The organism is Bifidobacterium sp. LH_416, assembly GCF_056357055.1.
The window spans coordinates 57,672-106,736 of the sequence record NZ_JBKEVJ010000007.1 but is presented as its reverse complement, the minus strand read 5'-3'; the positions used below and the strand labels follow the sequence as shown (position 1 = coordinate 106,736).

Below are 49,065 nucleotides of genomic sequence, written 5' to 3'. Positions count from 1 at the left end.
TTTCGCAACATGGACTACTTCGCCACCATGATCTACCTGACCTGCGGCAAACTCGACATCAAAGCCGTCACCACCACCTGACCATCACCCACCACAAACAGCGAATAGCCAAAAATTTAATTGCAACAGTGGATGGGGAGCTGAGGAAATCTCTTGAAGTGGGACTAAAAGCCTGCAGATGGTTCAGGGAATGCACGGTCATGTCATTCACCATCTTTCCGTAAACTTTGTAACGTACGTTTGCAATTTAAGTATAGACAGGTCAGTAATCGGATTTGAGAATTGCGAATTATGGGCATTCGAGATTAACGATTACTGGTTAGGATCAGAACTGCTAAACGACCTCTGACGGGGATGGGGTTAGCTGTTATTTGTCGACCTATATCGCTATTCTTTGTAATTTGCATGAGGTGTGTCATATTGCGGGCATGCCGTCGACAATGAAGCGTCCGCATAGGCATATGGTGGCCATGCGCGCGCTCCCAGGGGAATACCACAACTTTAGCGAGCGATAAGGAACGTCCATTGGCTAATACAGCTACGACGAACACCACTACCATCATCGCACGCGCCGACCAGCATGACATTGACCTGCACAAGGCGTCGGATCGCGTGAACTTCGGCTCCATCAAAGAGCCTATTGATGTACCCTACCTGCTGGGCGTACAGACCGACAGCTTTGATTGGCTGATCGGCAACGAGCGCTGGAAGAAGCGCGTCGAAGAGGACGAGGCCAACGGCACCAACACCGTTGCCCACACCTCTGGCCTCGACGAGGTCTTCAACGAGATCTCCCCAATCGAGAATTTCGCCCAGACCATGTCTCTTACCTTCTCCGACCCGTACTTCGAGGAGCCGCGTCACACGGTTCAGGAGTGCAAGGAAAAGGACTACACCTACTCCGCACCGCTTTACGTGAACGCTGAGTTCGAGAACGGCGACACCGGCGAAATCAAGTCCCAGACTGTGTTCATGGGTGATTTCCCGCTGCAGACCCCGCACGGTACCTTCATCATCGGCGGCACCGAGCGAGTCATCGTCTCCCAGCTCGTGCGTTCCCCGGGTGTGTACTTCGACCGTCAGCAGGACCGTACTTCCGATAAGGAAGTCTTCGGTGCCAAGATCATTCCGTCTCGTGGCGCATGGCTCGAGTTCGAAATCGATAAGAGGGATCAGCCGCAGGTGCGCGTGGACCGCAAGCGTAAGCAGTCCGCCATCGTATTCCTCATGGCTATTGGTATGACCAAGCCTGAAATTGCTGAAGCTTTCAAGGATTGCCCGCTCGTGCTCGATGCACTGCAGCGTGAAACCCTGGAAACCCAGGATGAGGCTCTGGTTGACCTCTACCGCAAGATTCGTCCGGCTGATACCCCGACCCCGGAAGCCGGTAAGAACCTGCTGGATTCCTTCTACTTCAACACCAAGCGCTACGATCTGGCCCGCGTCGGCCGTTACAAGATCAACCGCAAGCTCGGTCTTGAGGCTGACTTCAACGATCGTTCCCTGCACCAGGAAGACATCATCGCCACTATCAAGTACCTGGTGGCTCTGCATGATGGTGCCAAGACCTTTGCCGGCACCCGCAACGGTGAGAATATCGATCTGCGCGTGGATGTGGACGATATCGATCACTTCGGTAACCGTCGTATTCGCCAGGTCGGCGAGCTGATCCAGAACCAGCTGCGCACCGGCCTGAGCCGTATGGAGCGCGTTGTGCGCGAGCGTATGACCACTCAGGACGCCGAGGCCATCACCCCGCAGTCCCTGATTAACATTCGCCCGGTGAACGCCACCATCAAGGAGTTCTTCGGTACTTCCCAGCTCTCCCAGTTCATGGATCAGAACAACCCGCTGTCCGGTGTGACGAACAAGCGTCGTCTCTCCGCTCTGGGCCCTGGCGGTCTGTCCCGTGACCGTGCATCCATGGAAGTGCGAGACGTGCACCCGTCTCACTTCGGCCGTATGTGCCCGATCGAGTCTCCTGAAGGCCCGAACATCGGTCTTATCGGCTCCCTGGCAACCTTCGGCCGTGTGAACCCGTTCGGTTTCATCGAGACCCCGTACCGTAAGGTCGTCAACGGCCATGTAACCGACGAAGTCGAATACATGACCGCAGATCGCGATCTCGACCACGTCATCGCTCAGGCAAACCAGGAACTCGACGAGAACGGCAACTTTGTACAGAAGTCCGCCCTTGCTCGAGTCGGCGAAGAAGAGGCAGTCGATGTGCCGGTGAGCTCCGTCGATTACATGGACGTCTCACCTCGCCAGATGGTCTCCCTCGGTGCTTCCCTGATTCCGTTCCTGGAGCACGATGAGGGCCACCGAGCCCTGATGGGTACCAACATGCAGCGTCAGGCCGTGCCGCTGATCGAATCCGAGCGCCCGCTGGTGGGTACCGGTTCCGAATGGCGCGCAGCCAACGACTCCGGCGACGTGATCAAGGCTGAGAAGGACGGCGTAGTGACCTATGTCTCCGCCGACCTGATTCGCGTGATGAACGACGATGGCACCACCAGCTCCTACAAGCTGGCCAAGTTCCAGCGCTCCAACCAGACCACCTGCTACAACCAGCGCCCGATCGTGCACGACGGCGAGCGTGTGGAAGCTGGCTCGGTTATGGCTGACGGCCCGGCCATCCAGAACGGTGACCTGGCTCTGGGTAAGAACCTGCTCATCGCCTTCATGCCTTGGAATGGTTACAACTACGAGGATGCTGTGATTATCTCCCAGCGCCTTGTGCAGGATGACACCCTGTCTTCCATCCACATCGAGGAATACGAGATCGACGCCCGCGAAACCAAACTTGGTGCCGAGGAAATCACCCGCGACTTGCCGAACGTTGGCGAGGACGCGGTAGCCAACCTCGACGAGCGCGGCATCATCCGTATCGGTGCCGGAGTCGAAGCCGGCGACATTCTGGTTGGTAAGGTGACCCCGAAGGGCGAAACCGAGCTGACTCCGGAAGAGCGACTGCTGCGCGCCATCTTCGGCGAGAAGTCCCGCGAGGTGCGTGACACCTCCCTGCGCGTGCCTCACGGCGAGACCGGTACCGTTATCGGCGTCAAGGAAATCACCCGCGAGGATGCTGAGGAGGACGGCGACGAGCTGCCCAACGGCGTGAACCAGATGATTCGCGTCTACATTGCCCAGCACCGTAAGATCACCGTGGGCGATAAGCTCTCCGGCCGCCACGGCAATAAGGGCTGCATCTCCCGTATTCTGCCGGAAGAGGATATGCCATTCCTCGCCGACGGTACTCCGGTTGACATCATGCTGAACCCGCTGGGTGTGCCTTCCCGAATGAACCTCGGCCAGGTGCTCGAGCTGCATCTTGGCTGGATCGCTCACTCCGGTTGGGACATCTCCCTCGATCCAAACCTGGAAGCCGAGTGGAAGAAGCTGATTCCGTCCGGTGCTGAGAAGGCTGAGCCGAACACCCCGGTGGCAACTCCGGTGTTCGATGGTGTTAAGCCTGAGGTGCTGAAGGGCCTGCTGTCCACCACGCTGCCGAACCGCGATGGCGATCGTCTCGTGGGCCCGGATGGTAAGGCAACCCTGTTCGATGGCCGTACCGGCGAACCGTACACCAAGCAGATCTCCGTTGGCTACATGTACATGCTGAAGCTGCACCACTTGGTCGACGATAAGATTCACGCCCGCTCCACTGGTCCGTACTCCATGATTACCCAGCAGCCGCTCGGCGGTAAGGCCCAGTTCGGTGGCCAACGCTTCGGTGAGATGGAGGTGTGGGCCCTCGAGGCCTACGGTGCTGCTTACACGCTGCACGAGATGATGACCACCAAGTCCGATGACGTTGACGGCCGCGTGCGCGTCTACGGCGCCATCGTGAAGGGCGAGAACCTGCCGCCGGCAGGCATCCCTGAGTCCTTCAAGGTGCTTCTGAAGGAAATGCAGTCCCTGTCCTTGAACGTCGAAGTGCTGAACGCCGAAGGCGTGGCCATCGATATGAAGGATGAGGAAGACGATCCGGTGAGCTCCGCCGACGATCTGGGCTTCAACATTGGTGCCCGCCCTGATGCGGCCGCCAAGGAAGACCAGAAGGCAGAAGAGCCCGAATACCAGTGATCCCATGGGTTCCGCGCGATAAAGCTCCGGCTGCGATAAGCCGGAGTGCGCGGAACCTCCATACCGTGAATAAATAACGTAAAACAAGGTTCCGCTGAGCATGCAGGTGCTTCTTAGCCCGCAGCTCCCGGATAAAGGAACAAGCGGAACCTCAAATAAAGAAACGGATTAATAAGTGCTGGACGTCAACGCATTTGACAAGCTTCGCATCGGCCTGGCCACCGCGGATGACATTCGCGGCTGGAGCCACGGCGAAGTCAAGAAGCCTGAAACCATTAATTACCGTACTCTGAAGCCTGAGAAGGACGGTCTGTTCGGCGAACAGATCTTCGGTCCGACCCGTGACTGGGAATGCGCCTGCGGTAAGTACAAGCGCGTGCGCTTCAAGGGCATCGTCTGCGAGCGATGCGGCGTCGAAGTGACCCGTTCTCGTGTGCGCCGTGAGCGTATGGGCCACATTGAGCTGGCCGCTCCGGTTACCCACATCTGGTTCTTCAAGGGTGTGCCTTCCCGTCTCGGCTACCTGCTGAACGTCACTCCGAAGGACCTGGAGCGCGTTATCTACTTCGCTTCCTACATGGTCACCGAAGTGGATGATGAGACCCGTCACAATGACATGCCTGGTCTGCAGGACGAGTTCGATTCCGAGATCAAGCGTCTCGAGCAGCGCCGTGATGCCGATATTGAAGCCCGTGCCAAGAAGGTGGAAGAGGATCTCGCTGCTCTCGAAGAGGCCGGCGAGGCCAAGGGGCCGGCTCGCGCCAAGCTGCGCAACGGTGCCGAGCGCGATATGGCTGCCATCCGTACTCGCTACAACGATCAGATTGCCCGCGTAGACGCTGTCTTCGATAAGTTCAAGAAGCTCAAGCCCGGCGACATGGTCGACGATGTGGATCTGTGGCGCGAAATGCAGGATCGCTATGGCGATTACTTCGACGGCTGCATGGGTGCAGAAGCTATCAAGAAGCGTCTGCAGTCCCTCGACCTCGAAGCGATTTCCAAGGAACTGCGCGAAGAGATTAAGGACGCTTCCGAACAGCGTAAGACCAAGGCCCTGAAGCGCCTGAAGGTTGTCAACGCCTTCCTGACCACTGGCAACAAGCCGGAGGCCATGGTACTTGACGTGATTCCGGTCATCCCGCCGGATCTGCGCCCGATGGTTCAGCTCGACGGTGGCCGTTTCGCCACCTCCGATCTGAACGATCTGTACCGTCGTGTGATCAACCGTAACAACCGTCTGAAGCGACTGATTGAGCTCGGCGCTCCGGAGATTATGCTCAACAACGAAAAGCGCATGCTCCAGGAAGCAGTCGACTCCCTGTTCGACAACGGTCGTCGTGGTCGCCCGGTCACCGGCGCATCCAACCGTCCGCTGAAGTCCCTGTCTGACATGCTCAAGGGTAAGCAGGGTCGTTTCCGTCAGAACCTGCTCGGTAAGCGAGTCGATTACTCTGGCCGTTCCGTGATCGTGGTTGGCCCGTCCCTGCGTATGCACCAGTGCGGTCTGCCGAAGCCGATGGCTCTCGAGCTGTTCAAGCCGTTCGTGATCAAGCGCCTTGTGGACCTGAACTACGCTCAGAACATGAAGTCCGCCAAGCGTCTTGTGGACCGTGGTGACTCCGAAGTGTGGGGCGTGCTCGAAGAGGTCATCTCCGAGCATCCGGTGCTCCTCAACCGTGCACCTACGCTGCACCGTCTGGGTATCCAGGCCTTCGAGCCGATTCTGGTGGAAGGTAAGGCCATCCACCTGCCGCCTCTGGCCTGCGCCGCCTTCAACGCCGACTTCGATGGTGACCAGATGGCAGTCCACCTGCCGCTGTCCGCCGAAGCTCAGGCTGAGGCCCGCTCCCTGATGATGGCTTCCGACAACATTCTGAAGCCGGCAGACGGCCACACCGTGACCATGCCTTCTCAGGATATGATCCTCGGTCTGTACTACCTGTCCACCGTGCTGGAAGGCGCCAAGGGCCAGGGCCGCGTGTTCTCCTCCCTCGAGGAAGCCGAAATGGCCCTCGACCGTCGCGAGATCGACATGCAGGCCAAGGTGCTCATCCGCCTGCCTGAGACCTTCGTGCTCCCGAAGAACTGGGAGCCGGGCGAAGTCAAGGTACTCGACCCGCGCGAAGGCGAAAGCGACGTTGCCAAGGAAGAGCGCTTCCACGACGGCAGCGTGCTGTTCGCAACCTCCTACGGCCGCATCCTGTTCAACCAGACCCTGCCGACTGACTACCCGTTCGTCAACGATCAGGTGGCCAAGGGCCGTCTGTCCAAGATCGTCGATGACATCGCTATGCGTTACTCCACTCAGCAGGTGGCCGTGACGCTGGATGCCCTGAAGGATCTCGGCTTCACCCGCGCTCCGTGGTCTGGCGTGTCCTTCGCCTTCTCCGACGTGAACGAGCCGCCGGAACGCGACCAGAAGATCGCCGAGTACGAGGCCAAGGCTGATAAGGTCAACGCCAACTACGAGATGGGTCTTCTGACCGAGGAAGCTCGCCGTCAGGAACTCATCGACCTGTGGACCGAATGCACCGCTGAAGTGTCTAAGGAAGTCGAGGACAAGTTCGACCCGACCTCCAACCTGGCTATCATCGTGCAGTCTGGTGCACGAGGCAACATGATGCAGATCAACCAGATCGCAGGTATGCGTGGCCTCGTGGCAAACCCGAAGGGTGAGATTATTCCTCGTCCTGTGAAGTCCAACTACCGTGACGGCCTGTCCGTGCTGGAGTACTTCATCTCCCAGCACGGTGCACGTAAGGGTCTGGCCGATACCGCACTGCGTACCGCAGAATCTGGTTACCTGACCCGTCGTCTGGTGGACGTTTCCCAGGACGTGATTGTGCGCGAAGAGGACTGCGGCACCAAGGCTGGTCTGATGATCCGCGTGGCCGACCGCGACGCTGACGGCAACCTGACCCTCGTCAAGGCTGCTGACGGTGGCCCGTACTCCCGTCTGCTCGCTGCCGACGTCATCGACCCGGCTGACGGCCAGACCGTGCTGTACAAGCGTGACGATGCCCTGTCCATGGATGTGCTCAACGACCTCGTTGCCCACGGTGTGGAAGAGGTCAAGTGCCGTTCCGTGCTGACCTGCGAATCCAAGCGCGGCGTGTGCGCCAAGTGCTACGGCTGGTCTCTGGCCACCAACACTCTGGTCGATGTTGGCGAAACCGTTGGTATCGTTGCTGCACAGTCCATTGGTGAGCCTGGTACCCAGCTGACGCTGCGTTCCTTCCACTCCGGTGGTGTTGCTGCCGCATCCGATATCACCCAGGGTCTTCCTCGTGTTACCGAGCTTTTCGAGGCTCGTACCCCGAAGGGCGAGGCTCCGATCACCGAGTTCGCTGGCACCATCAAGATCGTGGAGAACGATCGCGGCCGCCAGATCATTCTGACTCCGGACGCTGATTCTGGCGCTCCGAAGGAAGAGGGCATCATCAAGCCGATCACCTACCAGGTGTCCAAGCGCGTGCCGCTGAAGGTTGCCGATGGCGACCACATCAAGGTCGGCACCCAGCTGGTCGAAGGTTCTGTGGATCCGAAGAAGATCCTCACCATCCTCGGCAAGCGCGCCGCTCAGGTGAACATTGTGGAAGAAGTGCACACCGTGTACCGCTCCCAGGGCGTGGATATCCACGATAAGCACATTGAGGTTATCGTGCACCAGATGACCCGCCGCGTCACCATCATCGACTCCGGCGACACCGATCTGCTGCCGGGCGAGCTGGTGGACAACGCACGCTTCCGCGAGATCAACCGCAACGTGGTCAAGAACGGTGGCAAGCCTGCAGTCGGCCGTCCGGCTCTGATGGGTATCACCAAGGCCTCCCTGGCTACCGATTCCTGGCTGTCCGCCGCATCCTTCCAGGAGACCACCCGCGTGCTCACCGAAGCCGCACTCTCCGAGAAGGTTGATGACCTCAAGGGCCTCAAGGAGAACGTCATCATCGGTAAGCTCATCCCGGCTGGTACCGGCCTCGCCCGTTACCGCAACGCTGTGGTGGAGCCCGACAAGGCCATCCGCGACACCATCTACCCGAACTTCGGTTTGGGCGGTGACGGTGACCTTGGCGACGCCAACTTCTCCGATGCAGACCTGTCTGACCTGAACTTCTCGAACCTTGAGTTCGGCGATCTGAAGCTCGGTGACGACTTTAACCCTGACGATTTCTACTCCGATCAGGGCGGTCTGACCGACGGCGACGATCAGCAGTGAGACATAGTGACTGAGCCAGGCTGACTGACTCGGTCACGTTAGATACATAGCTCAAGGGGCTTGGAACGGCAACGTTCCAAGCCCCTTGAGCTTGCAGTGCGAAGCCAAGTGTTAAGCCGGTATGAGTCGATCACCAGTACCGGCAGTTATATCTACTGCAGCTGAGTGAATTCGAAGAACAAATCGCCCAACCGTATCGTTACAGGAGCAGTAATCTCTACCGGCTGGCCTTGAACCACCTGGATTTCCTGACCATTCTGAAGAATATAAGTACCGTTTAAGGAACCGTAGTCTTCAATCCACACCGTGCCATTGGCGTCGATACTGATGGCCGCATGATTGCGCGAAGTGGTTCGTGTAGGATCGTCAATCCGTTCAGCTTTAGCCCCTTGAGGCACATCCAACGAGGGTTTGCGTCCGAGCAGCGTACTGGTGTCAATCACAATATCTTGGCCGGTCACATCATTATGCAACCGGTACTTGGTTTGCGGAGCCTTGCTGGTGAATGACGAGGAAAGTACTGTGCTATCCCAATCTTCGATGCTGTTGTTATGCAGGTCTTGCAATGAGGCATCGATCATCAATGATTCAGATTCATGAGGCAATGCATCATGAGCCAATGCATCATTGCTCGGCTGCGGATCGTCGGCATACCAGCCGGGTTCAGGTGCCGGAGGATAAGGCAAGACAGACATCGCGGATCCTCTCACTTACGAGTAGCCAATGCAGCATCAATAGCCGGATCGCCAAGCTGATGTAGCCAATCCACTAAAGCTGGATAAGCATGAGGATTGCGGGCAATGCATACGCGAAGTTCCGGAGCATATTGAGCAATCTGTGCAATCTGCATCTGATCGGTTGTGGTCAGCGCCTGCTCAACAGTGAATCCATAAGGGTTCGTAGGCGTGGGTTCCTCAAACATGTGCTGCGTTTGCGGTTCAGACTGAATCTGAGACTGCGGCTCTGGCTGGACTTGAGCGTGAACTTCAGCCTGAACAGTGGTCTGTGCTGGAGATTGCGTAGGCTGGGTCATTGGTTGTGGTTGTACTGCAGGCTGCTCGTATTGTGCCGCAGGTTGAGCAGCATAAGTAACCTGCTCAGGGGCGGTTTGATCATGGATTGGCCCGCCAATCGAATCCGCGGTGAATCCGATTTGAGCCAGTGTTTCTCGAGCGCGCGCATCACCGAACTCAGCCAGCCAGCGCTTCAATCCGGGGTAACAGCGAGGATTTACTGCGACATTGGCTCCGAATTCAGGATTTTCGTAGGCGATTTTTGCCAGCAAAATTGGGTCAGCGTTAGGATCTTGCACTGCGGCTACTGCAGCATCATAATCAACCATGAGATTGCCTCCTTATATGAGCTATACATGAGCTGAGCGAATAGTACGTAATGTTTGCAAGGTGGTGTCATCAATGGCACCTAAATCTTCATTCTCACCAAGCCGAAAAACAGTGAAGTCATGCTGTTCCGGCTCTGGTACAGGCATATCGGCAACGATAATCGTAATGTTGTCTTTGCCTCCGGCTTCCAGTGCCGCTTGCATCAATGCTTGCATTGCATCGTGAGGATCTGCGTACGCGGCAGCTATTTGAGCGATGACAGCGTCGGGAACCTCGCCGTGCAAACCGTCGGAACAGATAATGTATCTGCCGGTGAGGTCAGCCACGTACAAATCAGCATCGATACCGTCCGGGTCGCCTAAACATTGGGTGATGATATTACGCGGTATCAAAGCTTCCGCTGCTTCAGGCGTCAGCAGCCCTGCGTCAATGGCCTCTTGCCGTTGCGAATGATCCCGGGTGATGCGAGTGAGCGACGCAGCATCCCATAAAGGAGTACTGATCGGTGGATTGATATGCGATTGTGGATTGAGATGATACGTGCGTGAATCACCAATATTCACCACATACGCCTGTTGCATATCACAGTTCTGATTTGCCGAAGACTGTGATGAATCCGGTGCCGGAAGTGAAGGAATGCGGGGGAGCACCAGACCACATAGGGTGGTTCCGGCAACACCGCCAAGCTCACGGCCTAACGCAAGAATCTGCTGATGGGCGTCTTGCAACGCTTGATGAATATCGTGCCGGTTGCGATGACGAATATCAGACAACATAGCGAATCGCTGTACGGCAAGTTGGCTTGCGCGCTCGCCGCCGAGTCCGCCTCCCATGCCATCGCACACTACGTACACGCCTTGGCGGGCTAGCCCTGCATCTTGATTATTGCTGCGCTTACGACCACGATCGCTCGCCATCGCTACGCGAATGGAACTTGCGGTCATGATGTCTTCCCCTTATTGCGTCGGCTTGGAATGCGGCTAAACAACGCGGTATGCGGCTTCGTTGTGCGCTTGTGTGCAAGTATACGCACACTTCTTAAGGAAAGTCGTGCTCGTATTCGCCGTAGACGCGGCAACGAGCGCAGCATTGTTGCTCGCAATGTATCTACTTGTGCCCAATATTGGCTCGCCTGTTCGGATAGTATGGCATTGCCGGAGAACGTGGCGTAATCGGCTTCACGGCATAGCTGCTGCAGTGTTTCACCTGATGTATTGAGTTGCCGGGCTATATCATCAGCCTGGTCACGGCGCGTACCGTGCACAGCAACACCACTTTGCGCAGCCAAAGCACAGATGGCATTCCAGCCTGATGCCACACGTGTTTGTGCAGACCCATAGCGGCGGGCTCGTGCCAGCAGAATCGCTTTGAACGCCAGTATCATCGCGCAAATAATCAGAACCGTCCATAGCGGACTGCCATAGAGAGCCACTGCGCGAGTCACACGCCAGAATCGAATCCAGAACAGGCTCGGCGGCTGGTCATCGGCATCCGCACCAGAAAGCGAACTCTGCCCTGAGGCTTGCGCCTGATCACGCAGCGGATTAGTGAGCGGAACCGGTGGCTGGCGCACCAAGGTTTGAGGATTAGGTGGGGTCAGATTCTGATTATCATCAGGAACTTTGGTTTCCTTGGGAGTGGGGTAGAAAGCTACCCAGCCGAATCCCTGCAATTTGATTTCCACCCAGGCGGTGACATCATTGCCAGTGAATTCAATCGTGGTGGTATGCCCGGAGGTTGTAGTGCGCGCTTCGGAAATGCTGCCATCCTTATCTTTAGGCAGAAAACCCATCACCACACGCGAAGGCAAGCCGAGTTCTCGCGCCATTAAAGCCATAGCCGAAGCATATTGTTCGGAATCGCCCACCATAGCGGTTCCTGCCAGCAGCTTATTGATGCGGTAATTACCGTGCCCGGCTTCTGAAGGATAATCGCCCTGCAAACCATGAGAAAACCAGCCGGAATCCTTCAACGTATCAGCCAATGCCGTAGCTGCAGCGCCGCCGGATGCCTGCCCACCGGCAATGGATGTGGCTAGTTTGTTCGCCGAGTCAGGCACATCTTCAGCCTTTGGCTGGCTGATTCGCGCAGCATCAGTTTGCTCGATTTCCTTCTCGCTGGGAATGTCAGGAATAATGCCAGATTCGGTATAAGTCATGCCCTGACGTGTACCGGAGGAGAAAATAGCGGAGTCAGTATCAGTGTTGTAATAGAACGTATCAGCATCATGACGATCAGCAAACCGAACACTGGAAGCAGCGCCAGCCAGAGGAAGCCAAGTATCGTTCAGACCCTCATGAACCGTGAACTGAGCTGTAAAACGCTTGCCTTGCTCACGCGTAGAAATCGATGTGCCTACTCGGCGATAATTCGAGGAATCAGATGCTTCAGAGGAATCGGAAAGATTCCATACCGAACCATCAAAGCGATCCATCACCGCTAATCTGACTGGAGTGCCAGCCGGCAGGTCAGTAACGGTGAGCAGCACATCATCCTTATGTTCTTTGATATATGATCTCATGCCGCTCAGCGGACTGGTGTAATCGTACGGGCTGATCGGCGGATCATAATAATCCCTGAGTACCATACGATTCTGCGGTACCACCACAGTGCCTGCAAAAGCCAGCGCTGCAGCTATAAGCAGGATAAGCAATGCCGAGAGCCAACGGCCCCACTCCATTAATCCAAGCCGCCAGGAAAGCCAGACAATAAGCAGCAGCGTGAATGCGATACCGCTGGCCGCGCGATACCATCCGGTCTGCGTGCCCAATAGTGCACATGCGGCCATGGCTGCGGCAAGAGGCAATGCGCTGGCCAAAGATAGCCACGTGTTAGTGGTAAGCGTAAAGATTGAGGAGAGGAATGTCAGCCACAATCCTATGGTCCATACGGCCATCAGGCTGCCATCTGCGGCGCCGATGGGCGGTTCGATGGAAATCACATATTTAAATGAGCCGAATGTCATTTCCCAGCCTTGGCTCAGCGTATTGAGACTGGGGATGATGTGGGCTGTAGTGGTGGAATTCAGCGTGATGACTGGCCCAATAATGAACTGGGCAATAACCAAGAAGACGGTCTGCCACCATAGACGCAGTGCAGGCTGAAGCCCGGCAAACGCAATAAGCGCGCCGAGCACAGTAGAAAGTACTGCGGCAACCGCCCACTGCACAGGTTCGCCGTATACGTCGATGAGATTGGCCTGAGCAATAAGCATGAGCAGCATAATGACGATGAGGCTGACGCTGTACCGTATCCAAGAGCGTTGCGCGCCTTGCAAGCCATGCCGCATGCCGCCGCGGGTCATCCAGATAACGGAGTGAGTGGAATCGGCCCATGAGCCGGTCGTGGAGGCTCCGGTGAATGTGGGCAGCTCGTTTTCAGAGACTGCTTGAAGCGCTGGATTGGGAATACTGGTCATGCGAGCACTCCCATGATGAGTGGAAGATCATCTAATTCACCCACTGTGGCTAAGGTGAAGTTGCCGAAATGCTGAATCGCTCGGTTCGATCCGAAACTGGCTTGCAATACTACGCATCGAGCAGAACGAGGCAATGCTTTGACCATACGCTTAATCTGATCAACGCCCTTTAATGAGCCTACGATGAAGAAATAGAATGATGCGTCTGGAGCATGCATCAGAGTATTCACGGTCAGATTGGGATTATCATCACGGTCAGGAGCGATGCCACTGGCGGCATCGAGCAGCTCCATGGCATTACGCGGACGCGTATAGGACTGTCCAGCATGCGTATATACGGGTCGATTCTGCGCTAAACATTTCACACCAATGGACGCGTGAATGGACACAGCCATCTCGAATTCCTGAGCTGAGGCGTAATCGTTAGGATCAACGCCAATAGTCAATGAAGTATCCGTACGCCGAGTGGCCTCATATTGACGAATCATCAGTGAGCCGGTTTTTGCGGAGCTGAGCCAGTGCACGTTGCGCACGTCATCGCCAGGAGTGTATTCGCGTAACCCATAGAAATCGAGATCATCATCGACAATCTGGCCGGACGGCTGACCTTCGAGATCTCGAGGAATACCAGCGTTCAGCGTATTCAATCGCACGGTTTTAGGATGAATAAACACGGTGAGACGCTCGCCTATCTGCTTTTCATGCCGAATCAGTCCAAAAGGATCACCTTTGCGAATCCGCAGAGGACCAACGGTAAGCACAGCACGCGAAACTGTTGTAAATGATAATTCGGTGCGCTTGGATTGGCCTGGAGACAGCATGGGGATAGAAAACCGCTCATGGGTTTCTCCAAGAGGGAGGTCGCCTCGCGCATGAGTGGTGGATGTTTTCCCTGCATTGTCAATATCGACGATGATGCGCATGGCATCGCCTACGGTCACACGGCGGTTTGATGCGCTGATATGCGCTTCAAACCGTGTATTGCCAAGAGACAGCGTGATGGCGGCTAGTAGCATCACTGTTGCGATGATGCCAAGCGCAAGAAGCTCATGCCACCCCACAACGGGGAATAATGCTAAGCAAACCACTGCAGCAGCGCCTACCGACCAGCCCCATGGAGAGACGTATGCGCCTACAGCACGTTTGATGCGGTGAGCGCAGCGTTTCAGCGCTCGCCATGAGCGTCTGCTCGAGCGTGGTATTGCAGCATATTGAGTGGCCATGGTTCGTCTCTTTTATCGTCGTCTCGTTGAGGCACTACATACGTTTTTGGTGGGGGCGTTCAGGCGCCGATGGTGGGAGCCGGTACATCGTCAAGAATTTGTGCGATCAGCATTTCGGCAGTGGTGCCATCAAAGGTTGCCTCTGGAGTGAGAAGAATACGATGCGCGAGCACTGCTACGGCAAGATCTTTCACATCGTCCGGCACAACATATGCGCGTCCATCTGCTGCAGCCCAGATTCGGGCACAACGTGTGAGCGCTAATGCGCCACGCATGGAGGAGCCAACTGTAATACGCTCATTGTGCCGGGTTGCTTCAACGATGCGAACAATATATTCGCGAATGGCGTCATCCACGTACACTTCCGCAGCTATTTTACGTAGCCGAATAACGTCTTCGCCGGTAAGCACTGGTGAAATGGTTTGCGCACGGTCCGTAACATCCACTTGCTTGAGAATATCCAGCGAAACATCATGGCTGGGGTAGCCGATTGACGTTTTAATGAGAAAACGATCCATTTGCGCTTCGGGAAGAGCATAAGTGCCGAGTTGCTCAATGGGGTTTTGCGTGGCAATCACAATGAAAGGTTGTGGCACATCATGTGTTTGGCCATCAACGGTGACTTTTTGCTCTTCCATGACTTCCAGCAGAGCGGACTGCGTTTTCGGCGAAGCTCGATTGATTTCATCGGCCAGCACGATGGAAGCGAAAATAGGACCTTTGCGGAATTCGAATTCCGCTCGTTTCTGATCGTAGAAGGTGACACCTACCACGTCTGATGGCAGCAAATCCGGAGTGAACTGAATACGCTTGAAACTGGTGGAGATGGAATTGGCGAGGCCTCGCGCCAATTGGGTTTTCCCAGTGCCGGGATTGTCTTCCAACAGCACATGGCCGCCAACCATCAATGCGGTGACGCATTGTTTGATCGGGATGGTTTTGCCGATAACCACTGTGGAAATGTTTGCTACCAAGGCATTGAATGATCGTTGGAATGCGGTGATGGCCGGAACAGGCCTTGCCGGCAGGGAGGGGGAGACTGAGGGCGTGGAGTGCGCTGAGGGCACTGAGTCAGCAGACGCGTTATTCGTATTGAATGATGGATCGACGGCATGCCCATGCGGTATATGGCCGAGCTGAGTACGGTCTGATAGCTGTGTGGCGTCAGAAAACTGGGAAAGCTGTGTTTCGTCATTGATGTGCTCGCTCATTGTTTCTCTCTCCTATGCTCCTCTGTGGTGGGGCTCTGTGGTGGGGTTTTGGCTGCTTGGTAATGGAATCTGGTGGTTGGAAGTGTGGGGTACTGATGGTCGCCGTGGATTATTGAGGGGTGTTGGCAAGTCCTAATATCCACGGGTTTTCAGTGAGCCTGCTCACATGGGCGGATGCCTTCAGTGAGGTTGTTTCACTGGAGACATTTGGTCTTGTGCCTTGGATAGTGCCTCCGGACGCGGTGCTGTCGAGCCCTGTGAGGCCATTATTTCCGGTGACTTTTACGCTCCATGTATAGGAATCTGCGGTTGGCAGTCCGGTCACATCGAGCGGCTGTCCGGGTGTCCACGTGAATGGCTGGTCATTGATGAGAATCTGAATAGTCGCATCTTTGCCGTACGTATCAACGAATCCGCCGGAAACGTTAACGATATGCTCGTTATCGCCCCACCGTAATTCATTCGGTGCGGTAATGGATGCAGGAACCTGATACGTGTATGGGCTTCCTGATGCGGGGCCTCCAGTAGCCGGTTCGCTTGTTGCTCCATTGAATTCCTGCTGTACTGAAGCACCATTGCAGGTTGCCCAAGGATCCATGGTGAAGGAATGCGATATTGTTTTGACCGTCGTAGAGCCTATGCCGTCTGCAGAAACAAGGAACGACTGGGCCAGCCCTTGCTTGGACCAGCTGACGGTGCATTGATCGCCGGAACCGAAAGTTCGTACGCCAGTAGGAGCTTGAACCTGATATTGAGGCGTGTATGAGACTTCAGTTTGTGCCGGATTGGCTTTGCGCGTTGTTTGCACTACTGCTTTGACAGTGTATTCGCGGACATTCAGCGCATTTTCGGGCACGGTGAACGTGGCAGTGCCGTTGGCGCAGTCGACGGTGGCTTGTACGGCGCCACTCAGTGCTATGCCAGTACAGCCGGCGTTGCGATTATTGACGGAAGACGCAGTTACCGTAACGGTGGTGCCATCATTGGTCATGCTCACATTGGGTTTATCTGGATCTCCCCAAATATCCTGTGGACTGGAAGCTGCGGATTCCGGCCCCCAATTCACTTTATTGTGAGCTTTGACCGTAGCCGTAATGGTGGCACCGTCCGCAATGTCGTTGTTATTGAATTCGAACGATAGGCGTGTACTTGCACTGCCGGTTTCCTGAGTTTGAGGTGCTCCGGCACCGCTGATAGTTACGGTGTAATTGTCTACAGCACTGAAATCACCTTCCGGAGGATTCCAGGTTACTGTAGCCTTCTTGTTACCACCTTCCACGGTAACGTTGGACGGTGCGGAAGGTACTCGATCGGGTGTGGCAGTGACGGCACTGGATGCTTGGGACCATCCCACCTCATTCTTGGCGCTGACTGTAAAGGAATATGTTGTTCCATTGGTAAGCCCGGTGATTTGGCAAGCGGTTACCGCGCCGCAGGATTTCTCCCCTGAGCCAGCACCACCGCTCCATTGAACCTTGTAATCCGTAATAGGACTACCATTCGCCGCTCCTGGCGTCCAGTTGAGATTAACCGCACCGTCTTGCGGATCGCCAGCCACCGGGGAGAGCAGCGGAGCGTCTGGTTTATCAATAACAGAAACCGTGATACTACCGGTCACTTCACGTTCTGTGGTTTTGGTGCCATCCTGAATGGTGACCAGTACAGTGTTTGAGGATGCCCCAATATCTGATGCGGCGGTCACGGCAATAGTACCTGACGAACCACAACTGGTAACAGACAACTGAGAAGCGTTATCCGTGCGGCAGCTGACCACAGTCAAGGCTGTTTCGGGGAATGGATTATATGCGTCAGCCAGTATGTTCACTGACTCGGTGGAGCCTGCCTTAATAGTGAGTGTTTTGTTGCTGATACGTGCCAGAGAACGCGTGGATACTGCCACACGTACGGTAATGCCCGCATTTACAGTTCCCTTGCTGTATTTGATGGATACAGGAATGGAGACTGTAGTGCCAGGCGCGGCATCAACGCTTGCGGAAATCTTCAATAAGCCAGATGAAGACAGGCTTGCTTTAATCGGGCCGGAAGAGGTTCCGCCTGAATAGGTGTACTGTTTTTCGTCATCATACAGTCCACTAGGCGAGTGAGTCAGCGCAGTCAAATCAATGGTTTTCGCCTCTGCGCCAGTTTCAACATCAATAGTGGGGGATGAGAATGTCGGCGGTGGAACATCTCGACCAATCACCGTGATTTGCAGGGTGATAACAGCAGAATTGATGATTTTGGTTTTAGATGAACCAGGTTTGCCATCCACCGCGGTAAACGTGATGGACGCTGGACCGGCATAATCCGCGTCGGCAGTGAATTTCAGCGTAGTGTCGTTGACATAGAGATCAGAATTCGAGGCCTTGGTTGCGCTTACCGAGCTTGCACTCTCGATATATGGCTCCTTGCCAGCGCCTACACGCACATAATCATTGATATTGATCTGTATGCTTTCTCGCGCATTGACTTTCAGCTCTGGCGCTTTAGGCCGCAATGTGGGTGGGAACACGCCATACGCTGGTACTTGGATGAATGCAGTGGAAGTGATGTTGTATTTCGTATTGGTCACTGTATACGGAACAGCGCGAGCTTCAGATGTGAGATCAACCGTAATAATGGTTGAATTCTTTCCACCCTTGACGCGTGCATGATCGGCAGCTGAAGGGTGCACGCCAACGGTCAGCTCGTCTGCGGTTCCGGACGGGTTCGCAATCCATTGGGAAACGTCAACATCTACTGACTTCTTATCAATGGTGGCAGCAGATGGCACACGATAGTCGTATGCGGTAGGCGGTTCTATGGGGGCATTAGGGTCAACTGTTACGCTCAGCGTGGCCGTGTCGGAAAGACCCGCCTTATCTCGAACGGTGTAAGCGATGTACGCCGTGGTCGCGTTAGCCGGCGTAGTGAAAGAGATCATGTTATCTTTCACTGTTACGCCTTCAACGCCCTGCGCCTCAACGGTTGTATCCACGGTCAGATCAGTGTTGTCGCCTGAAATATCATTTTGGGCCACAGGAACCGTGGCTGCCGTATTAGGACGCAACGTAATCTCATCATCGCGCGCATACACGCCAGAGTCGGACGCGCCTTGGAACACGCCTACACGTATTTGAGCTTGCGCTCGCTGACCTGTCCAATCCTCAACGGCATACGAGAAGGTATCCGTACCAGAAGAATCCGGATACGCTTCATACACCAGATAATCGGAGCCTACTTCGGTTATGCGGCCGAGGGAGGGCGCTTTGTTGCCCAAGCCGAGCAGCTGATCATCATCGCCGTCAACGTCAATACCGGTAAGCGTGATGGGAATACGCACTTTCTGCCCTGCAGCCACCTGTGCCTGCGCATTATGAGGCGTTGGAGGAGCTTTGCTTTCGGCATTGCTTTCGTGCACTGTGATGGTGATAGTTGCGGAAGCTACGTTACCGAGGTTGTCTTCCACCGTATAGGTGAGTGGGAAAACGCCAGCTTCTTGCGATGCTTGATACCTGACTGTATCTGCGGATACGAAGGCAAGTCCTTTAAATGTTTTCTTATCGTATTGCAGATTGTTTTTCAGCTGCACGGTGGTGCCGTCCGGATAATCCACATAATCCAGCACGTCCACGGAGACAATGCCTCCAGTGCGCACTTGCGTGTTGATATTACGGGCTTTCGGAACTGAACTGGAAGCAGTCAAAGCCGGTGGCTGCAGCACAATCGTTCCAGTGGATGTGCCGGCTGCATTAGCGACTGTGTAACTAATGGACGTGGGCTTGGTGGGTACCTGACGTGCGGTGATATACACACGCTTGTGGCTTACCAACCCAACTTTGATACCTGAATCGGCGGCAGCACTTACCGACGTAACCGATAACACACCACCCATAGGGTCCACATCGTTGGTCAACGGTTCCACGATTGCCGTATTATCCGCTCCGAGCAGCGCCACATCATTGGCCGCAACAGGTTTTGCTGATTCGCCGGCGACTGGCTGCACTTCTACTCGTGCCAGGCCCGTGGCGGGAATGGAACCTTGGGTGATGGTGTAGGGCACATAGTAGGTGCCAGGGTTTGATGCTCTGAACGAAATGGACATATCTGCAGCATTGGTGGTTGTGGTCGCCCCATCGGGAGTATCCACCTGACTGAGCTGCGCAGGCTGTATGGAAGTGCCATGTACATACGGAGTGAGGTCGATAACGGTATCGGTTTCCGGCGTTGTGGTTTTCGTTACCGGATCGATAATCGCAGCCAAAGTATTGGCCGGCTTCACAGAGAAATACACCATACCGGTGCCGGTTGCCTCGCCATCGGAAACAATGACTTCCACTCCGACACGGCCTGACGCTTGAGCTCCGGTATTAAAGGTGAGCTGGCCGTCAGCTCTTGTGGAAACCTGTACCTGGTCGCTGTTTTCAGGTACGGCGGAAACAAGCGTCAAAGGGTCTCCATCAGGGTCGGTGAAGCTGCCGAGCGCATTTGCCGTATAGCTGGCGCCTTGTTCTACACTGATTTCCGGCGGAGTGTCGGATTGTACAGGAGCATGATTGCCTTGAGTTGCAAGAGTGACCGTTACCGTGGCATTCGAAGTTTGCCCTCGTCCATCTGAAATATCGTATGAGAATGTTGCTGTTCCGGAAGACGCGGAGGATGCATCCAATTGCAAATACCGGCCGTCATAAATCGGCGCAACAGTAACATTGGCACCGTTTACTGCACTCACTTGAGTAATTTTCAGCACTGAACAATCGGTTTGCTCATCATTGCGCAGTACGTCAAGAATCTGTTCTGAACCAGCACGGGCTCCAATCTGGTCATCTTCGGCTCTGATTTGGCCTGACTGTGCCGAACAGGTTTTTGAAAAATCATGATGATTATCCGCGGAATCATTAGTGTTCTGTTCCTGCGTGTTCTGTTCGGTCTGTATGGTGTTCCATTGGATTTTTATGACTTTAGTGTCTTGATTAGGGTTCCATACGTTGCCGTTCGTCACATCATTGAGCACCACCAGCCTGTGATTGGTACGAAACACGAGTTCAGAAGTAGCGTTCACTGACTCAAGCGTTTGGAAATCCTTATCCGAACCCTCTGCTGAGCATACGCGAATGTAGTTATTGGCTCGTTGGCTCCATGCCGCATACACGCAATCATTGGTGGACACTGGCTGCGCGGGATCTGTTTTGGCTCCAGTAGTAAGGAATTGCACCGCATGATGAGAGTTGAGTTGCATGATGGCGAGGCCTTGCGAGGAGGCTGCCGCAACCCACTCATGCTGCTTGCCGTCAGTGGAAGGAGCTTGAAGCGTTAATGGACCCGTTGTTTTGACGGTCTCTTGCCCGTATGCGGACAATATCGTATTGCCGGATGAGATTACTGGTGTATCCCCGATGACGGTAAAGCTATCCGCGGATTGCGACTTGCCGTCTGACAATGATTTCAATTCTTGAGCCTTGGAATCATTTGGGTTGCGAAGCACTACAACCATGCCGTCTGATGGTCGGTACCCATAGACTTCGCCAGTGTGGGTTACCGCAATGCGCCCTCCTGTACCCAGCTGCATTTGAGGTTCTGAGGTGGTTGGGGTGAGTGAATCAAGTTGATCATCTGGTCCAGCCCACACATTGCCGGTTTTCTCGTTGATAAAAGCAATAGTGCCACCGCCTTCCGTGGCTGTGGTATTAGCTTTGATGTCAGTTTGCGCGTCGGTGCTCACCGTGGACGCTTTGATAGAAGTAGCCTGACTCGGCTCTGTAAGCACGGTGCTGCTGTTGTGCTGAACAATATTGAATCGCGGAGCCGAGGAAGAGATGCCGGCATCGGCCTCCTGATTCTTCACATTGAAACGTGCAGCTTTTTGATGGCTGAGTGAAGTAACCCATACAGTGCCGTCATCCAATTGCACATGACGGCGAGTAACGGTGCTTACGATTACCGCTCCAGCAATCAGAGTCAGCACAGCAAGAAGAGTTAGCAATGGCATCAGCCATGTGCGATTGGTAAAGGGCGATATGCGACGCGCAATGGCACGTAAGCGATGCCGCTCACGTGGCGCAGACGGTGCAGCCATGATAATTCCCCCGAACTCCTCTTGTCCCCTGTAACTAGACTAGCCCGATTACGGCTTTGCTGCACAGGCCATTGCTGGACTGGTGGACATTTGTCTGTCAGCGCGCACTATGGAAACCTGAATGCAGGTTTGCGCGCCATCTTGTGGCTCCACTGAAATCGACGTGCCTGTTGTAGTGGTGGTTTGCACATTGTGATCGGCAGCGTCGGATGATACGAATGACCACGCATAGCTGTCTCCGCTTTGCGGATCTGGATTCGTCCACGTAAAAGTTACTGAAGTATTGTCTTGAGCGTACTGGCCGGCAAGATTCTCAGGTGATGGAACTTGACTATTCGCTGTATCGGCCGTGGAATCGTCAGTAGTATTGCGGCTACGCTCGGCATCACCGACACCAGAGGCGTCCACATGCGTGGTAGTGGATGTTGATGAAGTATCCATTCGAGGCAGCACAACAACAATAAACGTCACGATAACGGCTGCAATGGCTACGATTACTGCGGTGGCGATGATTGCCGGCTTCAGCCAGTTGCGGCGTATTTTTTCAGGATTATGTTTGGTGGTCGCCTTGTTGGCTCGCCTGAGCGCATCTTTCGGGTATGGTGGCACACCATTCGCGACCAATGGAGTGATATGACCATATTCTTCGTGCTGCACCCGTTGCATGGCGCGCGCGAATTCAAGAGCCGAATAATACCGTTGTTCGGGATTCTTGGCTAACGCTTTGCCTAGTACCGTTTCTACGGATTCCGGAACATCAGGCCTACCAATACGGGGAAGCGGCTGATTGATAATGAGCTCCGCGAGCTCTGATTGCGTATGTGGATGATACTCGTGCTGATATGGCGAACACCCTGCCAGCAACGCATATAACGTGGCGGCCAGTGAATAGATGTCCGCGGTTTCCGACCCATTCGTTCGATGCTCAAGCACTTCAGGAGGTGCCCAGGGAAGGGAAAACCCAGTGGCATTGCGATCGTAAACATGAGTCGATATGCCGAAATCACTCAGGATAGGCAACCCTTGAGCGGTAATGAGAATATTGCTGGGCTTGATATCGTGATGAATAATGTTGTTGCGATGCGCGGTATACAGTGCGCCTGCAATTTTGATTCCAAGATCCAGTACTTGCTCGCATGTCATGGAGCGAGACTTCATGGCATTGTTATACGAACCGCCAGAGGCGTACTCAAGAACCATGAAACCATGACCATCTGTGGTGACGCCAGCATCGTACACCGACAAGATATAAGGGTTGGCGGAAAGCTTGGCCATAAAATTCGCTTCACGGCTGAAAGCCGCGGCGGCTCGCGGATCAAGCGTGGCATTGCTGACTTTCACCGCAACAGGACGCTGCGGCATGCGCTGATTGTAGAGGAAAACCGTGGCCGCGGCGCCAGAGCCTAATCGTTGCACGAAATCATAGCCTGGCAGTTGCGGCGGTGCGATGACAACGGACATCGAGAGCCTCCCCCTTACGCTGGAAAAATACACCCCTTAATTCAGGATACTGCCAGCATAAAGGCACAATTCAGGCAGGGAAAAAATTTACCGCAATGAATAATGGGGCTTAGTCTTGAAACTATGAATGAGAACAAGAACACTTCACTGCTGTTGGACAGCATCGAACGCGATGGTGCGGCGAGGCTGGTTATTGGGGTGCCAGGTGTTGGAAAAACAGAGTATGCGCTTGCCGTATTGCTGGAAGGAATGCGCAGGTACGGCGATGCCCAGGCTGTAATGACGGTATCTGGCCGTATTGCCGCGGACCAGTTAGGTAATCGGGTAATTCGTGAACGCGGGTTTTCCACTCAAGCGCGCCCAGTGACTACGTTAGGCGCGGTTGCATTTCGCGTGATTGCCGCATCTCGTGCTGCTCGAAATCTGCCCGCACCGCGCTTGCTGAATGGTGCTGAACAGGATGCGTTGCTGAGACGGGTTATGGCGGCACATATGAAGCATGCCGCAGTTGGCGATGAATGTGCAACCTGTGTGCTGCTTCGCGAGTATTTCGCGCAATCGGAATGGGCGTCTTTGGTCTTAGACTCCAATGGTGTGGTTGCTGGAGGATCCACCAGTGCCGAAGTGTTCGAACGCGGCATATCGGATGCCTTCATCAGCCAGTTAAGAGACATGCTGGCACGATTGGATGAACTTGGAATCGGTCCTCGTGAAGAACCGTCTTTGCTGGAATCGGTGGCGACGGATGCGCGACTGTCTGTCCAGTGGCGCTTGGCTTTCGCCTTGCGTGCGGAATATATTCATGCCCAAGTTGAATCGTATCCGGATCAATATCGTTTGGACGCATCGTATCTGCTGGTGGCCGGTGCCCGAGAGGTGCATGATGCAGACAAGCGCCTGCTGGGGCAGCATGTTATTGGTTCACACCAATCAGAACAGATTGAATCCTCATTAGATCTGGAAGAATTGGGTATTCCGCGTCTTGTGGTGGTGGATGATGCGCAAGATATTACGCTAGCGGGCATGCGGTTCTTGGAAGAATTGCATCAGTGCGGCGTTGCAGTGGTGATGATTGGCAATCCGGATGAAGCGGTGCAAACGTTCCGTGGATCGTACCCCGAATATCTGATGATACGTGCTGTCCATGGCTCTATGCGTGCCATTGTTGTGCCCCTGGATTCGGAACAAGGGGATATGAGCCGTTCGAATGGTGCGTCGTATCTGAATGCGGTCGCCTCCCGCGTATCGTTGTCTATCCCCTCGGAAGAAGACGAGGATTTGCCCCCTGTACGTCGTCCCGGCAAACTGACTGCTGCCTTGGCGGCGGATACGCAGTCTTCATCAGATGACGGAACCGTGTTGCCAGGTTTATACCGTTCCACACAAGAAGAGCTTGATGATGTGGTATGGCGTATTAAGCGAGCTCACCTTGATCGGCATATTCAGTGGAATGACATGGCGATTATCGCGCACGATAATGCTGCAGTGCGCGTATTTGGCGAGCGCCTCCGGCGTGATGGAGTGCCAGTCCGGTATTCGTCCGTTACCCGGCCCCTCAAAGATGAGCCTTGCATCCAAGGGCTGTTCGCCCTTGCTGAACTTGCTTTCCTGCGAGTGGAGGGCATCGGCCATTGCGCTATGACATTGCCGCAGATGGCCGCATATATTCGTGCGCGAGTAAGAACGTTGATGAACGGGCCTCTGATTACCACGGGAAAGAAACCTGGGCAGGGAAAGGCTGCACGTCTTGCACCAATTGAATCCGCTATGGATGCTTTGGAATCATTGGCATCAGTAGCTAGTGACGAAGGTTCACTAGGGGCGTTGATTCATGGGTGGAGCGCATTGAGGGAGTCTGCTGCACATTATTCCGCAGCGGATTCGGATGCGAACGATGCTGCAGGGTATGCTGGACTATCTGTTGATATTGATGACACCGTTGTGGATGATACGTCTCGTAACGATCTTGCCTTTGGCGTTGATGCGCTGTATGTCATGCTCGCTATAGACGATGATGCGGCTCCTGCGCAGCAGGTGCTTGCTTCGATACATGCTGTATTGGGCGATGATCCTCAGGCTCAGGCATTCATCAACCTGTGGAATCTTGTTGATCGTGTAAGCGACAATCTGCGTGTACTGCCAGAAGATCAACGGAATACGCCAAGCAATGCGTTGTCTATTGCCTGGCATGCAACGGGTGTGGCATCGGCATGGCAGAAGGTCGCGCTCGCAAATACGCCGGATGGTCGAGCCGCCAATGATAGGTTGGATGCGGCTATGCGATTGTTCCAATTTGCTGAAGATGCTACTGCCAGCTCCAATATCACAGGATTTATAGCCCAAGTTCGCAATATGCAAGTTCAGGCGGATTCCCTGGCACATGTTGGGCCGGTTGAAGATGCAGTTAGTCTGACTACTCCGGCTGGTGCGGCTGGGCGCCACTGGCCGTATGTGTGGATTCCTGCAGTTGAGCAGGGAGTATGGCCGAATCTTGCCGAGCGTAACACGATGTTCGGTGGTGAAGAGCTTGCGGAATTGGTGTTGCGAGGAGCTCTTGCTAGTACTGATGCACAAGGGCATGATCCACGATTCATATCAGTGCTGTCCAGTGAGAAGAAAAGCTTCCTGGTCTCTCTAACCAGAGCTTCTCAACAAGTATGCATTAGCGCAGTGTGGAATGATGACAGCAGCCCTTCGGACTTCCTCTTTGCTTATTTGCCGGAACATTATTCCCGCAATAAAAAAGAGGCCCATTTTACCGTGGTGGGGTACGGTGATGCTCAAACCGGCAAAGAGGAGCATCCCGATGCCGTCGAATGTTCTGGGTTGGACGGTTCTCCACGAGATTTGGTGGCTGCGGCGCGTGCTGTACTTGTTCGTACATCAGAGCATGCCGATCAGGAACGTGATGCAGCTATGGCATTAGGCATATTGGCTGCGCATGGCATTGATGTTGCCGAACCAAGTAATTGGGCGTTTGTCTCCCAGAATGATTCAGATAACAGTGAACCTGGTGATAGTGCAGGTAGTTCTGAGACGGGTGCGGCACATACAACGACTAGTGCGCCGATAGTCACCCTATCGCCTTCGGCAGTGGATGGATTATGGGCATGCCCGGTGTGCTGGCTGTTGGAGCATCAATTCGCCGGCCCACAGCCGGGGTCCGTGAATGCCGGATTCGGTACGTTGATTCACGCGGTGGCTCAACAGGGCAGTGAAGAACATCTGGACCGTCTTGATACTGATCTTGAAGCACTTCGGGCATTGGGATTAGATGCTTCTGCAGGCAATGAACAACGTATTCAAGCAGTCGGTGCCAGGCTTTCGGCCATATATGAAGAGAAACGGCCTGACCCTAACGCCATAGCTGATACCCGTGAGCGGTACCAAGCTGTGCGCAAGGATAATGCTGCAGCGGATATGTTGCATAACATCGCCAGCTATTTCGTTCTGTCCCCGAAGGAATCCTATCTGGCGCAGAACTTGGGCAAGTTCAATATTGGTACATTGCAGGACGTCGATTGTGAGTCACAATTCGCGGCTCGATTTGACTTAAACGACATTCTCGCCGCATACAATGCCGTTCCTGGCATGCATGCCATAGATCGTTCCGCGCTACTGGAACTCATGGGAACATTGGTCGGAGGATGGCCTGAAGGCATGAGTGAAGACCTTGTTGTGAGACTTTCCGGGCGCATGGACCGCGTAGAACACCGTGTTCTTGCCGATGGAAGCGTGAACATACGTCTTATCGACTATAAGACAGGTGCGGTCCCAACCCTCAAACAAATTTTCAATGATCTTCAGTTGGTGTGCTATCAGCTAGGACTGGTATTCCCGGAGAATGGTCCTCGTGGAGAAGCCGCGTTGCGCAAGGCTCCAAGCATAGGGCAAAGCGCCTTGTTCCATGTTGCAAGAAAAACCGCTCCTGCGGAAAGCCGTGCACCTGAGGGAGCATTCCAGCCGCCGCTATTCACTGATGGCAGCCTCAATGCAGAACCATTCGCCGAGCGGCATGGCTACCGCAAGCCGGATAAGTTCTACGACATGCCTGTGCCGACGCTGGACTATAAGCCACAGCATGTGAGCGAGGACGCGTGGCAACAGTTCGTGAGCTTTGCGGGTACCCAGACCATGTGGTCACTCACCATGATTTCACGCGTGTTCTATGCTGCGGCAGCTAGCCGATCGGCGAAACTGGATGCGCATCCGCAGCCTACCCATGTTGAGCATTGCCGGATGAAACATGTATGCCCGGCATGCGCAGGTCAGGTAGACACCGTATTTGAAACGAGGCAAGCATGAGCACCTTCACACCAAGCCCAGAACAGGCGGCCATCATCAATGCTGCCGCAGACGAGGACGTGCTGGTAGTCGCAGGAGCTGGCTCCGGTAAAACCTTTACCATGACTCAACGCATTATTGCCTTGATTCACAGAGGTGTTGCCCCTGAACGCATTCTCGGTCTGACGTTCACACGTAAAGCTGCCGGAGAATTGCTTGAACGCGTATCAGCCGCAGTGAGCGATACCAGCAGTTCGAAGAAGCCTGCCTCCTCAGAAGGAGCAACTACCACATTCGGAAATGTGTCTGATACCAGACATATTGCTTCGTCATGGGATCATGCATTCCTGAAGCCAGCGATTTTCACCTACGATGCGTTCTTCCAGACGTTGGTACGGCAATATGGCTTGCTGGTTGGCTTCGATCAGAATACGCAGCCGTTAAGCGAAGCCGGCGCATTACAGCTCGCCATCGAGGTCATCGACCAGCACATGGATTTGGTATTCCATGAAGACCTTGGTGCGCTCGCCACGGTGGCCGAGAATGTCGTTAAGCTATCGGGTGCAATCGGCAGTGCCATGATTGGTGCCGGATGCACTGATTTCGAAGATGCGATGAATAGGGTAAGTCAGTGGGATAACGCTTTTATCGACGTTCTGAACAAGAACCTCGAGGGAGAAGACATCCCCGAAGATGAGCCCAAGATTCGCAACATCACTAAGACGAAAAAAGATACCGATGCCAGCTGGCAAGCCAAGCTTGACACTCGTGCCGAGCAGATGCACACGTTCTGCGTCTATCGTTGCGGCGAATTGCTCACCTCAACGCGCAAACGCGAGGTGCTGCTGCAGCTGGTTCGAGCATATGCTCAAGCTAAGCAGGAACGCAATATGGCGGAATTCTCCGATTTCACCATTGCGGCGTATCAGCTGATTGAACGTTTCCCTTCCATTGGAGAGCGGACCCGACGCCGGTATAGCCATGTGCTGTTGGATGAGTATCAGGATACTTCCACCACACAGGCTGCTCTTATTGCGGCGCTCTTCCATCCAGACGATGAGCATAAATGTGCGGTTAATGCTGTGGGTGATCCGTTCCAGTCCATTTACGCTTGGCGTGGTGCCAGTCCTGGAGCTTTCCGCATGTTCCAGCATGGGTTCCATATGCCGGCTGGGTCCAAGCCATTCCCGCTATCCGTTACGCGACGCAATAGTCGAATTGTGCTTGAAGCCGCGAACAATCTTACTTTGCCTCTGCGTTCATGGCCTTCGCGCCCATCAAGTTCGCTGATGCAGGAAGTCGATGTTTCCTCACTGCGGGCTTTAGATGATGCCCCAGAAGGCACGCTTGGCGTACTTGGTTTTGAAACAGGCGGCCAGGAAATCGATGCGGTAGTACGTTTCTGCAAGCATGCAGTAAAGAAATACGGCAAATCTGAGCATGATCAGGCTCATGTAGCCGTATTGTTCCGCTCCAAAATACCCATGCCGTTATATCAAGAAGCGCTTGAACAGGCGGGGTTGACTACTTTTGTAGTCGGATATTCCGCATTGCTGGAGCGGCCGGAAATACATGACATTATGGCGTTGCTCCATGTTGCAGCCGACCGGACGGATACTCGAGCGCTGATGCGTCTCCTTGCCACTCCAAGATTCGATTTGTCTCCGGACGATTTGACTGCATTGGCTCGTATTGCCGAAGAACTCAATACGCAACAACGATTCAGGGCGCTTGTTGAAGCAGGGCTGGTGCCTGCCGATACTCCCGTGGCACAGCAGGCGGCAGTAGTACGTGAACATCGTGACCAGGTGGCTAACGCGGTATTTGTTCCAGATCTGCTGATGCAGAATGATCTTGCCGCGCATCTGGGCCGGTTGAGCAGCCATGGTCAGCAAGGCGTTGCGCAAGCCGCACAAGCAGTGCAAACAGTGCAGCATGCTATCGGACGACCATTGGCGGAAGTGATTCGCGTGGCAATCGAAGCATTGAACCTTGATGTTGACGCTGTTGTAGCTCATGCCGTGCGAAGCGATGGTCATTTAGACCCCACTATCGCCCGAATGCCCATGAACGCCATCGTGGATTTGGTCGATACGTACACGCAGGAGATCGCCGCCGACCAAATGCCAACATTGCATGGATTCATGGCATGGGCCGACTATCTGAAGAGTGTGCAAGATGAAGCTGCTAATCTGCCGGATGCTCCAGTAGATGTCGAGCTTATGACTGTTCACCAGTCGAAAGGCTTGGAATGGGATGCTGTGGCAATTGTAGGTATGACGCAGGGAGGATTCCCCAGTAACAAGGGCGACTATCTCTCCGTGACATTGCAGGAAGGTCACGAAGGCGGCATGGAACAAGGCCAATGGCAGGCTCCTGAATACCATGAAACAGCGAATTCATGGCTGACTAATCCCGTAGCAGTGCCAGTGCCGATGCGTGCCGATGCGGGTATCTTGCCGCGTTTCCCCCATGACGCTGATGCGGATGCTGATCCTCTTACCGTGCTGCAGTCATTGGATAGCGTAGAAGCTATCGATGATGAGGCTTTTGGATCGTTGCGTGATATCGGAGATGGCGTTGAAGACTCGGACCGCAGCGGCTGGTATTTGACCCAAAAGGAAGAATATGGTCGGAGATTGCATGCCGATGAGCGTCGCCTCGCATATGTGGCACTCACACGAGCCCGCAACGACGCTGTAATGACCTACAGCGTGCATGCCAACGAGTCCAGCAGAGATCCGTCCGAGGTGAAGAAGGGAGCGAAAAAGGCTGCACCCTCCAACTTCTGGATGGAGGTTCATGATGCCCTGCACGCTCACCCGCATGCTATCGGTGCACAGCAATGCGTGGAACAACTTGGTGATGCAGCAGTACTTGCCACTCAAGAGGGAGAACCCATCGCGGCGCCTCAAGGATTCTTTGTAGGAGATGCGGCCGGAGAATACGCTGACGCCGTAATCGCTGCTGCATGGCGTACGCCGTTGAACCAGACAAGCGAAAGCAAGGATCTCTTATGGCCGGCGCTATTAAGCCAGAACATCCGGCAACGGTTGAATCACAGTATTCCAGAAGTACAACAAGCCATCAGTCAGGCACAACAGGCAGTGACGAGCGGCGGAGAAACCTCAACGCTGATTTGTGGGCCGCTATCCCAACGAGCGCAACTCTTGGCCGATGACGTCGATTTGATGAGCGGCAGTGACAACAATGCGCTACTTGACGATATGGTGAAAGCCAAAGCGCAACGTATTCTCGCGGCCGGCAGACAGAACGTCACCAGTTTGCAAGCCCGCGTTGGCGGTATGAAAGACAAGGAAGAACGCGACTACTGGCGTTACATCGTTCGCCCAGTACCGCGCATCTCCTCGCCGGCAGCGCAGGAAGGCACACGTTTCCATGATTGGGCCGAACGATTCGTGAATGCCGGCAATCCGGTTGAACATCCGAATCGTGAGCCGTCGCCCATTGTGGGAGAATATGGTGCCGCAGCTGAATACATCGGTCAATGTGCGAACCCGCACACGAACCAGTACGCGGACCAATACAGGGGAGTGCCGGTACCTTCGGACGGCAATATGGAGGTATGGGCTGAGAGACTCGCTCAATCACACTGGGCTCAGCGCACACCAATATGGGCAGAACGATCAATTGTGGTTGATGTGCCTGGAATAGGGCTGGTCAACGGCAAGCTGGATGCCGTCTTCGCGGGCGGGCTCGATACCTCAGATTCCTCCAAATGCTTCACTGTGGTTGACTGGAAAACCGGAAAACGACCCACTAAGCCGGAAGACATCGAACGCAAACTCGCCCAATTGGATATGTACAGACTGCTGCTTTCCGTGGTGGAAGATGTGGAACTGGAGAGTATCGACGCTACCCTCTACTATGTCAGTGAGTCTCATGCAGACTTACGCGAGCTCCACGCTCGCGGTAAAACAAAACAGGAAATCCTTACCGAGTTGAGCTCCGGAATCCCTGAACAATCTGACAACGACTAAGCGCACACAACGCTTATGACTAGATGCCGCTGAAGGGTTAAGACACGGTCGGACTCCATCCGACCGCTAACCATCAGCATGCGTAGAAGCAGAGCATCTATCCGCGGGAGAAACGCACCGCGTGACGTTGCTCAGGATCCGCGACCCTCGGAAGGCACGTGTGGGCGGGCGCACGTGCCGGACGAACGTACCAGTAAGGAGTGCACCGTGTCTACGGCTCGTGTTGACACCAAGTCGTATGCAACCTCTTCCTCCCCATACGGGAGGCTGTTCGCATTGCCGGGAACCAAGGCCTTCTGCATTTCCGGCGCAGTAGCACGCTTGCCGATCTCCATGATGAGCCTCGGCATCGTTCTGGCATTGAACCATCTGTATAACAATTGGACGATTGCCGGCACTATGAGCGCCGCCTACGTGTTGGCCATGTCATGCGTCACGCCGTTCTACGCCAGAGCCTTCGACCGTTTCGGTCAGGCTCGCGTCGGTCGGCTTGCGCTCGCCGTGCAAATCATCGCCATGCTGTCTTTCGCTGGCGCAGCCCTGATCCGCGTCCCCATAGCAGTACTGTTCGTATTGGCCATCATCATGGGCTTTACCCAGTTCTCCTTTGGCGCGCTGGTCAGAACTCGCTGGGCGTACGCGTTACGCAACATAGAAAACAGCGATCAACTGCTGAACACAGCCTACGCTATGGAAGCAGCCATTGATGAGATTGTGTTCATTCTCGGCCCGATTCTGGCGGCATGGCTTGCCACCTCAGTGCATCCCGTATCCCAGCTTTTCGTGCCCACGCTGGCTTGTGGCATCGGCGGCACCATATTCTTCTCGCTCAAATCCACGCAGCCGAACATCATCATGCAGGAAATCACCGTGCCAGCTCAGTCCGAAAAGAACCGGACCGGTCAGGCTGCCGATTTTGCAGATAGCGATCTTGCTACAGGAACGGCCGATCAGTTGACGTTGCGCCAGCTGAAAACACAAGCTCCAAAACCCAAAAGCGTGCTTCTGTATGCCGGCGTGCTGCCTCTGCTGGCCGTGTTCATCGTATTCAACATGAGCTTCACGTCATTTGATGTCTCCATCACCGCAACGATGAAAGCCATGGGATTGGAACCCTTCCTAGGCATCCAGTTGGCAATGTTCGCTGTCGGTTCATGCGTTGGCGCACTGGTATTCGGTTCCCGTCAGCTCAAAGGCTCGCATTGGGCACATATGGTGATGTTCCTAGCGCTGCTGACCGTGGGGTACGTCTTCTTCCGCTTAACCATGGATAATCTCATTCTGCTGGGAATCGTGGAAATTCTGGCCGGCCTCACCGTTTCACCATTGTTCGCAACGGGCAATCTTATCGTCAAAGACCTTGTGCCTGCCGAATCGCTGACCGAAGGCTTGAGCTGGGTGACTACAGCCGGCACTGTAGGCACGTCAATCGGATCCTCAGTGGCTGGAATCGCATTGGATTCAGCCGGATCTCATGTCGGCATGATGCTGCCGTTCCTCTTCACTCTGGCGGCAGTACCAATCGCATTGTGCGGCTGGTGGCTGGCAAAACGACGGTCCTAAGCCGACGAGCAGCCAGGGTGTCGGCACCGCTTGCATTTCATGGACATTTCATTGGATTGCATGCGGCTGAGTGATAATCTATGTGCCGATTCAATGATGTGCGGTTATGACGCTCATACGCATGAAACGTGTGGGCGTCAACGCCTAAAAAAGCAGACGCAGACATGATGAAATGACGCTCGGCATAAGCCGAACAAGCCGAAGTCAGCATAGTCAGTACACAATAGGAGCAGGGGAGAGTCATGATCAAGGTTTCCGTGGTCGGTGCCAAGGGCCGCATGGGTTCGCATGTGGTCGAAGCAGTCAACAACGCCGAAGACACCGAGCTGGCGCTCGCTTTGGACGCCGGCGATGATCTGACTCAAATCACCCCGGCCAACACTGATGTAGTCGTGGAATTCACGGTACCGAGCGTGAGCCTGAACAACGTGCTTACCCTGATCGGCCAAGGCGTGGACGTGGTGGTGGGCACCACTGGTTGGACCGATGAGAAGCTTGCCCAGGTCAAGGCAGCTATCGCCGAGGGGCCAAAGCCGGAAACTCAGAAGGTGTTCATTGCACCGAACTTCGCCATTTCCGCAGTCCTAGCCGACTACTTTGCCACCAAGGCCGCCAAGTACTTCGAATCCGCTGAAGTCATCGAGCTGCATCACCCCACTAAGGTTGATGCTCCATCCGGCACTGCCATCCACACTGCTCGCGGCATTGCCGAAGCTCGCAAGGCTGCTGGCATGGCTCCGGTACCGGATGCCACTGAAACCGATGGTGGCTCCCGCGGTCAGGTAATCGACGGCATTCATGTGCATGCCGTTCGTCTTCGCGGCCTCAATGCCCACGAAGAAGTACTGTTCGGCAACGCCGGAGAACAGCTGACCATTCGCGCTGACAGCTTCGACCGCACCAGCTTCATGCCAGGCGTACTGCTTGCAGTCCGCAAGCTGGCCGGCGACGCCCCAACTGGATTGACCGTTGGTCTTGACCACTTCCTCGATCTGTAAACCAATCCAATACCAATCAATCACAACCAATCACAACCATCACACAAACGGACCTTATGCAGGTTACATAAGCGTCCACAATGGGAAGTACGGTGAGCATTATGAGCGAGCATGACATGCATCTTCTTGACCCTGCGCCTTTCGGCCGCATTCTGCCGGCAATGGTTACCCCGATGAAGGCAGACGGCAGTGTAGATTTTGACGCTGCGGTTGAGCTCGCCAAGCACCTCGTTGCCGATGGTGCTGACGGCCTGGTGGTCAATGGCACCACCGGCGAATCACCAGTAACGCACATGGAAGAAAAGGTCGAACTGGTCAAGGCCGTCAAGGAAGCAGTCAATGTTCCGGTGATTTCCGGAGCTGGCTCCAATGACACTGCACACACCGTGCGCATGGTCGAACAGACCCAGGAAGCCGGTGCCGACGCAGTGCTCGTCGTCATGCCCTACTATTCCCGCCCTTCTCAGGACGGTATCGTCGGCCACTATAAGGCCGTCGATGAATCCGCTGAAAAGCCGATCATCGTTTACGATGTCCCCGGCCGTACCGGTCTGAAGGTCAAGGTGGAAACCTATGACCGTCTGGCCGAACTCGAACACGTCAAGGCTGTTAAGGACGCCACTGGTGATCTTGCAGCCGCAGTGGAGAAGCAGCAGCGTACCGGTCTCGCCTGGTATTCCGGCGATGACGGTCTGTTCCTGCCGTTCCTCTCCATCGGTGCAGTCGGCATCATTTCCGTGATTGCCCACGTTGCATCCAACCCTATGCAGCAGCTTGTCCAGGCATTCGACCGTGGCGATATCACCACTGCCCGTCGTCTCGCCAACCAGCTGGCTCCTCTCGTCCACGCGCTGAATGGTGACGGCTATCAGGCCGTTATGGCCAAGGCCGCACTCAAGGTTAAGGGATACATTCCTTCCACCACCATGCGTCTGCCCAACATTGGCCCTGATGCTTCTCAGCTTGACAAGGCTGAAGAAGGCATGCGCGCTGCCGGACTGCTGTAAATAGCTGCTGTACACGGGTTGCCAGCCCGCCGCTTCTGCATGACAGAGCAGAAGCACAAACAACAGAAAAATCCAAGAAGATATGGCACAAGAACAAAAGAAGACAACAAAGAACAATAATTCTCGCCGTCGTGGCTCCTCTCGCAAGGGAGCCAAGGGCGCTGGCAGCCGTAACAACCAGTCCCGCAAGATCAATCAGGCACCCACCGCTCCGCAGCAGGACGCCGTGCTGATTGCACCGCCGAAGTACCGCAAGGGCTCCATGCGCATTACGCCGCTTGGTGGCTTGGGCGAAATCGGCCGCAACATGAACGTGATCGAATACAACGGTCACCTGCTGCTCATCGACTGCGGCGTGCTCTTCCCTGAAGAGGAGCAGCCGGGCGTCGACCTGATTCTGCCGGACTTCAGCTACATCAAGGATCGCCTGGACAAGGTCGATGCCCTGGTGCTGACCCACGGCCACGAAGACCACATCGGTGGCGTGCCGTATCTGCTGAAGCTGCGTCCGGATATTCCGCTGATTGGCTCCAAGCTGACCCTCGCCTTCGTGGATGCCAAGTGCAAGGAGCATCATCAGAACCCCACCAAGGTGGAGGTTTCCGGTCGTGAAAAGCTCAAGGTGGGCCCATTCGATCTCGAGTTCATCAATGTGACCCACTCGATTCCGGATGCATTGGCTGTATACGTCAAGACTCCGGCCGGCTCCCTGATCGATACCGGCGATATTAAGCTGGATCAGCTGCCGCTCGACCACCGCATCACCGATCTCGTTGAATTCGGCAAGATCGGCGAAAAGGGCGTGGACCTCCTGATGATGGATTCCACCAACGCTGAGGTGCCTGGCTTCGTCAAGCCGGAAACCTCCATCGGACCGGCCCTGGATCAGGCATTCGCTCAGGCCACGCGCAAGATTATCGTGGCCAGCTTCTCCTCCCACGTGCACCGCGTGCAGCAGGTGGTGGACGCCGCCCACAAGTACGGCCGCAAGGTAGTGTTCGTCGGCCGTTCGATGGTGCGCAACATGTCCATCGCCGCCGATCTCGGCTACCTGCATATTCCGGAAGGTACAGTCGTTGACCTGAAGCAGGCCAACGATATTCAGGATGACAAGCTGGTGTACATGTGCACCGGCTCCCAGGGCGAGCCAATGGCAGCTCTTGGCCGTATCGCAGACGGCAACCACCGCGATATCCACATCAACGAATTCGACACGGTGATTCTCGCCAGCTCCCTGATTCCAGGCAACGAGCATGGCGTGTACAAGGTCATCAACAAGCTCGTGCAGCTTGGCGCCAAGGTGGTGAACCGCGATAACGCTGCCGTGCACGTGTCCGGCCACTGCAACGAAGGCGAATTGCTGTACATGTACAACATCGTCAAGCCGAAGTGCGCCATGCCTATCCACGGTGAGAATCGTCACCTGGTGGCCAATGGCCTGATTGCAGTCAAGACCGGCGTTGACCCGCAGAACGTGGTGCTGGCCGAAGACGGCGACGTGGTGGATCTCTACCATGGCAAGGCCGCAGTCGTGGGCTCCGTGCCATGCGGCTACGTGTACGTTGACGGCGATTCGGTCGGCGAGCTGACCGATGACGAGCTGGAGAAGCGTCGTATCCTCGGTACCGAGGGCTTCGTCTCCGCATTCGTGGTGGTGGATACCGACAATCGTGAGGTTGTCACCGGCCCGAAGATCTACCTGAACGCTGTGGCTGAAGACGAAAGCGAATTCGATAAGGTTCGCCATCAGATTGTCGAACAGCTCAACGATTCTCTGATGCAGGGCACTCGCGACACCTACAAGCTGCAGCAGATTATGCGCCGTACGCTGGGCAGCTGGGTTGCACGTCAGCTGCATCGCAAGCCGATGATTGTGCCGGTTGTGGCTGATATTGCCCAGGATGTTGACATCATAGACCAGCACTGAGCAGGTCAACGCTGAGCACATCATCCAAACTGTTCATTTGCTGAAACTCTGGCGGGTTAGGGAAGTAATACCCCTGACCCGCTAGAGTCGTACTTGCAGACTTTTACTGAAAGCCGTATTTCCGACCGGCGCTTGGCGCCACCTCCCTTCAAACAGGGAGGCTTTTCTATGAAAGGAACACAATGCCAGGTTCTAATCTGACCCGCATCGAGGCCGAAGAACGCAAGGCCGTAGTCGAAGCGCCAATTCACTACCATGTTGACCTTGACCTGACCGTTGGCGCAAAGAACTTCGGTTCCAAGGCGCTGATCTGCTTCAACGCTGAGGAAGGATCCTCAACGTTCCTTGACCTGATCGCCGACGAAGTCACCTCCATCGAACTCAATGGCCAGCAGCTTGACCCGGCCGTGGCATACCAGGACAGCCGCATCGAGCTGACCAACCTGAAGACCAAGAACGAAGTCACCGTCACCGCACTGTGCCGTTACTCCACCACCGGTGAAGGCCTGCATCGTTCCGTTGATCCTTCCGATGGCAACATCTACCTGTACTCCCAGTTCGAAGTGCCGGACGCTCGCCGCGTCTACGCCGTATTCGACCAGCCTGATCTGAAGGCCACCTTCGATTTCAAGGTGCTGGCCCCAACCAGCTGGATCGTCACCTCCAATATGCCGGTTGCCAGCGTTGAAGATGACGCTCGCGAAACCCTTGACGGCACTCTGGGCGATAAGCCGAACGAGTCCAGCCGCCTGTGGAAGTTTGAAACCACTCCGGTGATGAGCTCTTACCTCACCGCCATTTGCGCCGGTCCGTACGCCGAATGGCACACCGAATACCACAATGAAGATGGCCGCACTGTGCCGATGGCCCAGTACTGCCGTCAGTCCCTCGCTGAAGCATTCGCCAAAGATGTGGATTACCTGTTCGACATCACCAAGAAGGGCTTCGCGTTCTACGCCAAGACCTGGGGCGTGCCATACCCGTACGCCAAGTACGACCAGATTTACGTGCCGGAATACAACGCTGGCGCTATGGAAAACATCGGTATGGTCACCATCCGCGACTCCTACGTGTTCGAATCCAAGGTGACCGACGCTCTTGCCGAACGCCGTGTGGTGACCGTTCTGCATGAGCTCGCCCACATGTGGTTCGGCGATTACGTGACCATGAAGTGGTGGAACGATCTGTGGCTCAACGAATCCTTCGCCGAGTTCACCTCCACGCTGGCTACCGCCGAAGCCACCGAATGGCATGACGCATGGGCCACCTTCTGCTCTGGCGAAAAGAGCTGGGCTCTGCGCCAGGATCAGCTGCCGACCACGCACCCGATTGTGGCTCCGATTAACGATCTGAACGATACCTACGTCAACTTCGACGGTATCACCTACGCGAAGGGCGCTTCCGTGCTGAAGCAGCTGGCCTTCTACGTGGGCCGCGAACAGTTCTTCGCCGGTATCAACAGCTACCTCAACCGTCACGCCTACTCCAACGCCACACTGGCTGACCTGCTGGGCGAACTGGAGAAGACTTCCGGCCGCGATCTGAAGGCTTGGAGCGCCAAGTGGCTCGAGGAGTCCGGCATCAATACCATCGCAGCTTCCGTTTCCGAAGCCGCTGACGGCACTATTGCCGAGCTCAAGCTCACCCAGACCGCTTCCGAAGAGCACCCGGTGCTGCGCCCGCATCGCCTGGCCATCGGCTTCTACAACGAAGACAAGGCCACCGGCAAGATCGTGCGCACCGACCAGTTCGAGCTCGATGTGGACGGCGAAACCACCATCGTGGAAGCTGCCGCTGGCAAGCAGCGCCCGGCCCTGATTCTGGTGAACGACGACGACCTGACCTACACCAAGATTCGCTTCGACGCCGAATCTCAGGCCTTCGCCGAAGCCAACCTGCACCGCTTCGACGATGCGTTGGCTCGCGCCGTGACCTGGCTGGCCTTCTGGGATATGACCCGCGACGGCGAATTCCCGGCAGAACGCTTCGTGGACATGACCCTGCGCCTCTTGGCCACCGAAACTGAATCCACCACCTTCCGCTACGCACTGGCCTGCATGAGCACCACCGCCCACCACTATGTGGCACCGGCTCACCGCGAAGACGTGCTTCGCCACGTGGCCGCCGAGCTGTGGACGCTGGCCAACGCTGCCGAAGCCGGCTCGGACAACCAGTTCCAGCTCATCACCGCATACCTCGGCTACGGTGAGGAAGGCGACGAGGCATTCGTGGCCAACGCTCGCGGCCTGCTCGACGGCACGGTGAGCCTGCCTGGTCTGGAGATCGACAACAACTTCACCTGGACCATCATCCAGTCCCTCACCTCCGTCAATGCATTGAGCGATGACGAGATCGAAGCTCAGCTGGCCAAGAAGGACTCCATCGTCAACCGTGAGTTCGCTCTCGGCGCTCGTGCCGCACGTCCCACGGTGGAAGCCAAGGAATGGGCTTGGGATCAGGCACTCAACAACACTGAGCTGACCAACTCCCAGCTGGAATCCGTTTCCCGTGGCTTCTCCGCCACGCCGCGCACTGATCTGGCTGAACCGTTCGCATCCAAGTACTTCGAGACCGTGGATTGGATTTGGGCCAACAAGACCTACCACATGGCTGAAGCACTGCTCAATGGCCTCTACCCGGGTTACGCCGATCCGGCTACGCTCACCAAGCTCGGTGACGCTTGGCTGGAGGAGCACTTCGCTGCAGACAACGCTCTGAAGCGTCTGATTGTGGAGAACGTGGCCTCCTCGCACCGCACCCTCAAGGTTCGCGACTACAACGCTGCTCTGTAATCCTGCTGGCTCCCCTGACTGAGGGGAGCCTTGCGCCAAGTACTGCATCAGCAGTCCACATACCAAAAGAAAACCCGCAATCAATCCCCAACAGCGTATCCTCGCTCAAGGCCGGCAATGTGCCGGTTGCCAAGAGTTAAGGATATGAGGATGATTGCGGGTTTTTCCATACTGTCGCTACTGCTGATTCTGCTGGCCGGTATCGGAGCCGGATTCGTGGGCTATGCAGTAGGCGCGTCCTCACTAGTTTCCTACCCAGCTTTACTCGCATTCGGCATTCCGCCAGTGCTCGCCAACGCTTCTAACACGGTCGGCGTAGTCGGTACCGGCATAGGCGGTGTAATGGGCGCGCGGCGCGAGCTCAGAGGCCAAACCCTGCGCGTTATCACATATGTGGCCATTGGCGCAGTCGGCGGCGTCGTCGGCGCCTTCCTCCTGTTGGAACTTGACCCGAAAGTATTCGAATTTGCAGCACCTGCATTAATCCTCTTTAGCTCACTGATTATCGCAGTCAATCCACGCGGACGCATGCAAGCCAAGCAAGCCGCCGCCGACGCAGCCGCGCAGCTCAATCACATCAATGCCGCCAAAGTCCAAGCGGAAGCTCAAGCCGAGACGCCAACCGAAGAGCGCAAGGCGGAAAATCGCGCTGCCCGGCGACCAGTGGATCAGCCGGTGCAGCCAATGGCCAAGGACTCCTGGTGGGTGTGGATCGGCGTCTGGGCCGTGGCAATCTACTCCGGCTATTTTGGCGCTGGCGCTGGCACCTGCGCGCTCGCCGTACTGGATGCCGCCAAAATCGGCCCGTTCCACAAAATCAACGCGTTGAAAACGCTGATTGGCACTGGCGCGAACATCACTGCATCCGTAGTGTTCATCGCGCGCGGTGCAGTGGATTGGCCGGCCGCCATCATGCTGTGCATCGGCTGCTTCATCGGCGGCTACATTGCGCCACCCATCACCCGTAAGATTCCCGCCAACATCATGCGCGCTGCCGCCGTCATCGCCGGCATCGTCCTCACCGTTGATTTGGCCCTAAAAACCTACTGAGCCAACCAAATACGGGCTGAAATGGACGTTTTTGACGCTCTAAATGTCCTCTTTTGCGCTTCGAATTGCCAAGAACGTTCATTTCAGCCCGTGTTTTCAGGTGAATAGCAGCATCATGGCGTCTCAGCAGGGCCTTAAATGCAACCGAATTGAGCAGCATTGCGCAAATCGGTATGACAGAGTGCGTTAAGCCGATTACCATGGGTCACGTTATTGATCAAGTGAAGGATGCAAGAGTATGCCGAAAATGTTTGGAACCGATGGTGTTCGAGGACTGGCCAATAAGGATCTGACCGCGCGACTAGCGCTTGATCTGGGTGATGCGGCCGTTCGCGTGTTGGGCGATGCCGGTACCAAGGATGATCAGCCCGAGGGCCGCCGCCGCGCGCTCGTGGGTCGTGATACCCGTGTTTCTGGTGATTTTCTGGCGTCTGCCCTCGCCGCAGGCATGTCTGCCGGTGGTTTCGATGTGATTGATGCCGGCATCATTCCAACTCCGGGCGTGGCCTACCTGACCAGCGTGCTTAACGTGGAGATGGGAGCCGTGATTTCCGCGTCCCACAACCCCATGCCTGACAACGGCATCAAGTTCTTCGCACGTGGCGGTTTCAAGCTGCCTGATCAGAAGGAAGACGAGATCGAGGCCGTGCTCGGTCAGGATTGGGAACGCCCGACCGGTGCCGGCGTGGGCCGCGTCAGCCATGATCAGACCACCGCAACCAACCTGTACATCGACCACCTGGTTTCCACCATCGCTCCGCTGAACGATGACCAGACTCAGCCGAAGCCGTTGAAGGGCTTGAAGATTGTGGCCGATTGCGCCAACGGTGCCACTTCTGTGGTGGCTCCGGAGGCTCTGCGCCGCGCTGGTGCTGATGTGATTGTGATTAACGCATCTCCAGACGGCTACAACATCAATAAGAACGCCGGCTCCACCCACCCCGAGCAGCTGCAGGCCATGGTTAAGGCCACCGACGCAGTGATGGGCGTGGCGTTCGACGGCGACGCTGACCGCTGCCTGGCCGTGGACGAAGACGGCAACATGGTCAACGGCGATCAAATCATGGGTATTCTGGCTCGCGCCAAGAAGCGTGAAGGCAAGCTCAAGCACGACACTCTCGTGGTCACTGTGATGAGCAACCTCGGTTTGAAGCTCGCCTTGAGGGATATGGGCATCAAGACTGTGGAAACTTCCGTGGGTGATCGCTACGTGCTCGAGGAAATGCTGAAGGGTGATTATTCGCTCGGTGGCGAACAGTCCGGCCATGTGATCAACCGCGAATTCGCCACCACTGGCGACGGTACGCTGACCGCTTTGACGCTGTGCAACGAGGTCGTCAAGTCCGGCAAGAGCCTGAAGGAGCTCGCCGCTGACTTCCCGCAGCTGCCGCAGACCCTGATTAACGTGCCGAACGTGGACAAGAATGCTGCCTCCACGAACAAGCGCATTCAGGAAGCCGTGGCTCATGAGGAAGAGTTGCTGGGTGATTCCGGCCGCGTGCTGCTGCGCCCTTCCGGCACCGAACCGCTCGTGCGCGTGATGGCCGAAGCCGCCACTCAGGCCTATGCCGATGAAGTATGCACGCGTCTGGCCAAGATCGTAGCCGAAGAACTCGCACTGTAAAGGAACCTCAATGTTCGGAAAGAACGCCAAAGTTGATCTCGAACTCAACCGTATCGTTGAGCAACTCATCAAAACCGGTGGTGAGGAGAAGATTCTGCCCATCGTGCAGGCCGGCGAGCCGGTACTGCGCCAGCAGACCATGGCATACAACGGCCAGCTTTCCAAGCGCACCTTGGCCAAGCTCATCGACACGATGCACACCACCATGCTGGAGGCTCCGGGCGTCGGACTTGCTGCAACGCAGATTGGTCTTGGTCTGGCGCTCGCCGTGGTGGAGGATCATGTTCGCGATGACGAAGATGATCCGCGTGAAATCGCCGAATTCCCGTTCCATGTGATCATCAATCCTGCGTACACGCCTGCCAGCGATAAAACTGCATCCTTCTATGAAGGCTGCCTGAGTTTCGATGGATACCAGGCGGTGCGCAAGCGTTGGCTGGATATTGATGCGGAGTGGGACGACGAAGATGGCAAGCGTCACAAGGAGCGTCTGCACGGCTGGCCAGCGCGTATCTTCCAGCACGAGACTGACCATTTGAGCGGCGAACTGTACATCGATCGCGCGGAAATTCGTTCGCTGACCACGTATGAAAACCTCGAGGACTACTGGTGCAATGACCCAGTACCCACCGAGGCTGCGGAAGAACTCGGTTTCGCGCTGTAATCCGCTTTGCAGTTGTATGCTCGTAAGCCGTATGACTGTGGCTGTGTGGCTGTGTGTGACTGCGTGACTGTGACTGTGCGACTGTGACTGCGACGGTCGGTTTCCGACATTGACCACGTTGACTGTAGGATTTCTAACGTTGACTGTCGGTTTTTGAACACCGACTGTAGGGAATCCATCATTGACTGTAGGTTTTCCAACGAAAAACGTCGGTTTCCCTACAGTCTGTGTTGGATTCCCTACAGTCAATGTCGGAAAACCTACAGTCAGTGTTCAAAAACCGACAGTCATGCAGAGATGCGGTCATATGGTCGCAAAGTCATACGGTCGCAAAGTCACATGGCCACAAAAGTCATACGGTCACACGGTCATAAGGTCGTACAGCCACACGGTCGTACAGCCACACAACCACACAACCACACAGTGGGGGAGTGACGGTGGAAGCACACCGTCTGAGGCTTTGTTTATACTTCTGATTTTGTGAGTGAGTATCAGGACAGCCGTGAGCAGCGCGAAAACCGCCGCCGCACTATTGTGCGCGTGGTGTGCGTTGTCGTAGCTGTGGCTATGCTCGGTTCTCTGATTATTCCGGCGATTTACGCTGGACTTTGACGCTGCCTGTGCATATTCGTGCCCGCGGATGAGCACGTCTGATGCATGAATCGGCGAAGGTTATGCGGTCGATGAAACCATATTAGGTGGTCGATTAGCGCCAGACAGTCGGATTAGCATACATCATTACACCGCGGCAACGAGTACGACGTGATTCACATACCAACGTCAGAACGTCAGAATGTGCACAGGCTGTCAACAAGGACGTGACATTAAGAATCTTCCAAGAATCAACAGTAAGGTAAAACACGATGGCAGAATTTGACTTTACCCAGGCAATCGGCGAGGCCCGCGCCAAGTATGATTCCATCGCCAAGGCGCTGGATGTGGACCGCCTCAAGGCCGAGATTAAGGAACTTGAAGCCCAGGCTGCAGCTCCGGGCTTGTGGGATGACCCTGAGAACGCTCAGAAGGTCACCAGTAAGCTTTCCGCTACTGAATCCCAGCTGAAGCGACTCAACTCCGCATCTCAGCGCATCGACGATGTGGAAACGCTCGTCGAGCTGGGCCGCGAGGAAGGCGATCAGGATTCTCTGGAGGATGCGCAGAACGAGATCGGCTCCATCCAGGAAGACCTCGATCAGATGGAGATTCAGACCCTGCTCGATGGTGAATACGATGAGCGTTCCGCCGTGGTGACCATCCGTTCTGGTGCAGGCGGCGTGGACGCCGCTGACTTTGCGCAGATGCTGCTGCGCATGTATCTGCGCTACTGCGAGCGTAATGGTTTCAAGGCCAAGGTGATGGACACCTCATACGCGGAAGAAGCCGGCATCAAGTCCGCTACCTTCCAGGTGGATGCGCCGTACGCTTACGGTCGTCTTTCCGTGGAAGGCGGCACGCATCGTCTGGTGCGTATTTCCCCGTTCGATAATCAGGGCCGCCGCCAGACCAGCTTCGCCGCAGTGGAAGTGGTCCCGCTGGTTGAGGCTACCGATCACATCGATATTCCGGATACGGATATTCGCGTGGATACCTACTGCTCTTCTGGTCCTGGCGGCCAGGGCGTGAACACCACGTACTCCGCCGTGCGCATCACCCACTTGCCCACCGGCATTGTGGTGACCATGCAGGATGAGCGCTCCCAGATTCAGAACCGTGCTTCCGCTATGGCCGTGCTGCAGTCCCGACTGCTCGTGCTGCGCCATGAAGAGGAAGCCAAGAAGAAGAAGGAGCTCGCTGGAGATATCAAGGCCAGCTGGGGCGATCAGATGCGCTCCTACGTGCTGCACCCGTACCAGATGGTCAAGGATTTGCGCACCGGCTACGAAACCAGCCAGACTCAGGCGGTGTTCGACGGCGATATCAATGGCTTTATTGAAGCCGGCATTCGCTGGCGTCACGAGCAGCGTCGTCAGGCTGAGTCTGAGGAGTAGTAGAGATTGCACACCAAAACCGCAAGTCTGCAAGCACAAACAAGTCCTGTAGACTTGCGGCCACAGTTCTGGAAGCAGTTCCCAAACCAGACATAAGCAAGCACATATAACAAAAGGAAAACGGATATGGCATTGATCTCATTGGACAAAGTGTCCAAGATCTACCCGAAGGGTACGCGTCCGGCGCTGGACAATATCAATCTTGATATTGAGCGCGGAGATTTCGTGTTCCTCGTGGGCGCGTCTGGTTCAGGCAAAACTACGCTGCTGAGTCTTCTGCTGCGTGAAGAAGAGGCAACGAGCGGCGAGATTCGTGTGGCTGGCAACGATTTGCGCCGCATTTCGAACCGTCAGGTGCCGCAATATCGCCGTTCTTTGGGCTTTGTGTTCCAGGATTACAAGCTGCTCAATAACAAAACGGTGTGGGAGAACGTGGCCTTTGCCCTTGAGGTGATCGGCACCCGCCGCTCCACAATCAAGTCACTGGTTCCTAAGGTGCTGGATACTGTGGGCTTGACTGGTAAGGAAAAGAACTATCCGCATGAGCTTTCCGGCGGTGAGCAGCAGCGTGTGGCCATCGCCCGCGCGTATGTGAATCATCCGCAGATTCTGCTGGCCGACGAGCCTACCGGTAACCTTGATCCCACCACATCGCTGGGCATTATGGAGGTGCTGGATTCCATCAACCGCACTGGTACCACTGTGGTAATGGCTACGCATAATGAGGAGATTGTGAACTCTATGCGCAAGCGTGTGGTGGAATTGCACAATGGCAAGATTGTGCGCGATGAAGCTCACGGTTCCTATGATTCCGCGTTGTTCTTCCCGGATGCTGAAGTCGAGGCTCGCTCGGATAAGGCTAACCATATTACTGTTCCGGCACGTGCTGTGATTGAGGTTGGTGAGGGCCAGTCTGAAGGCATCGCGCGCTTGGCGAACTCTGTGCACTCCGGTCGTACTGGTCGCTATGGCGAGACGTTTGCTCCGATTGAAGATACGTTGACTTGGGGCAAGGGTTTGCCGCTTGACGAGCAGGCTGCCGCGATGGAGGAGACTCAGGCGTTCGATCCGCTGAAGGGCGAGACTGCACCGGCGAACGCAGCGAGCACAGCAGCGGCAGCGAAGCAGGACAAAACTGCGGAAGCCAAGTCGGAAGCCGGCAATACTGCACATGCAAATGATGCTGCCGATTACTCGCGTTTCGCGCCGCCGCGCACGCCTGCTCCAGCACCGGAGCCTGAAGCTCCGCTGGCTCCTCCGGCTCCGCCTGCACCTCCCGCGCCGCCAGCTCAGCAGTCGGCAGCCCCTGTGCCGCCGGCATCATCCGATGAGAACAATGCTGATAACAGCTGACAATAAAGGGGAGTAGTCATGCGCGCGCAATTCATTCTGTCTGAAACGTGGACCAACCTGCGGCGAAACTTGGCCATGCTGCTTTCGCTGATGCTGGTCACTTTTATTTCATTCCTGTTCATTGGCGCTTCTGTGCTCACTCAGGCGCAGATTACCAAGGCTAAGGGCGATTGGTACGACAAGGTTGAGGTTGTGGTGTGGCTGTGCCCGGACGGCACCAGCCAGTCTGCGAACTGTGCTTCGGGCAAGTCGCCTTCCGCGCAGGAAATCACTGATTTGCAGAAGACCATTCGTGATGAGCTCAATGATGTGGTTGCCAAAATCGATTACGTCAGCAAGCAGGATTTCTACGACAACACGTTCACCAAGCAGTATCCGAACGGCGAATTCCAAGGCCGAACGCTGACCGCTGACGATATGCAGGATTCCTTGTGGCTGAAACTCAAGGATCCTACGAAGTATCAGGTGGTTGCCGAAGTGCTTTCCGGTAAGGAAGGCGTTGAGGATGTGACCGATCAGCGCCAGATCTTCGACCCGGTGTTCGCTGTGCTGAACCGCGCGACCGCGGTGACTGCAGTGTTGGCAGGTGTGATGGTATTGGTGGCTATTCTGCTCACCGGAACCACGATTCGCATGTCCGCCGCAAGTCGACGTACGGAAACCGAAATCATGCGCTACGTGGGCGCCTCCAACTGGACGATTCGATTGCCGTTCATTTTGGAAGGCGCGATTGCGTCGCTGCTTGGCTCGGTGCTGTCGTGCTTGATGCTTTCCGTAATCGTGCGCGTGTTTATCACTGGATGGCTGGCACAGTCGGTGACTTGGATTCCGTATGTGAATCAACTCACAGTGCTGATGATCTCGCCATTCTTGGTGCTTGGCGCAGTATTGCTGTCGGTTATTGCCTCCACGATTTCGCTCAGGCGTTATCTGAGAGCGTAAGTGCGGCACAACACCGCATGCATTCTCAGATTTGCATGTTATGGTGTGCACTTGTACGGCAATGAAAGGATCTTTTCGTCCATGAATAAGACGACGAACACAATAAAACCCGCTTTGGCAGCGTTGACAGCGGGCATGTGCTGCGTGGCCGGATTGGTGATGGCTCCTGCGCAGCCTGCCGAAGCAAATACGTATTCCAACCTAGTGAACGCGCAGAATCAGCATGCAGCTTCCGTGGCACGTGAAGCTCAGCTGAAAGCACAGCTGGCTGGCGTAAGCACTGAGCTTGCGAACAAGATTGTAGAGTTGGACGATTTGACCAACAACAAGATTGTTGCAGCTCAGGATAAGGTTACGCAGGCTAATGCTGATGCGGCTGCCGCTCAGGAGGAGGCGCAGGCTGCTGCGGATCGACTGGCTGCTGCGCAAAAGGACAAGGAAACCCTCGAAAAGCAGATTGAGCAGACTGGTAAGGATTACGATGATGCTCATGCTGCTGTGGCTCAGCTTGCCCGCGATAGCATGCACGGTTCCAGCACGTCCGAAGTGATGAGCGTGGTGACCGGTGCCAGCAGCACGCAGGACTTTGTGAATTCCATGCAGTCCCGCGATGCGCTTTCCCGTAATGAGGCGAATGCCGCTTCCACGGCTGCAAGCGATTTGAGCACGTCCAAGAATCGTGGCGAACGCCTTACTGCTATCGAAAAGCAGATTTCCACGCTGAAAACGCAGGCTGATCAGAAGGCCGCTGCGGCACAGACCGCGGCTGAAACCGCTCAGAACGAGCGTGATGCTCTCGAACAGCTTCGTGAAGAAGGCGAACAGCGCCGTAACGAACTGACGTCTTTGGTATCCAATTTGAAGGATCAGCAGGCTGCTCAGGCTGCGCAAACCGTGCTGCTCGCTTCTCGCGTGGATTCCTACAACCAGCAGTACATCAAGGAACAGGCTGCTGCAGGCGGTCAGGTGAGTGGCGGCCAGCAGAGCACTGGCGGCAGCAGCGGCGGAACTTCGAGCGGCACTTCCGGTGGCTCGTCTTCCAGCGGTGGCAGCAGCACTGGTCAGGGCACGTCGAACGGTGATGTTGGCAACCGTTATGTTGCCGGTCAGTGCACGTGGTATGCGTACAACCGTCGTAAGGAAATGGGCATTGGCACGCCGTCCTACCTGCACAATGGTGGCGAATGGTATCTCAACGCTCCTCGTTATGGTCTGCGCGTGGATCATGTTCCTCAGGTGGGTGCGGCACTGTCCTTCCCGCCAGGAGTTGCCGGTGCTGATGGCACGTACGGTCACGTGGCAGTGGTGGAATCCGTTTCCGGCAACACGGTGACGATTTCCGAAATGAACGTGAAGGGCCCGTACGTGGTCAGCTGGCGTACGCTGTCTAACGCAAGCGCCTACTGGTACGTGCACTGAGACGCTGAAATAATTGGCAGGCCGCCATTCTGGCCTGTTATCGAGCTATGATAAATCCCCCTCCTTCTCTAGGAGGGGGATTATTGAATGAAAGGAGGGAAAAATGGCCAAGGAAACCGGCGAAAAGCTGATTGTGCAGAATAAGAAGGCTCGTCATGACTATGCCATCGAAGACAAGTATGAAGCGGGCATTGCACTGACTGGTACTGAGGTGAAATCCCTGCGCGAAGGGCGTGCTTCACTGTCGGAAGCATTTATTTCTATTGATCGTCGCGGAGAAATGTGGCTTGAGGGAGCCAATATTCCCGAATATTTGAACGGCACTTGGAATAATCATGCACCGAAGCGTAAGCGTAAGCTGCTGCTGCATCGTCAGCAGATTACTAAGCTGGCGCGCGGTATTGAGGCTAAGGGTTATACGATCGTGCCGTTGA

At 55.4% G+C, this 49,065-nt stretch carries 27 protein-coding genes (1 of these 27 cut by a window edge); 19 read left to right on the top strand and 8 right to left on the bottom strand.

Features of this window, described 5'->3' with window-relative positions:
• The 3 genes from AC1AY0_RS11445 to AC1AY0_RS11435 all read left to right on the top strand — a co-directional run.
• A partial coding sequence (locus AC1AY0_RS11445; RefSeq protein ID WP_476526465.1) for a hypothetical protein occupies positions 1–224 on the top strand: 224 nt, incomplete at its 5' end.
• Positions 225–525: 301 nt separating this feature from the next.
• The gene (gene rpoB, locus AC1AY0_RS11440) at positions 526–4,089 is read left to right on the top strand and encodes a DNA-directed RNA polymerase subunit beta (RefSeq protein ID WP_476526463.1); all 3,564 of its coding nucleotides are present in this window, start codon (positions 526–528) and stop codon (positions 4,087–4,089) included.
• 175 nt (positions 4,090–4,264) lie between these two features.
• On the top strand, positions 4,265–8,308 hold the full coding sequence (locus tag AC1AY0_RS11435; protein ID WP_476524312.1) for a DNA-directed RNA polymerase subunit beta': 4,044 nt from the start codon (positions 4,265–4,267) through the stop codon (positions 8,306–8,308).
• A 152-nt stretch (positions 8,309–8,460) separates the two neighbouring features.
• Here the strand turns inward: AC1AY0_RS11435 and AC1AY0_RS11430 are convergent, their stop codons facing one another.
• The 8 genes from AC1AY0_RS11430 to AC1AY0_RS11395 all read right to left on the bottom strand — a co-directional run bounded on the left by AC1AY0_RS11430 (position 8,461) and on the right by AC1AY0_RS11395 (position 23,019).
• Positions 8,461–8,889, bottom strand: coding sequence for an FHA domain-containing protein (locus tag AC1AY0_RS11430; RefSeq protein ID WP_476524402.1), 429 nt, complete (start codon positions 8,887–8,889; stop codon positions 8,461–8,463).
• A 125-nt stretch (positions 8,890–9,014) separates the two neighbouring features.
• Positions 9,015–9,650, bottom strand: coding sequence for a variant leucine-rich repeat-containing protein (locus tag AC1AY0_RS11425; protein WP_476524313.1), 636 nt, complete (start codon positions 9,648–9,650; stop codon positions 9,015–9,017).
• Positions 9,651–9,671: 21 nt separating this feature from the next.
• Positions 9,672–10,595, bottom strand: coding sequence for a PP2C family protein-serine/threonine phosphatase (locus AC1AY0_RS11420; RefSeq protein ID WP_476524315.1), 924 nt, complete (start codon positions 10,593–10,595; stop codon positions 9,672–9,674).
• On the bottom strand, positions 10,592–13,069 hold the full coding sequence (locus AC1AY0_RS11415) for a transglutaminase-like domain-containing protein (RefSeq protein ID WP_476524317.1): 2,478 nt from the start codon (positions 13,067–13,069) through the stop codon (positions 10,592–10,594). Before AC1AY0_RS11415 ends, AC1AY0_RS11420 begins: the two co-directional genes overlap by 4 nt.
• Positions 13,066–14,292: a DUF58 domain-containing protein gene (locus tag AC1AY0_RS11410; RefSeq protein ID WP_476524319.1), complete on the bottom strand. Its 1,227-nt coding sequence runs from the start codon at positions 14,290–14,292 to the stop codon at positions 13,066–13,068. The genes AC1AY0_RS11415 and AC1AY0_RS11410 overlap by 4 nt, the downstream gene beginning before the upstream one ends.
• Positions 14,293–14,351: 59 nt before the next feature.
• Positions 14,352–15,503 carry an AAA family ATPase gene (locus AC1AY0_RS11405; protein WP_476526461.1) on the bottom strand — a complete coding sequence of 384 codons (1,152 nt, stop codon included), beginning with the start codon at positions 15,501–15,503 and terminating at the stop codon, positions 14,352–14,354.
• 109 nt (positions 15,504–15,612) lie between these two features.
• Positions 15,613–21,558 (bottom strand): Ig-like domain-containing protein, encoded by a 5,946-nt coding sequence (locus AC1AY0_RS11400; protein WP_476526459.1) that lies wholly within the window; start codon positions 21,556–21,558, stop codon positions 15,613–15,615.
• Between the two features lie 48 nt (positions 21,559–21,606).
• The gene (locus AC1AY0_RS11395) at positions 21,607–23,019 is read right to left on the bottom strand and encodes a serine/threonine-protein kinase (RefSeq protein ID WP_476526457.1); all 1,413 of its coding nucleotides are present in this window, start codon (positions 23,017–23,019) and stop codon (positions 21,607–21,609) included.
• A 123-nt stretch (positions 23,020–23,142) separates the two neighbouring features.
• Here AC1AY0_RS11395 and AC1AY0_RS11390 point away from each other — a divergent pair, with 123 nt between their 5' ends.
• The 16 genes from AC1AY0_RS11390 to smpB all read left to right on the top strand — a co-directional run.
• Positions 23,143–27,324 (top strand): PD-(D/E)XK nuclease family protein, encoded by a 4,182-nt coding sequence (locus AC1AY0_RS11390; RefSeq protein ID WP_476526455.1) that lies wholly within the window; start codon positions 23,143–23,145, stop codon positions 27,322–27,324.
• Positions 27,321–31,304, top strand: a complete 3,984-nt coding sequence (locus AC1AY0_RS11385; protein ID WP_476526454.1) for an ATP-dependent DNA helicase — start codon at positions 27,321–27,323, stop codon at positions 31,302–31,304. Before AC1AY0_RS11390 ends, AC1AY0_RS11385 begins: the two co-directional genes overlap by 4 nt.
• Positions 31,305–31,511: 207 nt before the next feature.
• Positions 31,512–32,867 (top strand): MFS transporter, encoded by a 1,356-nt coding sequence (locus AC1AY0_RS11380; RefSeq protein ID WP_476524328.1) that lies wholly within the window; start codon positions 31,512–31,514, stop codon positions 32,865–32,867.
• Between the two features lie 242 nt (positions 32,868–33,109).
• Positions 33,110–33,865 (top strand): 4-hydroxy-tetrahydrodipicolinate reductase, encoded by a 756-nt coding sequence (dapB, locus tag AC1AY0_RS11375; RefSeq protein ID WP_476524329.1) that lies wholly within the window; start codon positions 33,110–33,112, stop codon positions 33,863–33,865.
• Between the two features lie 101 nt (positions 33,866–33,966).
• Complete coding sequence (dapA, locus tag AC1AY0_RS11370; protein ID WP_476524330.1) at positions 33,967–34,872, top strand: 4-hydroxy-tetrahydrodipicolinate synthase; 906 nt, start codon at positions 33,967–33,969, stop codon at positions 34,870–34,872.
• Positions 34,873–34,954: 82 nt separating this feature from the next.
• Complete coding sequence (locus tag AC1AY0_RS11365; RefSeq protein WP_476524331.1) at positions 34,955–36,799, top strand: ribonuclease J; 1,845 nt, start codon at positions 34,955–34,957, stop codon at positions 36,797–36,799.
• Between the two features lie 182 nt (positions 36,800–36,981).
• Positions 36,982–39,591, top strand: coding sequence for an aminopeptidase N (pepN, locus tag AC1AY0_RS11360; protein ID WP_476524332.1), 2,610 nt, complete (start codon positions 36,982–36,984; stop codon positions 39,589–39,591).
• Between the two features lie 150 nt (positions 39,592–39,741).
• Positions 39,742–40,641 (top strand): sulfite exporter TauE/SafE family protein, encoded by a 900-nt coding sequence (locus AC1AY0_RS11355; RefSeq protein WP_476524334.1) that lies wholly within the window; start codon positions 39,742–39,744, stop codon positions 40,639–40,641.
• A 238-nt stretch (positions 40,642–40,879) separates the two neighbouring features.
• Positions 40,880–42,265: a phosphoglucosamine mutase gene (gene glmM, locus AC1AY0_RS11350; RefSeq protein WP_476524335.1), complete on the top strand. Its 1,386-nt coding sequence runs from the start codon at positions 40,880–40,882 to the stop codon at positions 42,263–42,265.
• Positions 42,266–42,275: 10 nt separating this feature from the next.
• Positions 42,276–42,929, top strand: a complete 654-nt coding sequence (locus AC1AY0_RS11345) for a peptide deformylase (protein ID WP_476524336.1) — start codon at positions 42,276–42,278, stop codon at positions 42,927–42,929.
• 480 nt (positions 42,930–43,409) lie between these two features.
• Entirely contained in the window at positions 43,410–43,541 is a 132-nt protein-coding gene (locus tag AC1AY0_RS11340) for a hypothetical protein (protein WP_476524338.1), read from the top strand.
• A gap of 251 nt (positions 43,542–43,792) precedes the next feature.
• Positions 43,793–44,917: a peptide chain release factor 2 gene (prfB, locus tag AC1AY0_RS11335; RefSeq protein WP_476524340.1), complete on the top strand. Its 1,125-nt coding sequence runs from the start codon at positions 43,793–43,795 to the stop codon at positions 44,915–44,917.
• Positions 44,918–45,043: 126 nt separating this feature from the next.
• The gene (gene ftsE, locus AC1AY0_RS11330; RefSeq protein WP_476524341.1) at positions 45,044–46,270 is read left to right on the top strand and encodes a cell division ATP-binding protein FtsE; all 1,227 of its coding nucleotides are present in this window, start codon (positions 45,044–45,046) and stop codon (positions 46,268–46,270) included.
• Between the two features lie 18 nt (positions 46,271–46,288).
• Entirely contained in the window at positions 46,289–47,212 is a 924-nt protein-coding gene (gene ftsX / locus AC1AY0_RS11325) for a permease-like cell division protein FtsX (protein WP_476524343.1), read from the top strand.
• 81 nt (positions 47,213–47,293) lie between these two features.
• Positions 47,294–48,631, top strand: a complete 1,338-nt coding sequence (locus tag AC1AY0_RS11320) for a CHAP domain-containing protein (RefSeq protein ID WP_476524344.1) — start codon at positions 47,294–47,296, stop codon at positions 48,629–48,631.
• Positions 48,632–48,734: 103 nt separating this feature from the next.
• Positions 48,735–49,065, top strand: partial view of an SsrA-binding protein SmpB gene (gene smpB / locus AC1AY0_RS11315; protein ID WP_033889531.1) — the 5' portion only. Its footprint extends 146 nt past the window's final position; 331 of the gene's 477 nt are visible here — the first part of the coding sequence; its start codon is at positions 48,735–48,737; its stop codon lies off the right edge, out of view.

Coding starts and splice junctions, on each gene's coding strand:
- AC1AY0_RS11410 (WP_476524319.1), bottom strand. CDS start 14,292: ATGGCCACTCAATATGCTGCAATACCACGCTCGAGCAGACGCTCATGG.
- AC1AY0_RS11405 (WP_476526461.1), bottom strand. CDS start 15,503: ATGAGCGAGCACATCAATGACGAAACACAGCTTTCCCAGTTTTCTGAC.
- AC1AY0_RS11365 (WP_476524331.1), top strand. CDS start 34,955: ATGGCACAAGAACAAAAGAAGACAACAAAGAACAATAATTCTCGCCGT.
- ftsX (WP_476524343.1), top strand. CDS start 46,289: ATGCGCGCGCAATTCATTCTGTCTGAAACGTGGACCAACCTGCGGCGA.
- AC1AY0_RS11420 (WP_476524315.1), bottom strand. CDS start 10,595: ATGACCGCAAGTTCCATTCGCGTAGCGATGGCGAGCGATCGTGGTCGT.
- dapA (WP_476524330.1), top strand. CDS start 33,967: ATGAGCGAGCATGACATGCATCTTCTTGACCCTGCGCCTTTCGGCCGC.
- dapB (WP_476524329.1), top strand. CDS start 33,110: ATGATCAAGGTTTCCGTGGTCGGTGCCAAGGGCCGCATGGGTTCGCAT.
- AC1AY0_RS11390 (WP_476526455.1), top strand. CDS start 23,143: ATGAATGAGAACAAGAACACTTCACTGCTGTTGGACAGCATCGAACGC.
- AC1AY0_RS11430 (WP_476524402.1), bottom strand. CDS start 8,889: ATGATCGATGCCTCATTGCAAGACCTGCATAACAACAGCATCGAAGAT.
- AC1AY0_RS11385 (WP_476526454.1), top strand. CDS start 27,321: ATGAGCACCTTCACACCAAGCCCAGAACAGGCGGCCATCATCAATGCT.
- AC1AY0_RS11320 (WP_476524344.1), top strand. CDS start 47,294: ATGAATAAGACGACGAACACAATAAAACCCGCTTTGGCAGCGTTGACA.
- AC1AY0_RS11345 (WP_476524336.1), top strand. CDS start 42,276: ATGTTCGGAAAGAACGCCAAAGTTGATCTCGAACTCAACCGTATCGTT.
- glmM (WP_476524335.1), top strand. CDS start 40,880: ATGCCGAAAATGTTTGGAACCGATGGTGTTCGAGGACTGGCCAATAAG.
- ftsE (WP_476524341.1), top strand. CDS start 45,044: ATGGCATTGATCTCATTGGACAAAGTGTCCAAGATCTACCCGAAGGGT.
- AC1AY0_RS11395 (WP_476526457.1), bottom strand. CDS start 23,019: ATGTCCGTTGTCATCGCACCGCCGCAACTGCCAGGCTATGATTTCGTG.
- AC1AY0_RS11415 (WP_476524317.1), bottom strand. CDS start 13,069: ATGACCAGTATTCCCAATCCAGCGCTTCAAGCAGTCTCTGAAAACGAG.
- AC1AY0_RS11400 (WP_476526459.1), bottom strand. CDS start 21,558: ATGGCTGCACCGTCTGCGCCACGTGAGCGGCATCGCTTACGTGCCATT.
- prfB (WP_476524340.1), top strand. CDS start 43,793: ATGGCAGAATTTGACTTTACCCAGGCAATCGGCGAGGCCCGCGCCAAG.
- AC1AY0_RS11355 (WP_476524334.1), top strand. CDS start 39,742: ATGATTGCGGGTTTTTCCATACTGTCGCTACTGCTGATTCTGCTGGCC.
- pepN (WP_476524332.1), top strand. CDS start 36,982: ATGCCAGGTTCTAATCTGACCCGCATCGAGGCCGAAGAACGCAAGGCC.
- AC1AY0_RS11425 (WP_476524313.1), bottom strand. CDS start 9,650: ATGGTTGATTATGATGCTGCAGTAGCCGCAGTGCAAGATCCTAACGCT.